The following is a 57,671-nucleotide window of genomic DNA, read 5'->3' on the forward strand; positions in this document are numbered from 1 at the left end:
ATCCACCCCAGCCCCAGGACAGTCCCATATTCCAGCCCCATCCACGGTTCCAGCCCCAATATGGGCTATAACCGCCATACCATCCCCAAGGATATCCCCAGGAATTGTCATAATAATTGGTCTGGGAACCCGCATACATTCCCCAATCGGAATCTGTAGCAGTGGTATTCCAGTCGTTACCGCTCCATTCGTTATATTTATTTTGTTGTTCTCTTGAATTTGCCTGTGCATTCTGGATTACATTGGAATCCTGATAGTAGTCATAGTATTCGCCTACTCTGTTTCCGCCACCATTAATGATCACTCCTTCGGGCAGCGTATCTTTGTTAGGGTCATAATATACCCCGTCTGTCTCGCTATACCCTCCCATCTGAGCACCACAAGACATAAGCAACAATCCGCCTGAAACTGCCAGAATCCCTTTAGATCTTAGCAGACCAAGCAAATTTTTATGTATATTTCTTTTCATGATAACGTAAAAATTTTTAATTTAAATTATATTTGCAATCTGTACCAAAAATGTACCAAAAGACTGGTAAAAAAATCTATCAAAAATAGATTTTTATTTTTAGATAACAATATTGTACAAAAGTTAAAAAAATTTTAAAAGATAATGGCAAAATTAACCTCAAGAAGCGAAGATTACAGCAAATGGTATAATGAGCTGGTTGTAAAAGCTGATTTAGCTGAAAATTCAGGAGTGCGTGGATGTATGGTCATAAAACCATATGGCTATGCAATCTGGGAAAAAATGCGTGATGAAATGGACAAAAAATTCAAGGAAACAGGTCACGTTAATGCATATTTCCCGCTTTTTGTGCCCAAAAGCTTATTTGAGGCTGAGGAAAAAAATGCAGAAGGTTTTGCAAAAGAATGTGCTGTAGTTACCCATTACAGATTAAAAACAGACCCTGATAATCCTCAGAAACTTATTGTAGATCCGGATGCAAAACTTGAGGAAGAACTTATTGTACGTCCTACTTCTGAAGCGATTATCTGGAATACTTACAAAAACTGGATCCAATCCTACAGAGATTTACCTATATTAATCAACCAATGGGCGAATGTGGTTCGTTGGGAAATGAGAACACGTTTATTCCTGAGAACTGCAGAGTTCTTATGGCAGGAAGGGCATACCGCTCATGCTACAAAAGAGGAAGCCATTGAAGAAGCAGAAAAAATGAATAAGGTATATGCAGATTTTGCAGAAAACTTCATGGCTATTCCCGTTATTCAGGGATTAAAAACACCTTCTGAAAGATTTGCAGGAGCTGATGAAACTTATTGTATTGAGGCATTAATGCAGGATGGCAAAGCTTTACAAGCCGGAACTTCACACTTTCTGGGTCAGAATTTTGCGAAAGCATTTGATGTAAAGTTCACGAACAAAGAAGGGAAAATAGAGCATGCCTGGGCTACTTCATGGGGAACATCAACCCGTTTAATGGGAGCTTTAATCATGACACATTCTGATGATTTCGGATTGATATTGCCACCAACCCTTGCGCCGATTCAGGTGGTTATAGTTCCTATTTTCAAAGGAGATGAGCAACTGAACCAGATTAGTGAAGTAGCTCTGGATATTCAGGCAAAATTAAGAGCAAAAGGAATTTCTGTTAAATTTGACAATGACACTCAAAATAAACCAGGCTGGAAATTTGCAGAATATGAATTAAAAGGAGTTCCTGTACGAATTGCAATGGGGCCAAGAGACCTGGAAAACAAGTCTGTTGAGATCGCAAGAAGAGATAATCTGACTAAAGAAGTTCGTTCTATTGAAGGCCTTGATTCTTATATTGAAGATCTTTTGAAAACCATTCAGCAGGATATTTACAACAAAGCATTTGAGTTCAGAAAAAATAATATCACCAAAGTGGATACCTATGAAGAATTCAAAAAAGTTCTGGAAGAAAAAGGTGGATTTATCTATGCCCACTGGGATGGTACCGCTGAAGAAGAAGAGCAGATTAAAGAGGAAACAAAGGCAACCATCAGATGTATTCCTTTAGATGATGATGTAGAAGAAGGTACTTCATTGATCTCCGGAAAACCGTCTAAAAGACGTGTATTATTCGCAAAAGCGTATTAAAAAATTTAATTTTTTTTAAAAAAACAACCGAATTTTAAAGAAAAATTAAAAAAAAATGACATTTGGACGAATTTTTGTTTAAATTTATAACAACATTAATCCAAAAAAATTTATTATTATGTCTTTAAATGTCATTGATTTAATTAAAGGACAATTAGGTCCCGCTTTGGTTTCACAGGCTGCTTCACAGTTTGGAGAAAGTGAATCCGGTATTTCTAAAGCAATTGGTGGTCTTTTACCTGCAGTAGTAGGCGGATTAGCCAATAATGCAGACAATCCTGGTGTATTGGATGCAATAACGAAAGCCCCTTCAAGTGGAATTTTAGGAAATCTGTTAGGCGGATCGTCCAGTAATCCTATTATTACCAATTTGTTATCTTCTATTTTTGGAGATAAGGTAAGTGGATTAATAAACTCTATTGCGAGTTTTGCAGGAATCAGTAATAATTCTGCGGGTTCTTTATTAAACCTCGTTACAGGAGCAACAGTAGGTACTGTAGGGAAATATGCAGCTGACAATAACCTGGGAGCTTCAGGAATTTCCAGTTTGTTAAATGATCAGAAAGGTATTATTTCAACGTTATTACCTGCAGGACTTTCTTTAGCTTCCCTGAATATCGGTGACTGGGCAAAAGGATATAAGTTTGATAATGACAATGATGCTATAAATACCCCTTCCAGTGAGGGACCAAAAGTAGAAGTTACAAGAAGTACAACACCTTCAGGAACAAATCCTGACAGAAATAACAATAATGAAGGCGGAGGGTCAATCTGGAAATGGTTACTTCCGCTTTTATTGTTAATTGCGGCAGGGTATTTCTTATGGAAACAATGTGAGAAAAAGCAGACAACTACAACTACCACCACCTCGGATTCAACAGCAGTCAATTCAACAACTGATACAGCAGCTACAGCCGGAACAGTAACAACTACAGCTCCTGCTACGACTAAAACTGATGAAAACATTGATCTTAACGGCATAATGCTAAAAGGTTACAAAGGAGGTATGGAAGATCAGATGATCTCGTTCCTGAAATCTGACGGTTATAAAAATGCTGCGGATGACTCTGCATTGAAAGACAAATGGTATGACTTTGACCATGTTAATTTCAAAATGGGAAGCTCTACTGAACTGGAAGCCGGGTCACAGGGGCAATTAGATAATCTGGTGGCAATTTTAAAAGCATTCCCTGATGCAAAAATTAAAATCGGCGGGTATACTGATAAAACAGGAAATGAAGCTTCCAATGTAAAATTATCTCAGGCTAGAGCTGATTATATCAAAGCAGCTTTGTCAAAGGCAGGAGTTGGCAGCCAGGTGCTTGGAGCTGAAGGATATGGAAGTAAATTTGCTACCGTAGATGCTACAGCTTCTGATGCTGAAAGAGCTGTTGACAGAAAAATGTCAGTAAGATTTGCAAAATAATCTTCAGATTCAATAAAAAAACAGATCCCGGGAATGGTTTCCCGGGATTTTTTGGTCTATGATTTTTCTGTTTACATTTATTTAATTAAATTTGTTAGTCAATTCTAACTTTTATGAATTTCAATTTAAAAACCGCGTGGCGAAAAGATAAAACTTTACATTCATTACCTGAGGTATACTCTTCTATCAAAGTCCCTAAAAAAGCAACATTCTGGAGAAAGTACCTTGCTTTTGCCGGACCTGGTCTCATGATTGCCGTAGGTTATATGGACCCTGGAAACTGGGCTACAGATATTGCAGGAGGAGCTCAATTCGGGTATACTCTACTTTCGGTAATTCTTATTTCGAATATTTTTGCGATGGTCTTACAGCACCTTTCCGTAAAGCTTGGTGTAGTAGCTGAAAGAGATCTTGCGCAAGCCTGCAGGGATCATTTCAGTCCAACTACCAATTTTATTCTCTGGATATTTTGTGAAATTGCCATTGCAGCCTGTGACCTTGCCGAAGTGATAGGTTCTGCTATAGCACTGAATCTTCTCTTCCATATTCCACTAACCTGGGGAATCGTCATAACAACAGTAGATGTTCTGATTATTCTTTTGCTCCAGGCAAAGGGATTCCGATGGATCGAAAGTATTGTAGGCGGACTGATTTTTATCATTCTGGCATGCTTTGTTTACGAAATTGTTATTTCAAAACCGGCTTTCAATGAAATACTTGGAGGGCTGGTTCCGCAAAAGGAAATCATTCAGAATCCTGCCATGCTTTATATTGCAATAGGAATTCTGGGAGCAACCGTTATGCCTCATAACTTATATCTTCACAGCAGTATCGTCCAGACCAGAGATTATACCCGGGATAACGAAGGTAAAAAAGAAGCTATAAAATTTGCAACGATAGACAGTACAGTCTCACTTATGCTCGCTTTTTTTATCAATGCTGCGATTCTTATCCTTGCTGCAGCCACGTTCCATACAACAGGAAACGAACATGTCGCAGATATTCACGATGCTTATAAAATGTTAACTCCCATCTTAGGAGCTTCCATGGCAAGTATCGCGTTTGCTATTGCTTTACTGGCCTCCGGACAAAACTCTACCCTTACGGGTACTCTCGCAGGACAAATTGTAATGGAAGGTTTCCTCAATATAAGACTAAAACCATGGCTCCGAAGATTAATTACCAGACTTATTGCAGTGATTCCGGCCTTAATTGTCACTATTATTTATGGAGAGCAGGGAACTACCGATTTACTGGTACTAAGCCAGGTAATTTTATCAATGCAGCTTAGTTTTGCAGTGGTACCGTTAGTGATGTTCACAAATGACAAAGCTAAAATGGGGGATTTCGTTAACACTCCTTTCCTGAAGGTCTGTGTCTGGATTATTTCAGTAATCATTATTATTCTTAATTTATATTTACTGTATCAGACGTTTACCGGATAATTAAAATCCCTGTTCGTAATGGTCAGCAGGCAATTTTGTTTATAAAAAAATGGTACAATAAAAGGATTGTCTTTTCTGCAGCTGAAACCACAAACAACTTTCATATCCTTTTCTTTTTCTGCCTTAATGTCCTGATTTTTTGATTTGGCAGACTCTTTGTCAAACAATCTGTAAATAAATATTGAATTATGGAAAATCAGGATATAAACGAAGAAAGCATCAATAATCAGGAAGAAAACAACATTCAGAACGAGGCTGTATCTGAGGACAATGTGACAGCTGCACCTTCTGCTGAGGAACTTTTGGCAGAAGAGAAAGACCGTTATATCAGACTGTATGCTGAGTTTGAAAACTATAAAAAAAGAACCGCTAAGGAGAAGATGGAATTCTTTCAGTATGCCAATCAGGATATGATGGTTTCTATGCTGGGGGTGCTGGATGATTTTGAAAGGGCCTTAAAAGAAATTGCCAAAAACGGGAACCCGGCAGACCTGCAGGGAGTGGAACTGATCTATCAGAAATTCAAAAATAAACTTAGTGAAAAAGGATTAAAAGTGATGGATGTAAAAGCCGGAGACAGCTTTAATGTAGACTTTCACGAAGCAATCACTCAGATTCCCGCCCCATCAGAAGATTTAAAGGGGAAAATCGTAGACGTTATTGAAACCGGATACACGCTAAGTGATAAAGTAATCCGTTTTGCTAAAGTAGTAACAGGAAACTAAAATTCGTAAATGATAAATGATAAGTGATAACTGATGAACATTTCACTTTGAGTTTTATAATATCTTTTATCATTTATCTACAATCAATTATAAAATAGTCATGTCAAAAAGAGATTATTACGAGGTTCTGGAGATCAGCAAATCTGCATCAGCCGACGAAATAAAAAAAGCATACCGAAAAATGGCCATCAAATATCACCCTGATAAGAATCCGGGAGATAAGGAGGCTGAAGAAAAATTCAAAGAGGCAGCTGAGGCTTACGAAGTATTAAGCGACGACCAGAAGCGTGCCCGATATGATCAGTTCGGTCATGCCGGAGTAGGCGGAAACGGAGGCTTTGGAGGCGGAGGCTTCGGAGGAGGAATGAACATGGAAGATATCTTCAGTCAGTTTGGGGATATTTTTGGTGGTGGTTTCGGAGGCTTCGGTGGCGGAGGCGGAGGACGCCAGCAGGTGAAAGGTTCTAATTTAAGAATCAGAATCAAGCTGAACCTTGAAGAAATGGTAAATGGTACTCAGAAGACCATTAAAGTAAAAAAAATGAAAGTGGCAGAAGGAGCCACTTCAAAAACATGTCCTACCTGTAATGGTTCCGGTGTTCAGGTTAAAGTAATGAACACTATGTTTGGCCAGATGCAGACTCAGACAACCTGTGGTACCTGTCAGGGAATCGGGAAAGTTGCTGACAAAATTCCTGCAGGAGCAAACGCACAGGGACTTGTAAAAGATGAGGAGGAAATCACAATTAACATTCCTGCCGGTGCAAGGGACGGAATTCAGCTTAATGTAAGAGGAAAAGGAAATGATGCTCCATTTGGAGGAACTCCGGGCGACCTGTTGGTTATTGTAGAAGAAGAAGTAGATCCAACGATCAAAAGAGAAGGAGACAATCTTCATCAGGAATTATATGTATCCTTTGCAGAAGCGGCTTTAGGAACAAAAAGAGAAATTCCTACAGTTGGCGGAAAAGTCAAAATCACGGTGGATCCGGGTACACAATCCGGAAAAATATTAAGACTTGCCGGAAAAGGGCTTCCAAGTATCGACAGCTATGGAAAAGGAGACATGTTCATCCACATCAATGTATGGACGCCTCAAAAGCTTACAAAAGAACAGAAAGATTTCTTTGAAAAGCAGATGTCCAGCGGCGAAATGGTTGCCGAACCATCCGGAAAAGAAAAAACTTTCTTTGATAAGGTAAAAGATTTATTCAATTAAATATAAAAAAGAGACCTGATGCAGGTCTCTTTTTTAGTATCAATATTTTGTATATTAGTCTATACCAAAAAAATTAAATGAAAAAAGCCTACTTCTTTTTAGTTTTTCTCCTTTTTCAGTTAAAGATATTTGGACAGGAAAATCAGGACAAGGAATTTCATAAGGTTGTGCCACATTGGTTTTCTGCCTGGACATTAGTGTACAAGGACCTTTATAAAATTGATACCATAAATCCTGTAGAGTTTGTTTTTTTTGATGAGAATTATGTGTATTCAACCTCTGCAGTTACCATAGATAAAGGGGAAATAATTGATGGTCCCAGCTTGCTGAATTTAAAACTGAACTGGAAAAAAAAGCTTCATAATGGTTCTATTGTTTTACCTAATAAAGTCTCTATTCCGATTGGTATCACCTCTTATGCTTCCGAAATCCCCGATACTGCACATCATTCTTTTTTTGTTATGCCTCTTCCCGGTTTCTGGGAAAAAGCAGGTATAGAAAGTAAAGAACTGGGACTGGACAATTTAATCACAGGAGTTTTCCTCCATGAGTTTTCCCATTCGCAGCAGATGCTCAATTTTGGAATAAAAATTACACAATATGAAAAGGAACACCATTTTGAAGTTCATTTAAATGATGATATCCTTCAAAACCTTTTCAGCCAGAATAAAGGCTATGTTAATCTGTTTAACGCTGAAGTTAACAGCTTCTATAACAGCATTCCGGATAAAGGCATTGATACGGAAGAGGTATTAAAGGGATTAAAGATCATGGATCAGAGACAAAAAAAATACCTTACCGGTAAGTATAAGACTTTAATTGAAATGGATGATATATTTCTTACCATGGAAGGTCTCGGCCAATACTCAATGTATCTGTGGCTTATTCATCCGGCAGGGGGCAACATTAATAAAGATCTGGCTCTCAAAGGTGTTCGTCGAAACAAAAAATGGTGGTCACAAGAAGAAGGACTTGCTCTTTTTTTAATTCTGGAACGATTAAAAGCTTCTGAATTTTGGGTAAAAGACATGTTTGGAACAAAACCGGTAATGATCACCCATTTAATAAAGTCAAATCTGAAAAAATAAATCCTGCTTTATGTAAGCAGGATTTTTTAACATTTAAATTCTAATCTTTATTTTTTTGTTGCCAAAGAATATATTGATTTTCCAATAGTAAATACTGCTACCGCTGCTAATCCACCAATAATTCCAAAGGTAAATTCTTTCAACATTGAGGGCCAGGTTGGAAGCAGGTCATGCAAATAATGAATATTATGAGAAAAAATTCCTCCCGATACTAAGATCAGTGCAATCGTTCCTACCACTCCCAGGATTTTAATAATCACCGGTAATGCTTTTACCAGCAAATGTCCAAGTTTAGAAAGGAATCCCTTATCATGACTTTTCTTAATCAGCTTGAAACCTGCATCATCCATTCTTACAATAAGGGCAACTATTCCATATACCCCGACAGTCGCAAGAAATGAGACAAAAGTTACCGTTAAAATCTGTGTAAGCAAAGGATGGTTTTCCTGAATAACAGTTCCCAGTGCAATAATTACAATTTCAATGGAAAGAATAAAATCAGTTCTGATCGCCGAGTTTATTTTTGCTTTTTCAGAAACTTCCGAGTTATCCTCTTCTTTGCTTTCTTCCACTACTTCATGTCCTTTTTTAGCTCTGTGGAACAGGAACTCAATAATTTTTTCAACTCCTTCAAATGCAAGGTATAAACCTCCCAATATAAGGATGATCTCAATGGCAGGCTTATAGAGCCAGTTGAGCAGAAAAGCAACAGGAAGAATGATCAGTTTATTGATAAAGGATCCTTTGGTAATAGCCCATAAAACAGGAAGTTCTCTGGAAGAAAGGAAACCAGTTGCTTTTTCAGCATTTACAGCAAGATCATCTCCTAAAATCCCTGCTGTCTTTTGGGTAGCTATTTTACTGGTCACTGCTACATCATCCATCAACGCTGCAATATCATCTAAAATTGCAAAAAAGCCTGACGCCATATTTTAATATTTTTTTAATTTCTGTTAACTCAAGCAAAAATAATTATTTAATTCCGTTTACAACAATAATTTGGAAAATTAGTAAAACAGCAAGAGATACACCATTTTCAATATTTTATATATTTGTTTAAAATCGCTACACATGGATAGCATGGAAAACTGGGAAAACCAATTGCAATTTATCTGGACACAGCTTGGAACAATAAGTCACAAGGAATTTCTCCAACGGATCGAAGATCATACAGCTTTAATAGCAGGTTCGCAGGCTATTGCTGATTTTGAGATGGCTTGTGCCTTTGACTCCACCGGCTATGAAAAGAATGCAGAACCTTTATACAGGTCTGCATTAGATCAGGGACTGACCGGTTTACGAAGAAGACGGGCACGGATCCAGCTGGCAAGTACACTTCGGAACAATGGAAAAACACAAGAGAGTATTCATATTCTAAGAGAAGAAAAAAATAATTATTCAGATGAGCTCAATGATGCCGTTGACGCTTTTTTAGCCCTTTCCCTATATTCTTCAGGAGCGAAAGGAGAAGCGTTGTCTCTGGCTTTAAAAGCATTATCCAAACACTTACCCAGATACAATAATTCCCTCTATCAATATGCAGAAAATTTAGATTCAATTCCTAATGAACAAAATAAGTCTTGAAAGTAGTCTTACTTCATATCTTACAAATATTACTCCGGATGATTTAAAAACAATCCTTTCATTTTTCAAACCGGAGATTCTCAAAAAGAATGAGTTTTTCCTGAAACCAGGAAAGAAAAGTACAAAATTAAGCTTTATCCGGTCCGGCTTTTTAAGGATCTTCTCTGAAACTGAAAAGAAAGAGATTACCCAATGGATTTCAACTGAAGGATATTTTGTAACAGACCTGGCCAGTTTTATGTCTGATATTCCTGCAAGATGGGCAATACAGGCACTTTCCGATACCGAGTTATATACCATCAATAAAGCTGATTATGAAACATTACAGGCCCGGGTTTCTCAATGACATACTTTAGAAAAAAACTTTATTGTTCATTGTTTTACAACTATTGAAGCAAGAGTTTATGCCCATTTGTCTATGACAGCTGAAGAAAGATATCTGCATTTTTTTAATGAAAATCCTCAATTGTTTAATCAGGTTCCATTACAGTACATTGCATCAATGCTTGGAATGACTTCTGAGACTTTCAGCAGGATCAGGAATAAAATTGCTTCAGGAAATTTTTGATTTTTATCAAGTAGATTCTTATTATTCTGGCCGACCTTTGTCTCTGTAAAATCATTTATCATGACAAAGAAGATTAAAACAGAAATTATCATCCATTCCGGTCCTGAAAAAATATGGGAAATCTTAACAGACTTTCATGCATATCCAACCTGGAATCCATTTATTACTGATATCCGGGGAAATTTAGAGGAAGGAAGCCAGATACAGGTCCGGATTGAACCTAATAGAGGAAAAAGTATGATTTTCAAACCGGTTGTCTTATCCAAAAAAGAAAATAAAGAGTTGAAATGGCTGGGAAAATTAATATTTAAAGGAATATTTGATGGTGAACACCACTTTGAGCTTATTGATCATAAAAATGGCACAACCCGTCTCATTCAGTCAGAAGAGTTTTCAGGTTTTCTGGTTCCTTTTTTTAACCTCAAAAATACAGAAGCCGGGTTCCGGGCCATGAACCAAAAAATAAAAGAATTAGCCGAAAAATCATGAGTGGTCCTATTTCTGAATCACATATTTTCTTACATTTGATGCATGAAAAAGCTCGTCCTCAGATATCATTTTTTTGTTTTAGGATGCATCAGCTTTATACTGAATTCATGTAATACAAGATTCAGAGTATGGGTAGGCCCCGGCGGACAACAAAAAATCTACAACTTAAAATACGGAGATCATAAAAAGCATAAAATGGATGTCTTTCTACCCAAAGGTTATCCGCAAAATACTCCTGTTGTTCTTATTGTCCACGGTGGAGGCTGGACATTAGGGCGAAAAGAACACATGATCCAGATTCAGAAAATGCTTTTCGAAAATAAAATCCCAAGCATCAATATGAATTACCGGCTGGTTTCCAGACGAAAAAAGATTACCTATAAACAACAACTCGAAGACATTGGGTTGGTGATTAATAAATTCAATCTTTTAACCGATAAAGCTGAGCTGCTTCCGGATAATTATGTTCTGCTGGGAGAAAGTGCCGGAGGACATCTTGCGCTTCTGTACGGTTACCAGCATCCTGATCAGATCAAAAAAATCATTTCACTAAGTGGCCCCACTGATTTTTACAGCCCGGAATACCTGAATTCCTTTTATTCCAAATACACCTCTCCTACTTTCCAGAAAGTAGTGGGAACCAGATTCGACAGGAAAAATATTTCCGATGCATTTAAAGAGGCCAGTCCTATTGCCAATATTACGCATGTTCCTACCCTCCTGTTTCAGGGAACAAGTGATTTTCTGGTTAACCGGAATCAGGGGTTTTCCATGGATTCTGCACTTACGCGGATGAATGTCCCACACAAACTGGTCATCATGGAAAGATCCGGACATGCTCCAAGATTTTTCAGCAAAAGAAAAAGAGATAGTATTATTTATCCGAATATCCTGGAATGGATAAAAAAATAACCTGCTTTACCAGCAGGTTTATATTTTTAATGGAATCTGTTCTACTATTCGAAATCTTTATTTTCATACTTGGACAGATCATCTTTTTTTCCGAAAACAAATTTGATGATAACCGGAAGCGTAGTAACAAGAACAATAACAATGATAATGTATTCCAGTTTTTCTTTTAAATTCACTCCAAACTGCTCCATAAACAGCTTATCAAGATAATGTCCTGCAAAGATCAGGATAAATGACCATAAGACAGCCCCGATGATATTATCTCTTAAAAATTCTTTTTTATCCATTTTTACAATTCCTGCCACTATCGGAGTAAATGTCCTTACAACGGGTAAAAATCTGGCCATGATAATAGCTAAAGCACCGTGTTTTTCAAAAAAGTCATGAGCCTGATAAAGATATTTCTTCTTAAAAAGCATTGAATCCGGTCTTTTATACAGAGCAGGCCCTGTTTTCCGGCCGAAATAATATCCTACTTCGTTTCCTATAATGGCTGCCAAGGCTACTCCGGTAGCCAAAAGGGTAGTATCCAGAAAATCGCTCCCTGTGGAGCCGAATGTCTCTTTGATAATTTCTACTGCATAAATCCCTGAAACAAACAATAAAGAGTCTCCGGGAAGAAAAAATCCTACAAAAAGACCTGTTTCAGCAAAAACAATAAACAAAATAAGCCAAAACCCTCCCATTTTTATATAAAACTCCGGGTTTAATAAATCCTTCCAGCTATTAAAATCTTCCATATATCTCGATGAACAACAAAAATAAGCCTAAAATGTCTGAAACAAAAATAAATTATAAGATTTTAACTAAAATTCATCTCATCTTTTATAAATCCATATCATCATCCGAAACTGCCGTTCCATCAGCCATCAGGAAGGCTTTCAGGAAAGGAGTTATATTTCCGTTCATTACAGCGTCCACATCTGAGGTTTCATGACCTGATCGTACATCCTTTACCAGTTTATACGGATGCATTACATAGTTTCTGATCTGGCTTCCCCATTCAATCTTCATTTTATTGGCTTCAATTTCATTTCTGGCTTTCATACGCTCTTCAAGCTCCATTTCATATAATCTTGAACGAAGAAGCTGCATGGCTTTTTCTTTATTCTGGAGCTGGGAACGGGATTCCGAATTTTCAATGATAATACCTGTCGGAGCGTGACGCAAACGTACTGCTGTTTCTACTTTGTTTACATTCTGACCTCCTGCTCCAGAAGCTCTCATTGTTTCAAAGGTAATATCCGCAGGATTAATATTGATTTCGATCGTATCATCTACCAATGGATAAACATATACGGAAACAAAACTTGTATGACGTTTTGCATTACTGTCAAATGGAGAAATCCTTACCAGCCGGTGAACCCCGTTCTCCCCTTTGAGATATCCAAACGCATATTCCCCTTCAATTTCCAGCGTTACTGTTTTTACTCCCGCAACATCCCCTTCCTGGAAGTTAAGTTCTCTTATTTTATATCCCTGTTTTTCAGCCCACATCGTGTACATCCTCATCAGCATGGAAGCCCAGTCACAACTTTCAGTTCCTCCGGCTCCTGCAGTGATCTGTAACACAGCGGAAAGCTCATCACCTTCATTGGAAAGCATGTTCTTAAATTCAAGGTCTTCAATTTTCTCTACCAGCAGAGGAAAGGTTTCGTCCAGCTCTTTTTCAGAATCCGGATCTTCTTTTGCAAAATCTGCCAGCACCTGAAGGTCTTCAAACTGGGTCTGAATTTCATCATAGCTTTCCACCCATTTTTTTTTGGATCGCAGCTGTTTAAGAAAAGCTTCCGCCGTTTTTGGATTATCCCAAAATTCAGGAGCAGCCGTTTTCTCATCATCATTGGCAATTTCTATCTTCTTTTTTTCAATCTGAAGATATCGGTGTAAATCTTCAATTCTAGATTGAACTTCTTTTATCTGGTCGTTGTTAATCACGAATTTTTCTTTTTGCAAAAATAAGGAATTCTTTTAGAGTGGAGAGGTCTGGGTTTAAAGTTTTGGGTTCGAGTTCGGGTTCCGGGGTAAGGAGTTGAAGTTGGTATTTTTGGAATGTAAAGAAAAAGTTGTCTACACTTCACAAAACTACAAAAGTCACAAAACGTATCATTTTAAAACACCTGAGTTCACTCAAGTAAGTTTAAAATGATATCGCAGAAAAGTTCACACTTGGTGTCTTTTTTGGTTAAAATAATGAATATAAAAAGTTTAATTTAAACAACCTCGAAGATAAAATATTTTCCCTTTCTTTATATTTATATTTTAAAACAGATCTAAATGAATATCATTGATTGGATTAATGAGCATAATGGAAATTTTGCCCAGTTAAAAAAACTTATTATTTCAATGAATTTAATGCCCGGACTTTCCAAAAGCAGTTTTGATCATCTAACTGAAAAACTTCTTCAACAATTGGAAAAAGGAGCAGATCAAGATAAGTTGGAAAAAGTTATAGAAACTGAATTATGTGTTTCTTATGGTCTTTATAAATCTGAGTTCGATGCCGAAGAATTAGCTTCGGAAATTTTTAACTGGTGGGAAAATAACAATAATTAACTATTCCTTTATTATTTCCGCTTCAAAGCTTTTCTTCAGGTATTCTTTTGATCTTTTGCTTTCCACTTTAAAACCTATCATTGTTAAGGCATAAACAAACAGTAACATTAACAAAGGCATGAAAAATTCTACAGACATTTTTTTCTCTGTTGAACCGATCATAATGAATATCCCTATTGCAATAGAGCACCAGAATAGTAAAAATATAAATACAAATACATGTAACTTCATAGTTACCTCTATTTCTGTTCCGTAGTTATTTTTTTGAATAATTCCGCTTATTTGGGGAAGAAAAGAATTTCTGTATTGAATAATTCTGCTGATTTCAAAGTTCTTTTCATTCACAAAACCTTCATAATCTTTGACATAACTTCTTCTAAAACCATATTTCCGGGGTTCTACAAAACCGGAAAGCCTTGTTATTATTTCCTGTTCTGATAAATTTGTCCGATAGGTAATGCGTTCAAAAGGTAAATATTTCATTTTACAATAACATTATATCATTTCCGCCATCATTTCACCGATCTTCGGAGCCAGAGCTACTCCCATTCCTGAAAGCCTTACTGCACAGAACTGTCTTTCAGAAACCTGTTTTACAACAGGCACTTTTTCTGAGCCCATCGCCATTATTCCTGACCACCGGAGTGCAATTTTAAAGTCTTTATGAGGAAGGATGACTTGTCTTAAAAAGTTTTCAAGATGATTCTGCAAAAATTCTGTCGTTTCAAAATCAGTAGTTTCTTCGGTTTCAAAATCCTGGTTTCTCCCGCCACCCAGCAATATTCTGTTTCCTATATTCCTGAAATAATAATAACCTTCGTCATAATGAAAAGTCCCTTTAATTTTTAATCCTTCTACAGGTTCTGTCAGAAGAATCTGCCCACGGGCTGGAATAATGCTTTCTTTTTCCAAAAATTTTGAAGTAAAAGCATTGGTACAATAGATTACTTTATCCGCTTTTACAGAAACATCACCGGAAAGCAGAACCGTCACATCGTCTGTTCTTTCCTCAACCTTCCGGACTTCAGTTCCGAATAAAAACCCGATCTTCAGTTCATGGCACTTTTCCAGCAGTTTCTGCAACAGTTTTCCTGAATGCAGGCTTCCTTCACATGGATTTTCTATCAGGAATTCAGATTTTCCAAGCCCGAATTCCTCTATTTTATCCTGTTTCAGGATATACGTTTTATCCAGTCCGGTTATTGCTTTCAGTTTTTCATTAATGATGTCAATATGAGTTAAAGGTCCTTCATTATTTAGAATTTCATAGCCTCCTGTAAGTTCAAAATCAATTTCATCACTTTTAAAATAATGCCGGATTTTCTGAAGTCCTTCAAATCTCATTTTAACAAGCTTCAGTGTTTTTTCCCAGCCCATTTTCTGCGAATCTGCAATGACTTCCGTAAGGCTTCCAAAACAGGCAAACCCAGCATTTCTTGTTGAGGCGCCTAATGGAACGGAGCTTCTTTCAATAATCAAAACAGATGTTGCAGGATACTTTTCTTTGATAGATATAGCAGCCCAGAGTCCGGAAAATCCGGAGCCTATAATGATAATATCTCTTTTTCTGTAGAATGTATCCAGTTCCCAGATGCTGTTCATAAGCTATGAATGATAAGTAACTTTTGTAAAACTTTAACCCTTACATAGTAATCACTACCTCTTGTCTTCTTCATTATGCTGAAATCCGATGGCTCTTCTCGGCTCCTCCACTATTCTGTAAGTTTCCAGCTCGTTTTTCAATGCCTGAATCCTGAACTGAAAGTCATCAAAATTATTGATAATAGCATCCGCCAGAAATCTGGCTACCTGATCAAGATACTCTTCAGTGAGCTTAGAAGCAGCATCTCTTAAAGCTCCGTTCAGAAGATTCTGGTCAATCTTCAGCTTTTCGTTTCGGGTTCTTTGATACAGGTTTTTAATTCGCTTTTTCAGGCTTTGGGTAAAATCAATCAGCATGGTATTGCTGAAAGCTTTCATTCTGGACGAGATGTCATGCCAGAAAGGCACCTTATCTGCTTTATTATTCTTTAATATTTTGTATAGAAGGGAATCATCCTCAAGTCCTCTTGTCATGGCATATAAAATGATTTCAGACCGTTCCGAAGCATTGGGAGGAAATATAGGGATCATCACATCAAATCTCCCTGGTGCAAGAATTTCTTCATCTATTTCAGAAACTGAATTGGCAGATCCAACCATCAGAATGCCCTCTTTTTCAAATTTCCCTATATAATGCAGGATAAGTTCCTGAGCTTCAAGATTGCAGGAAGCAATATCTGTCTCTGCCTTTCTCTGCATCATTATTTCATCAAAATCATCAAGAAACAACAGCATTTTATTCTCCTTCATCATAGACAACAGGAAATCACTGAAATTGATTTCATTCCCATCAATCAGGGTAGTTCCCAGATAATGTTTTTTAACTTCTTTAAACTGATATCCAATGATTTCAGCTATTTTATTGGCCCAAAAAATCTTACCGCTTCCCGGAGGCCCATACAGAATAATTCCGGCTGGTCTGTTAATTCCCCAATCCTTAATTTGCTGCGGATTCAAAAAAGGTTCCAATACTGCTGATGTATAGAAAAATAAATCCCGGTAACCTATAAAATCTCTTTGCTGAAGGCTTGTCTTATGCCCAAAATAATCATAAACAAACTGATAATTTCCTCCTAGTTTATTATCAATACCATAACTTGATACAGACGATTTGAAGAATCCGTTATCGAAAATATTAGGATTCTGATCTTTGATTACTTTTTCAATTTTATCTTTAGGCTGTTTGATCACTTCAGCAATCTGCTCTAACGTTTTATTTTTATCAAGATCTTTTTCGTACAGCCTTAAAAAATCTACATTTTCACGGGCAAATTTTTCAAAATCTTTCTTTACCTCAAAATTGGTACTGATACAGTCTACCAGCTCAAGATCAAAATCCTGTATAAATTGTTTTATGGCTTCTGCAGAAACATTTAACTCTTCTGCCAGTTCAATTAACTTCATATTTTCCTGTTAGTTCTATCAAATTTAATATTTTAATCCAACAACTCAATGAAAGTATATATTCTTTTTAATATTTCTGATAAATACTAAATTCTGGCAGAAAAATCACTCACCCACTTCAGATGTCTTCAATAAAGGTATAGAGTATGTTTCAATAATTTATTTTTTATTTATTGTTCTTTCATACATTTCATTTATGGCATCTTCAATAACTTTTGGCTGATCCTGGTTCATATAGTGACCACTATTCGGGACTAAGATCTGTTTACTGTCTGAGGAGAGTAACAATAAGTCCTTTTGCATTTTATCCCATGCCTCAAGCATTTCATTTTTCAGGTTGGGATCTTTGATAAAGCCATCATATCTGCCTGTATCTGCTGCCGTCAGAACAGATAATGGAATGTTTCCAAAAGAATTTATCAATGCTGCATTTCTTTTTACAGCACTCATCTGATCCTGCTCTTCCAGCACGGCATCAGCACTTTTATAGAGTAATGCGGGCATAATAGAATTCTGATACTGATAATCAGTTCCCGGGGGAAACATATTCCTGAACATCAGTCTGGCTGCTCCAAAAGTATTGGCAAACTTTAAAAATCCTGCCGGAAGCCCCTGATTCACAATTTCGTATAACTCCGGAGACAGATATTTTTTATCATCCGGATATTGGCTGTCTACCAATACTATCCCTGCTATATCTTCCGGATATTTTTTTACAAAAAAACGGATAAGTGTGCCCCCGAAAGAATGCCCGACAAGAATATAAGGTTTCGGAGTATTGGTTTTTTCCAGTAACCGATGAAGTTCTTCAGCCATTTTTTCACCTGTTTTAGGCTGCTCACCCCGTTCACTCCACAATAAACCGGACCGGTCATAAGAAAATGTAGTGTAGCTCTTTGATAAATCTTGTTGAATATGATACCATTGCAGATGCCCTGCGGGATCAAAACCTGTTTCAAAAACTACAGTAGGGCCACCCGACCCTTTTTGAAGATAGTGCATTTTGTGTCCATCAATATCCACTAGTTTTCCATCCGGAGGAATACGTTCTGCTTTTGAGCGGGATACTTTTTCAAAAACAAATCCCGTTATCAGCAATAAGATAAGGATAACAAAGAGTACAAAGGCAATTTTCTTTGTCCATTGAAGTATTTTCATAATCAGAAGTTTTTTAAAAGAAAGATAGCTATACAAATAAAGCTCTGAAGATAAGCAATATAATACTTTTGCTCAATACCCTTTTTCAGGTATATTTAACGGATTCTGATCAGAATGAGAAAACTGCAGTTTCATTGTTACACTAAAAAAGAGACTATCTCACTTTTGAGACAGCCTCTTCCCTTTCACATTACTTCTTATCTAACAACGGAAGATATTTTCCGTATCCTTTACTTTCCATCTCTACTTTCGGAATAAATTTCAGAGAAGCGCTGTTTATGCAGTAACGAAGCCCTCCTTTGTCTTCCGGTCCGTCTGTAAAAACGTGTCCCAAATGGGCATCACCGGTTTTACTTCTTACCTCTACTCTTGTCATTCCGTGGGAACGATCCATTTTCTCGTCAATTAAACCTTTTGTAATCGGTTTTGAGAAGCTTGGCCATCCGCAGCCGGATTCAAATTTATCTGTAGAGACAAACAAGGGCTCGCCTGTCGTGATATCTACATAAATTCCTTCACGGGTTTCATTCCAGTATTCGTTCTGGAAAGGTCTTTCTGTACCATTTTCTTGCGTAACATTATATTGTTCTGCTGTCAGTTTTTCCTTTAAAACTTTTTTATCCTGCTTTTGATAAGCTGGTTTTGGAAGCGGGTTGGCTTTTCTGGCCATTTCAAAAAGTCCCGGTTCAATGTGGCAGTAACCGCCTGGGTTTTTATCCAGATAATCCTGATGATAGTCTTCCGCTCTGTAGAAGTTTTTTAACGGAATAGTTTCTACCAATACCGGTTTGCTATAATTTTTTGCCAGTTTCTGAACTTCCTCTTTAACGGTTACCTCATCATTTTTATCGGTATAGTAAATTCCTGTTCTGTACTGATTTCCTCTGTCATTTCCCTGCTGGTCTTTACTGGTAGGATCAATAGTTTTGAAATACAGATCAATCAACAGTTTCAGATCCACCTGCTCCGGATCATATTTTACTTTTACAGTTTCTGCAAAACCTGTTGTATGACTTACCACTTCTTCATAGGTAGGATTTTGGGTATTCCCGTTGGCATATCCCACTTCTGTTCCTACAACTCCACGAATCTGTTGAAAAAAATGTTCTGTTCCCCAGAAACATCCACCTGCAAAATAAATTTCTCTAACGTTTTTATTATCCATAATTTTCTCATTTTCTTTTTTTACTTCCACTACATTGGGCTTTGTTTTCTTAAAAAGCCCGGATCCTGCAGCAAAAACTGCGATACCCAGAATAATTCCGAGTACAATTAATATATTTTTCATTTTTTTCTTTTTATTCATTATTTACGATTTTGAATGATCATCAGTCCAAATCCCAAAAACATAAGGTCTTTTACAATAAAGAAATCTGTAACGGGTATGCCGTCCACTATTTTCCACATTCCCGGAGTTGTAAACAAATAGCTTAATGTTGTCAGGAAAATGACAATCATTCCTATTCCTGCATACTTCTTCAGTACAGCAAATTTCGCACTAAATATCAGGAGTAATGCAATGATAATTTCTATCACTCCGATAAGATTTGACACTGCCTGGACACCCATCATCTTATATACGAAAAAAGTTAAGAAATGGTTTTCCACCAAAGGTTTAATTGCTGCTGCTTCTGTATGCGTAAATTTAAAAACACCTATCCACAGCAAAATAAGCGCTGCTCCGAAGAGTGAGATATAATACCCGATTCCGGCAGATTGATTTTTAGATTCCTGTACTGTTCCGACCATGTTTTAAGATTTTAATTGAATACTTTATTGTTTTCAATAGTATAGTCGGAGCCTTTTTTAAATCCTGACAGAATTTTTATCAGAAATTTAACTTATTGAACATTTTATTTTTAAAATTCTGAATTTCAGAATCATTTATTTCTGTTTCCCGTTCAGCAAATGTACTGGCGAGAATTTTATCCAGAACTTCAAGTTTCTGCTTGTACATCCTGCACCATTTACAGATCATCAGATGCATGTTAAGTTTTCTTTTTTCCCTGGAAGAAATGGTATTGGCATTACGCTTTTCCATGAGCAGTGTTGCTTCACTGCATGGTAAAAACAGAATATGTAGTATTTTTCTTATCATTTCATTTACGATCTTAAAAACCAGTTCACCTCCAGACATTCTCTGAGCTGCACCCGGCTTCGTTGAAGGATCTTCCAAAGGTTAGTCGCAGAAACATTCAATTCCTGACTTACTTCCGGTGCTTTTTTTTCTTCAATATAATACATTTTCAGCAGGATCTTCCATCTGGAGGGCAACTCCTCGATGCATTCCTCCAATGTTTTATTGAAATCCACATTATCTAAAAGCTCATTCCCTTCTCCTGATACATTCCAGTCATTTAAAATATCATTATTTTTCCATGAGCCGGTTTCATCAAAAAAATGATCAAGTCTGATATCGGGTTCGGATTTATATTTTTTCCTGTAAAAATCTGCAATTTTCCTGTTGAGAATAGCCATCAGCCAGGTCAAAGGCTGACTTTTGCCTTCAAAGCTGTCATATCCTGAATAGGCTGCCAGGAAAACTTCCTGAACAACATCCTGGGCATCCTCCCTATTGGATAACAGATATAGTGCTTTTTTCAGAAGCGGCCCGGAGTACTGCTCTATCCAGCTTTTAAACTCTTCGTCTTTTGTCATGGAAGGATTTTTTGTCTTATCTCAGATCATAACGAAGATAATAAGTTAAGCGGGAAACTGCAAAATTTTATGAATTACTTTATTTAAGTATATAATCAGAACCCTATATATTTCCCATTGGGAAGCTTTATTTCCAGCTCCTCCCAACCTTACAGCTTTTAAAAACTAAATATCCTGAAAGCTAAGGCCGGCACCATTCAAAACATAGCATAAAATTATTACAAATCGCTTAAAAATAGTAAATTTGCATCTCATCAAAATTTGATACTAAAAAAGCAAAAGCAATACTATGACATCACAAGAGATACGTCAAAAATTTTTAGATTATTTTAAAAGTAAGGAGCACTTAATCGTTCCTTCAGCTCCTATTGTGCTGAAAGACGACCCTACCCTTATGTTTTCCAACTCCGGTATGACCCAGTTCAAGGATTTTTTCCTTGGCTATAAAACCCCTACAGCCCCGAGAATCGCCGATACGCAGAAGTGTCTGAGAGTTTCCGGGAAACACAATGATCTGGATGATGTAGGTAGAGATACTTACCACCACACCATGTTTGAAATGTTGGGAAACTGGTCTTTCGGGGATTACTTCAAAAAAGAGGCTATTGCTTTTGCCTGGGAATTACTGACTGAAGTATACGGAATTCCAAAAGAAAATTTATATGTAACGATTTTTGAGGGCGACGCTTCTGAAAATCTGGACAGGGACCAGGACGCTTATGATTTCTGGAAGTCACATATTTCAGAAGACAGAATCATTAACGGAAATAAAAAAGATAACTTTTGGGAAATGGGTGAAAGCGGACCATGCGGGCCGTGTTCAGAAATACACATTGACCTGAGAACTCCTGAAGAAAAAGCAGCCGTTCCGGGAATTTCCCTGGTGAATCAGGATCACCCGCAGGTTGTGGAAGTATGGAACCTGGTTTTCATGGAATTCAACAGAAAAGCTGACAAATCTCTAGAGAAGCTTCCTGCTCAGCACGTAGATACGGGAATGGGCTTTGAGCGTCTTTGTATGGCGCTTCAGGGGAAATCTTCCAACTACGATACAGATGTTTTCACTCCGCTTATTTCTAAAGTTGAGGAGCTTTCAGGTAAAAAATATACCGGAATCTTAGAAGATGAAAAAGATATCGCCATCCGTGTTGTGGTAGACCACATCAGAGCGGTTTCTTTTGCTATTGCTGACGGGCAGTTACCATCAAACGGAGGTGCCGGTTATGTAATCAGAAGAATTTTAAGAAGAGGAATTTCCTATTCTTACCGCTTCCTGGATATGAAGGAGCCTTTCCTTTACAAGCTTGTAGCAGTTCTTCAGGAACAAATGGGACCTTTCTTCCCTGAAATTGAAAAGCAGGGCAAACTGGTTGCTGAAGTAATCAAAAGCGAGGAAGATTCATTCTTAAAAACGATTGAAAATGGTCTGATCAGGGTAGAAAAGCTGATCCAGCAGACCATTGCAAATAACCAGAAAGTATTACCAAGCGAAGATGTTTTTGAGCTATATGATACTTATGGTTTCCCTGATGATTTAACGAGAATCATAGCTGAAGAAAAAGGGCTGACTATTAGTGAAGCAGGTTTCAAGACTCAAATGGATAAACAGAAGCTTCGTTCAAAAGCTGATTCTGCTCAGAAGGTATATGACTGGGTTATCTTGGAGGAAAGAGATGAAAACTTTGTGGGATACGATCAGATTGAATCCGAAACTTATATTACAAGATACAGAAAGGTAGAAAACAAAGACGGGGAATTTTACCAGGTGGTACTGAGCAGCTCTCCTTTCTACCCTGAAGGAGGAGGACAGGTTGGAGACAAAGGTGTTCTTGAGAATGCTGTTGAAAGCTTTGAGGTGTTGGAAACTAAAAAAGAGAACGGACTAATCGTTTCCTTGATCAGTGGTCTTCCGAAAGATGCAGGGGCTCTTTTCTATGCTAAAGTAAACCCTTCTGAAAGAAAAAACTCCCAGGCTAACCACTCTGTGACCCACCTGCTGCATGAAGCTTTAAGAGATGTTTTAGGAACTCATGTAGAGCAGAAAGGTTCTTATGTAGGTCCTGATTACCTGCGTTTCGACTTCTCTCATTTCAACAAAATGACTGAAGAAGAGCTGGCATTAATTGAAGAAAAAGTAAACCATAAGATCAAAGAAAGCATTGCTTTACAAGAATTCAGAAATATTCCGATTCAGGAAGCCCTGGACAAAGGAGCGATGGCTTTATTTGGTGAAAAATATGGTGACAATGTGAGAATGATCCAGTTTGGAAGTTCAAAAGAACTTTGCGGAGGAACTCACGTAAAAAACACCAGTGAAATCGGTCATTTCAAGATCACTTCTGAAGGTTCCGCAGCAGCAGGAATCCGAAGGATTGAAGCCATTTCAGGAGATAAATCTGAAGAATACTTCAAAAACCTTGAAAAGCAGATCACTGAGCTTTCCCAGTTATTAAAGTCTAAAGATGTGGTAAGATCTATCGAAAAACTGATCGAAGAAAACACTTCATTGAAGGCTGAAGTAGATGCTCTTAAAAAAGAAAAAGCAAAAGGAGAAATCGGAGAATGGAAAAATGCTTATGAGCAGAAAGGCAACAAGCAGCTTTTGGTAAAGAAAACTTCTCTGGATGCAGGTTCTGTAAAAGACATCGTATTCCAGCTGAAGAGAGAAATCCCGTCTTCTGTAACGATCATTCTTTCTGATGCAGACGGAAAACCAATGATTACTGTTGGAGTTTCTGATGATCTTGCTGCAGATTACCAGGCCGGAGCTATCGTAAAAGACCTGGCAAAAGAAATTCAGGGCGGCGGCGGCGGAAATCCTGGTTTTGCAACTGCCGGAGGTAAAAACCTTGACGGATTGGAAAACGCATACCAAAAAGCTTTAAGTATTTAAAATATTTTTGACAATATAAATTAAACTCCTGATCTGTTCAGGAGTTTTTTTATTCTCAACTATTAAAGCCTCTGCTGTGAGGCGATCCCTTATTGACAAAAGCTCCATCAGAAGTTAGATTAAATCAATGTTATACTCCGTCAAAAAACTTTTCCAGAACAATAAATATTAGTACTTTTGACATAGTTTTTTCAAATGAAAAGGGGCTTATTTTTATTATTTTTCTTGATCTGCTTTTTGGGGTATTCACAATCAAAGATTAAAATTGTTGATGACACCAGTCAAAAACCTGTTTCCAATGCAAAGGTATCCTGTAATGATCAGGTTCTGGGCTATACAAATGCTCAGGGTGTTCTTGAATTTAAGACAATATGCAATACAATCAGTGTTGAAGCAGATTCCTATAAAAGGGAAACTGCAACTGTAGAAAGCAGTATGGAGGTTTCACTTATTAAAAAAAATTCAAAAACCACTGCAATTGATGCTGTTGTTATTGAAGACAAAAGTGATCCAAGAGCCTTGGAAATCCTTAAAAAAGTGAATAAGCTATTTCAGGAAAACTCACCAAAAAGTTTAGGATCCTATTCTTATAAATCTTATGAAAAGATATCTCTGGACATTGATGAAGACAGTATTTCCCAATTTCAGGAGTACTTCAATGATTTAAGTATTTTCAAAAAGAAAAGAGAAAAGGATTCACTGAACAATAGTACGGCAAGAAAGATATTTTCAAAAAGCAAACTTTTCCTCTGGGAGCGGGCACAAGAGTTTTTATACTCAAAAAAATACGGGGAAAAAATCAATATTCTTGATAACAGGATTTCAGGATTGAAGCAGCCGGTTTACGAAATGATCGCTCTTCAGCAGAGTAACAGGGATGTCGTTCCTGAGCAGATCAAACAGGAAAACAGGGGTTTATACAGATTCTTCCTGTCTGATACTATCGAATTGGATGGAAGAAAAAATTTTGTTATCCGGTTCAGGGAAGTAAATTATAAAAACCCTGACCGGAAAAGGAAATACAACGGGGCTATCTATGTAGATACAGAAACATACGGCGTTAAAAAAATTGAAAATTTCAGCAAAAACAAAAATGACGGAATTATCACCAGCACCTGGGTATTTTACAATAATAAATGGTTCCTTGCCCATGAAAAAGCAAAACTGAAAATGGGCAAAATGGCAATGGACGATAAAGACCGCCTCAACAAGAAAGACAAGAAAAGTTTTGGTACTTATGCTTTCCTAACCTCCCGGTATTTTGATTTTGAATCTCCCATTGAAGAAAACCCAAAAGATTTCAAAGGATATACCTTCTCAGTAAAAAGCCTGGACGGACACTCACTGGAAGGTTACCGGACAGATCCTCTAACTGACCGGGAGCGGAACACATACAAAACCATTGACAGCTTAGGCAGAAAATATAAAATTGATAATAAAGCACAGATTGTTTCAGGATTACTGAACGGCCAGATCAGAGTAGGCTCTGTAGATTTTGCTGTAGATGAGATTGTCAATTACAACTCCTATGAAGGATTCAGACTTGGATTAAAGGCCAAAATGAATGAAAACTTTAACCCATACTTCTCTCCTGATTATTATTTTGCATACGGTGTGAAAGACAGGGAATGGAAATTTGGAATGGGGCTGGATATGAAAACGACTTTAGAGAAAAACTCGTTTTTCAGATTTGAATTCTATGATGATGTAACCGCTTCAGGTGAATTTTACAGAAGATTATGGAACTTTAAAATGAGGATGATGAACTTTGGTAACAACCTTAATAATGACAAATATTTTCATTTTAAAGGTGCATCACTATCCTATCTGAATGATGTAACAAACGGCCTGACCCTTGCGCTTGCCGTGAGAAGGAATATTGAAGAAGCTCAATTTGACTATCAGTTCAGGGATAAAGGTTCTTCATTTAAAAACTTCAATACGCTATTTACATTAAAGTATTCTCCAAACTCTACCAATATCATGACCCCGCAGGGAAAATCATTGATCGATCAGAAATATCCCGAGCTGTATTTTAATTATGAACAGAGTTACAGAATGTTAGGCGGAGATTTTAATTATTCCCGTTTTGATGCCCTTTTTGTCCATAATTTTAAGACTCCTTTGGGAACAACCGGTTTCAGGCTGTATGGAGGTATGGTATTTGGAGAAGCTCCGATATGGAAAAACTTTACAATGAACGGACTGGCTTCTCCGGGCAAAGATTTTAATTTCAACCTAACCTCATTTCTGGGGTTTGCAACACTGGAAGGAGGAAAATACTATAACGATAAATTTGTTGCCTACTATTTTACCCATAAACTTCCGTGGTATTTCAAAAGCTTCGGACACAATGTTTCCAGTTTCGATTTTGTATTGCGGGGAACCGTTGGAAATATGAAACATCCGGAGTACCATCAATTCCGTTTTAAGCCCCTGAATCATTTGTACCAGGAAGTCGGACTGGAGTGGAATAACTTCCTTTCAAGTTATTTTAACCTGGGATTATTTTACAGGGTTGGTTATTATACCACTCCGAACTTCAAACAAAACTTTGCCATTCAGTTTAAGCTTAAATTCCTGGAATTCTAAATTAGCTAATAAAACATAATAAATAATATGCAGACGATCGAAATAAAGGCAGAACAGTTTTTTGAATTATTAAAGTTAAAAGATACTTCAATGTGGGAGATTTTCTCACAGATGATTGACGGGAATGAAAAGGAAATTATCTTCCTGGATAACAACAGTAAGATCCTTTTTAATTATATTTTACCTTCTACTCCGGAAAAACTGGAAGAAGACAGAAAAGAGTTCTCCAAACAGTTTTCAGAAAAGCTGGCTCATTTTAATTAAAATACCAATGAATAAGAAATATATTTTTCCCCTGCTGGCTCTTTTACTCTTCGGTACAGGGAATGCCCAGCAGTATAAAAAGCCTCTGATATCAGCAATCAGAGAGTCAGATCTCAGAAAAGATATGTACGAACTGGCTGCCGATCAGTTTTGGGGACGTGAAGCCGGAACCCTGGATGAGCTGAAAGTTTCCATGTGGCTTGCTGACAAGGCCAAAGAAGCAGGGATGAAACCTGCCGGAGATAACGGAACATTTTTCCAGTTTTTTGACATGTACAGACATCAGGTTATCCCGCAAAGCACTCTGAAAATCGGAGACAACAGTTTAAAATTATGGAAGGATTTCCTAGTTGCAGAACCAGTGAATGCTTCTGTAGACGCTGAAATTGTATATGCAGGAAACACAGAACCTGAAGATCTTTCAAAACTGGATATCAAAGGAAAAGTCCTTGCAGTAAATGCTTCAGATAAAAATATTTCTAAGGATATGACTCTTTTCGTAAGAAGATATCCGGGATTTGTAAGAAACAAATATTACAATAAAGCAGCTGAACTGGGTGTAAAAGCAATTATTTTCATCACCGACAATATTTCCGAGCAAAGCTGGGTAGAAGTACTGCCTCAAATGACAAGAGGAAGCTACGGCGTGGAAGGATTAAGAGAAAAAATCACGAATAATATTCCTGTTTTATGGCTCAAAAGAGAAAATGCAGACTGGGTAAAAAACAGTCCCAAAGCTTCTCTGAACCTGATCACTGAAACCTACAAATATCCTTCAGTAAATATTATCGGGAAAATAGAAGGGACTGATCCGGTCCTTAAAAATGAATATGTTTTGCTAAGCGGCCACCAGGATCATGATGGAATCAGGCATCCTGTAAAGAATGATACTATCTATAACGGTGCTGACGATAATGCAAGTACATGCGTTGCAATGCTTGCTATGGCAAGAGCTTATAAAAAGCAGCCGGGAAAAAGAAGCATTCTGTTTGTTTTCCATGGAGCTGAAGAAAGAGGGCTGCTGGGTTCAAGATGGCATGCCTCCCACCCTGTTGTTCCGAAAGAGAAAATTGTAGCCGTTCTGAATGGTGATATGATCGGAAGAAATGACAATAATGAAGCTGCTTTACTGGGAGGCAATGCTCCTCATAAAAATTCTGAAGAGCTTGTGAAAATGGCCGAAGAAGCCAATAATGAAAGTACAAAATTCAAATACCTGAAAGATTGGGATTCTCCGAGTCATGCTGAATATTTCTATTTCAGAAGTGATCATCTTCCGTATGCTAAAATCGGGATTCCGGCGGTATTTTTCACCAGTGTGTTGCACGATCAGTACCACACTCCGCAGGATGAATCTGAAAATATCAATTACAAAAAGCTTTATAAAATGACTGAGTGGATGTACAGAACATCCTGGAAAGTAGCTAATGAAACGGAACGCCCAAAAGTAATTGCGAATTTTTCGCTTGAAAGATAATCTATAAGAGAATTAAAGCATTAAGAAGAATTTAAGTTGCAAGGAAAGTTAAGAGTCAAATTCATTTGAATGAACCATTCTGCTTCCTGAATATCAAAAGATATTTTCTTCATTATTCTTTTTCTTGAAACAAAAGAATCAAAAATTCAAGACTTAGAAACTTCCGCTAAAAATGAAATCTGTTCTCTAAAAACTCTAAACTCGTGCGGAACAGTCTATATTGAGAATCACAGATTGTCCCGCACTCAAACAATAGAGTTTTTTAACGTTCACAGAATTCATTTTCTTAACGCTTTAGTTTCTTATGTCATTTAACATTGTCAAAAAAACAAAAGCTTCACGGATCGTGAAGCTTTTTCATTTCATCGTTGTGTTTTTAGAATCTGATTGAATGCGAAATAATTTAATATTGAATATGATCTTTTAAATAAGCAGGTTCATCAGCGCAGGGTCATTGTTCAGATAGTTAACAAAAAAATCATATTCCTTCATCTTGCTCATCAAAGGAGGAAAATCACTGTTTTTTTTCAAGGCAATTCCCACAACTGCAATTCCTTTTTCTTTGGAATTTTTCTGGGTGTATTCAAAATAGGTAATATCATCATCCGGTCCCAGCACATCCATTACAAAAGTTTTCAATGCTCCGGGACGCTGCGGAAACCTTACAAGAAAATAATGCTTTAATCCTGCATGAAGCAAAGCTTTCTCCTTGATTTCTTCCATACGCGTGATATCATTGTTGCTTCCGCTGATAATGCACACTATATTTTTACCTTTTATCTCTTCTTTATATTTGTCAAGTGCCGCTACTGAAAGCGCTCCGGCCGGCTCTACCACGATGGCATCTTTATTATACAGTGACAATATGGTTTCACAGACCAGTCCTTCGTCTACCGTAGCCATATCATGCAGGATATTTTTACAACGTTCAAAAGTGATTTCTCCTACCTGCTGTACAGCTGCCCCGTCTACAAAACGGCTGATCTTTTCAAGAAGAACAGGTTTACCCTTTTCCAGGGCTTTTTTCATGCTCGCAGCCGCTGAAGGTTCTACGCCAATAATTTTTGTTTGAGGAGACAAATGCTGAAATACAGTACATATTCCTGCCGCCAGTCCACCTCCGCCAATCGGAACAAAAAGATAATCAACCATACCTTCTGCCTGTTCCAGGATTTCCAGCGCTGTTGTGGCCTGGCCTTCAATAATCGCCGGGTCATCAAAAGGATGAATAAATACACTGTTATGCTCTTTGCAGAACCTCATCGCAGCATCTTTAGATTCATCGAATGTGTCTCCAAATAAAATAACATCGATGTATTCTCCACCGAACATCTTTACCTGTTCGAGCTTTTGTCCTGGTGTTGGCAGAGGCATAAAAATCGTTCCTTTCACCTTCATGGTATGGCATGCAAAGGCCACTCCCTGCGCATGGTTTCCGGCACTGGCGCAAACGACCCCTCCGGACAGTTCTTCCTGTGACATGGTGGCCATTTTATTGTATGCACCCCTTATTTTATAGGATCTTACTCTTTGCAGGTCTTCTCTTTTAAAGCTGATGCTTGCTTCATAAATGGCTGACAAATTATTATTGACAGCCAAAGGTGTTTTTACCACTACATCTTTTAATCGTTCCTCCGCTTTATAGACATGCTCTAAAACGGAGGAACTTACTTCCTCTTTCATCATCTTTAAGTAATTAATTGTTTTCGGGTCTCAGGCTGCGCACTGTCTTACCGGCTTTCCACATTTCACTTTCCCTCAGCTCAGTAAGTTCTGCTTCCAGCTTTTCACGATAATCCGGTTTGCTGTTGCTGTCAATCGAGCGTTGTGCCTCATTTCCTTTAGCTACATTGTCATACAGTTCTTCAAACAAAGGCGAAGTAGCATCTCTGAAACGCTTCCACCAGTCTAAAGCACCTCTCTGAGCGGTTGTGCTGCAGTTGGCATACATCCAGTCCATTCCGTTTTCTGCCACTAAAGGCATTAATGACTGTGTTAATTCTTCTACGGTTTCGTTAAAAGCTTCCGAAGGGCTGTGTCCATTTTTTCTCAATACATCGTACTGAGCGGCAAATATTCCCTGTACAGCTCCCATCAATGTGCCCCGTTCTCCGGCAAGATCACTGTATACTTCTTTTTTAAAGTCGGTTTCAAACAGATATCCGCTTCCTATTGCAATTCCCAATGCTGTTACTCTTTCTTTGGCTTTTCCTGTGGCATCCTGATATACGGCAAAACTGCTGTTCAGACCTCTGTCCTGCAGAAACATTCTTCTCAATGATGTTCCTGAACCTTTTGGTGCTACCAGAAAGACATCCACATCAGCCGGAGGAACAATTCCTGTACGCTCATTGAATGTAATACCAAAACCATGTGAAAAATACAGCGCTTTTCCAGGGGTAAGATGCTGTTTTACTTTTGGCCAGTATTCAATCTGTGCGGCATCACTCAGAAGATAGCAGATAATGGTACCTTTTTCCAGTGCTTCTTCGATTTCAAATAATGTTTCTCCCGGTACAAACCCGTCCGCTACTGCTTTATCCCATGATTTGGAGTTTTTTCTCTGCCCAACAATGACATTAATTCCGTTATCTTTCTGGTTCAACGCCTGTCCTGGTCCCTGTACTCCATATCCAATGACTGCCACAACTTCGTTTTTTAATACTTCCTGAGCTTTTTCCAACGGAAATTCTTCTCTTGTTACTACATTCTCCTCTACTCCTCCAAAATTCAATTTTGCCATTTTTTTTGATTTTATTTATTACTTTATGATGTTAATTTCTGAGCTTAGCTAGCGTGTTCTACTGCCGTCAGGTAAGGATTTCTATGATAATGCACTTCCAGAACGTCAACCTGTTTTTCCATCTGTCTGCTGATTTTCTGGACAGAATCTTCCGTTTCCCTGATCACGATGACAAACTTTTTTACTTTTTCCATTTCCGAAGGGCCTACATTAAAGGTCACCATAGAAATTCTCCTTCTCGAAAAAATAGCATTGATGCGGCTGATCAATCCTAAATAATCTTCTGTATACGCTGTAATGGTATATTCTTTATGATCCGTTTTCATCTTTTTTATTTTTAAACTTTATTATTTAATACAATTTCCGAAACACTTTTCCCCTGGGGAATCATCGGAAATACATTGTGTTCTTTTCCTGTCATCACTTCAAGAAGAAAAGCTCCTTCATGATCAAGCATTTCACGGAGTGCCCACTTCAGATCTTCTCTTTCAGACACCCTGTTTCCCTGAATATTGTATCCTTTTGCCACCTGAACAAAATCAGGGCTCTGAATATCTACTGAAGAATACCTTTCTTCATGAAACAATTCCTGCCACTGTCTCACCATTCCCAGATAGCAATTATTAAGAATTAAAATTTTCACCTCCGGATGATACTGCATAATAGTTCCCAGCTCCTGGATATTCATCTGTGCTCCGCCATCACCCATCACTGCAATAACAGGCCGGCCGGTTTCCGCATAGGATGCTCCTATCGCAGCGGGAAGACAGAACCCCATCGTTCCCAGCCCTCCACTTGTCACATTGGTTCTGGAATGTTTGAAGTGAGAGTAGCGGCATGTTGCCATCTGATGCTGTCCTACGTCTGTCACAATTATAGCTTCACCTTGCGTCATTTCATTCAGATAACGGATCACTTCTCCCATGGTAATCTCACCTTCATCGGGATAAAGCTCTGTATGAATCAGGTTGGTATTTTCCACTTCATGGCATTTTTTAAATCTTTCATGCCAGGCATGATGTTCTCTTTTTACAACCCTTTCCGTAAGAAGGGGAAGAGTATGTTTGCAGTTACCAAGAACCGGGACATCAACTTTTACGTTTTTATTGATCTCTGCTTTATCAATATCCAGATGAATAATTTTTGCCTGTTTTGCATACTGATCCAGTCTTCCTGTTACACGGTCGTCGAAACGCATTCCTACAGCAATCAGAACATCACATTCGTTGGTTAATATATTGGGACCATAGTTTCCATGCATTCCTACCATTCCTACAGCCTGCGGATGGTTTGTTGGAATGGCGCTCATTCCTAAAACGGTCCATGCTACAGGAACTCCTGATTTTTCAGCAAATTGTAAAAATTCTTTTTCAGCTTTCCCCAGCATAATTCCCTGTCCTGCAATGATAAATGGCCTTTCAGCTTCATTAATTAACGATATTGCCTTTTCAATACTTTCAAAACATGGTTCAGGATCCGGTTTATAGCTTCTCAATGAATGGCATGGAGCATATCCTTTATAATCAACAGACTGAAGCTGGGCATTTTTAGTCACATCAATCAATACAGGACCGGGACGCCCTGACTTGGCAATGTAAAATGCTTTTGCCAATACTTCGGAAAGCTCGTTGGCATCAGTAACCTGATAATTCCATTTGGTAACAGGACTTGTAACGTTCATCACATCTATTTCCTGAAAGGCATCGGTTCCCAGAAGGTGTTCAAAAACCTGTCCTGTAATACAGACCAAAGGAGTGTTATCCAGCAGCGCATCTGCTAATCCTGTTACGAGATTGGTTGCTCCGGGTCCGCTGGTTGCCAGCACCACCCCTACTTCTCCTGATACTCTGGCCAGTCCCTGTGCCGCATGTACTGCTGCCTGTTCGTGACGCACAAGAATATGTTTCAGTGTTTCCTTATAATCGTAAAGGGCATCATAAATAGGAATAATAGCTCCACCCGGATATCCGAAAACGGTTTTTACGCCTTCCTGCAGAAACGCCTCAAGAATGATCCGGCTTCCGGTAAGTTGTATTTCTGTTGATAAATTCAGGTTTTCCATATACTTTTTATTGAGTGATTTCGTCCGTTACACAGCCTTCTGCAGCCGATGATACTGTTAATGCATATTTATAAAGCAATCCTTTCTGTACTTTAAGAGGAGGTTTTTGCCACCCTTTTTTTCTTCTTTCTATTTCTTCTTCTGAAACTTTGAGCTGTATGGTATTGTTTACCGCATCTATTTCGATCAGGTCATCATTGTGTACAAAAGCAATCAGGCCTCCTTCATGGGCTTCCGGTGTGATGTGTCCTACGACAAAACCATGGGTTCCTCCACTGAAACGTCCGTCCGTGATTAAAGCAACACTGCTTCCCAGGCCGGCTCCGATCAATGCACTTGTAGGCTTCAGCATTTCAGGCATTCCGGGAGCTCCTTTCGGGCCTTCATGGCGGATGACAATGACATCACCGTGCTGCACTGTTCCATCCTGAATTCCCCTGATCAGATTTTTTTCACCATCAAATACACGTGCTTTTCCTACAAAGCGTTCACCTTCTTTTCCTGTAATTTTGGCGACACTTCCCTTTTCTGCAAGATTGCCATACAATATTCTCAGGTGTCCGGTAGCTTTTACAGGTTCTGAAAGTGGCTTTATAATTTTCTGAGTATTAAAATCCAATCCCGGAACATCTTCCAGATTTTCGGCTACTGTTTTTCCGGTAACGGTAAGGCAGTCTCCATGCAGTAATCCCTGTTCCAGCAAATATTTCATCACCGCCGGAGTTCCTCCGTGTTCATGCAGATCCTGCATCAGGTATTTTCCACTCGGCTTCAGGTCTGCCAATACCGGAGTCTGGTCGCTCATCTTCTGGAAATCATCCTGAGTAAGCGGAACGCCCACACTTTTTGCCATAGCTATAAAGTGCAGAACTGCGTTTGTACTTCCTCCCAAAATAACGATAAGGCGAAGTGCATTTTCAAATGCTTTACGGGTCATGATATCGGAAGGTTTAATGTCTTTTTCCAGTAATACTTTCAGGTATCTTCCCGCCTCAAGACATTCTTGTTGTTTTTCTTTGCTTAAAGCCGGATTGGAAGAGGAATACGGAAGACTCATTCCTAATGCTTCTATGGCAGAAGCCATTGTATTGGCGGTATACATCCCTCCACATGCCCCAGCTCCGGGACAGGAGTTTTTCACCACACCATCGAAATCTTCTTCAGTGATTTCTCCTGCAATTTTTTTCCCCAAGGCTTCGAAAGCAGAAACGATGTTAAGCGCTTCCCCTTTGTAACAGCCTGGAGCAATAGTTCCTCCGTATACCATGATGGAGGGTCTGTTCAGCCTTCCCATTGCGATTATGGTTCCTGGCATATTTTTGTCGCAGCCTGGCAGAGCGATCAGTCCGTCGTAGTACTGTGCGCCACAGATCGCTTCTATACTATCTGCAATCACATCACGACTTACCAGGGAATACCTCATTCCGTCTGTTCCGTTGCTCATTCCGTCACTTACGCCGATGGTATTAAAAATCAGTCCGGCCAATCCGTGTTCCCATGTTCCTTTTTTTACCACCTGAGCCAGGTCATTAAGGTGCATATTGCAGGTATTTCCGTCATAGCCCATACTGGCAATTCCTACCTGAGCCTTGTGCATATCTTCTTCTGTAAATCCTATCCCGTACAACATAGCTTTGGCGGCGGGCTGTTCACTGTTTTGAGTGAATGTTTTTGAATATTTATTTAACATATTTATCCTGCATTTTCTGTTCTTTTCTTCTATTTAAATTGAAGTTCTTTACTAAATTTTGATTCAAAACTACATTTTGTAATATTCTTTTCATTTTCAGTTATCTAAAAATTACAATATTCAATGGTTTAGAAAACATATTTAAACAATTGAATACCAACAATTTAAATTTTAAAAATTTACAATGACAGAACTCTTACCAATTTTAAATATGCCTGCTGCACTCTTCCGCTTGCCGTATCTTCCCAGTTTCTGGTAAAAGGAACATCATCAAGTGAGTCCAGAGCCACAATTTCTGCTGCTGTTCCACAGAAAAAACCGGCATCTGCACCACGCATTTCCTCTGGTTTAAAGAATGTTTCTTTTACCGGAATATCAAGCTCATTACAAATCTCCATAACGGTTTGTCTTGTAATTCCCGGAAGGATACTTCCTTTAGCCGGTGTAAACAGAACTCCGTCCTTTTCGTAAAAAATGTTGGCACCTGAACTTTCGGCAACATTTCCGTTTTCATCCAATACCAGCGCTTCATCATAGCCTTTGTCCTTGGCATCCTGGCAGGCTAATATTGAGTTTACATAATGTCCTCCTACTTTAGCCTCAACCTTGAAAGCCTTAGGATTAGGACGTTGAAAAGGGGAAGTCATGATTTTCATTTTATCTGCCAGGTATCCGTTATTCCATTCCCAGGCAAGAAGTGACAGGTAAGATTTCTGTCCTTTTGAAAGTGACATATTGGGAGAGCACGTAACCAATGGACGGATATAAGCATCAGTAAAGCCATTGCGTTCCAGAAGCTCATAAGTAAGATCTGTAAGCTGATCTACAGAATAATCGAAGGGAATGTGCATCAGTTCTGCTGATCTTTTCAGTCTCTCATAATGTTCTTTTGCCTTGAAAATCCTGGTTCCGTGATCTGTCTTGTAAGATTTGATTCCTTCAAAAACAGAATAGCCATAGTGTAAGGATTGTCCGTAAAGATCTGTTCCGGCATCTTTCGCTTTCATAAATTTTCCGTCAAAATAGATGGTTGTGTCGTCGTTGTAATACATGTTATAGAGATTAAAAAATTAACAAATGGGAATAAAAAAAGCCCTCTCACGCTGTGAGAGGGCTCAATATATGTACAGTCATACACCTTCCTTCTCACAGTCGCAAGGGAATAATAATAATGACGATAATAATTACTGATAATAACTGATACATACTCTGTATTCTATAAAAATTAAAAACAAAAAAGCCGTTTCATATTTGAAACGGCCTATATATAATTTAAATTAAAATCTGTCTAAAATGCCGTTTCCTTACTGTTGTTAATGACAACAGCAATAATAGAAATGACAATAATATTTTCTTGATTCGTAAAATTCATACTGCAAATGTATAAACTTTTTAATAACTCACAAGTTTTTTTGACACTTTTTATTTTCTTTGTAAAAAACGGGTCACCGTTTCCTTTGCCTGAGCGACATCATGAACTCTTACAATCTTTGCTCCCTGCTCCAGCACCTTCATGTGAAGTTTCTGGGTTTCTTCATTGATATCCAAAGGGGATTTACCAAGAGGCTTATAAATAAATGACTTTCTGGAAATACCTATCAACAAAGGGAATCTTCCAAATCCGAGATATTCAACTTCGTCAATCATTTTCATCTGGTCTTCTACTGTTTTTCCGAAACCAAAACCGGGATCAAGAATGATATCGTTCACTCCTTTTTCTAAAAGCTCTTTTGTTTTTTGAGAAAAATACCGGTTAACTTCCAGCGTAATATCTTCAAACCTGATTTTATCATGCATGGTTTCATAAGACGGATTCACATGCATCAGGATGTAAGGAAGCTTTGTCTGAGCTGCGGTATCAAACATTTCTGCATCATACTGTCCACCGGAAATATCATTGATCAGGTCAATTCCTTCATTAAAGCCGAATTTCACCGTTTCTGCATAAAAAGTATCCAGGGAAATCAGGGCTTCCGGAAACTCTTTTTTAATCAGATGAATTATATTTCCAATCCTGTTTATTTCCTCTTTACTGCTTAAATATTCAGCATTCGGACGGGTTGACTGTGGGCCGATATCAATAATTTCCGCACCTTCCGAGAGAAGTTTTTCTGCCTGCCTCAGCGCCGATTTTTCATTATTAAATTTTCCTCCATCAGAAAACGAATCAGGAGTCAGATTGAGAATACCCATGATTTTTGGCACGTCAAGCTGTATCAGACGACCGTTACAGTTGAGTGAATAAATATCAGGTTGAGGTTCGGGAATTTGAGAATTTGAAAGCATGAGATTTATAATCTATAAAACTATTTTTGTATATTACAAAATTACGAAGTAAGTAATTTAATCAATGTAGAACAAATATATTATAATTAATATATACGCCCAATTTCATTCAACAACATTGTAAAAGTCCTTAAAAGACATTGGATATAATAAGCTTATATTTAACTGGTTATCAATCAGCATGACCATAATATCTAGTCAAAATTAGTTTCAGAGTTATTATATGTACTTACTTTTGTCGCTGCTTCAGGGGTTAGAAGGATATAGCCTGCAGCCGAAGTATTGTTTTTTATAGACAATATATTATGGCTGATCATTCCTGAGATTAGCCTGTCATTATTGTTCGAAACCATAATAACAGGCTCAGATTCTGAGGTTTTTAATATACAGTTATTGATCGTAAAAAATTGGGCATTATCAATATAAAGTCCCTGATAGGATTTTACATGATCTATAAAAACATGATATCCGTTGATGCGCGTTCTTCCGATATCACCTCCTGAAATACAAATCTTAGATCCTGCTACAGTATAAGGTAGGCTTAATGCTCCATTAATATTTGAGTTTTTGATAACAACATCTGAGCTATTACTGTTATAGAAAAAATTAGAAATAATTGTAGAGTTTTCTAAAATCATCTGTTTGTAATGAGTGATAGTATTAAAATAATAAAAAGAAGATTCCTTAATTGAAATCTTATTAAATTGAATTGAAACTGGTGATTGGAATTCGATTTTAGAAGTTAGAGCATTAATTTTTGACAGATTAACTTCGCCCGTTCCCCAAAATAACAGATTACCTTCTTCAATGATTCCTTCATTAAGTACAAATTTACTTTCTAAAGGATACTGATCTTTAGCAAACTCCATAATCCCATGAAATACAGACTGATCCTGAAAAGCACCTCTAATATAAAGGTTATTTACAGTAATTTTGTTATTGTTATTGTAACTTGCTCTTATCCCTTTTTTCAACAATACTTTATTTACATTTGTTTTAATCTGCAAATTATCAATATATAATTCTGTGTTAAAAGTTTGGAGAGCAGAGCTGTCAAAATTGAGATCTCGACTACTTCTATTACTGATATCTATACTTAAATTACTGATATAAGCATTTCCGGTAGCTTCAAACCACATACCTCCACTAGGATTATTTGATTCAAATTTGTCAGAATCATTGGATATATAAATGCAGTTTCCAAAGAATTTAGTATTTCTGTCAGAACAAACTGCGGAAGCACCATAATTTTCAACTTTTATATTTTCAATATAATATTCACCAAAAGATACAATAGCACCATACCCCCATTGTATCATTCCTTTAGAATTAGCTCTGTTTCTTACGACAGGACTCTGATCAGAATTTACTTTTTCTAAAATTGTATCCCAAAGATAACCACAATTTTTCGTAGTTATATTTTTAATAAATGTTTTACCAGACTGTGTTTCACCATCATCAAATGAATGATAGACATGAAAAGGTTTCATTGAAATATTTTCAAAATCACTATCCTCAACGTTCACATTTCCATAAGAATAAAAAGTAATAGCTGATATCGCATGAATGTTTACAGCTCTTAATTTTTTTATACTGGCATTTGATTTTTTATCTCCTTGTATGAATAAAAAAACATCCACTAAATTTGGTATGATTGATGGTACAGAAGCATCTCCTGGCCCTTGGATCCATTTTTCAATATTTCCATTTTCATTTTTGTAAGTACCTCTACCTCCATCAATAAAAATATTTTCAAATACTATGTTTTTTTTAACAGTAACTTTCCATCCACAATCTAAGTCATAGTTATTATTTAGCCGAAAATTAAAGTTGATAAAACTAAAATTATCAACCTCCTCAGTGATTCTATTAAGTAAATGATAGGTTAATGCATTACCATCAATGGTATATCCCATAGATGATATTTTCATCATTTTAGAGATAGCTAGACAATCATCATTAATCCCATCGCAAAAAGGATTGAAAATCTTCGCGTGCAATACTTTAGAGCTTCCCGTTACTCTTTTATAGTAAAAAGTTCCTTTTTTTCTATAAATAATATTATCTATTTTCGCATCTGTCATTGGAGATCCGTCTAGCCAAACCGTTGTCTTTTTAAAATTTACATTTTCATGTGAAAAACTGTCAATTAAGCTTACTACATTATCTGCTGGACTAGTATTCCCCGGTGAAAAAAAATCTTCAGTATAAATCATAAATTTTGTTTTTGGTATTATTATAAATTCTTGCAAGAGATTGTAAAACAAAAATAGATGAGCATGACGACAAATCCTGACGTATTAAATTAATATAATGTATTTTAAATTACTTTAAACATAAAAAGATAATTAGAGATATTGTTTATAAACCTTTTTCGAAAATACCAATTCTTCAAAAATCTATTCCTGATTTCCGTTACCTAAAACCTAATTCGTATATTTGGAAGATTAAGAAAATTTATGCTAAAAACGTCAGTACAATTCGAAAAAGTTATCAGTCAGTGCCGTGATCTTTTCAGTAAAAAGTTACAGGATTATGGTGCCGCATGGAGGGTGTTAAGGCCAAGTTCTATTACCGACCAGATTTATATCAAGGTAAACAGGATCCGTACCCTTCAGATGACTGATAAAAAAATGGTGGATGAAAGTGAAGAAGATGAATTTATTGCTATTGTCAACTATTCTATTATTGGCCTTATCCAGCTTGAAAAAGGCTATTCCAATGATTTCAATGAAAATAAGGAAGAGATTTTACTTCTTTATGATAAATATGCCAGCGAAGCCAAAGCATTGATGGAAAGAAAAAATCATGACTATGGTGAGGCATGGAGAGACATGAGAATCTCATCCATCACGGATCTGATTTACCAGAAGGTACTGAGAACAAAGCAAATTGAAGATAATCAGGGACAGACCATTGTTTCGGAAGGCCTTGATGCCAATTATTTTGATATGCTGAATTATGCTGTTTTCTGCCTGATTAAATTCTCTGAAAAAGAAAATCAATTCGAACCCAAAACTATTTAATATGATCAAAGGTTTATTACGCTTTATTATTGCGGTCATCTTCATCCTTTCCGGCTTTGTAAAAGCTGTAGATCTGGTAGGTTTCTCTTTCAAAATGGAGGAGTATTTCTCCCCTGCGGTTTTCAATATGCCCTTTTTTGAAAAATTTGCATTACTATTTTCAATTATAGTGGTAGTGCTGGAACTTTTCCTTGGATTTATGCTCCTGCTCAAATTAAAGCTCAAATTTACCTTATCAGCATTAATAGCCCTTTGTATTTTCTTCGGATTTCTCACCTTCTATTCTGCTTATTTCAATGTAGTAACGGATTGCGGCTGTTTTGGAGATGCTATTAAATTTACGCCATGGCAAAGTTTCTTTAAAGATGTAGCTCTACTGGCAGGTCTTATCATTCTGTTTATATCCTATAGAAAAGAATTTGGTAAAAAGGATTCCTATAGCAATACAGGAAAAGAGGCTTCAGGTAAGTTTAAATATTATATTTTAGGAACTTTCTCCTTGATTATGATTTACATTATGGCCAAGGGAATCATACATGAGCCAATCATTGATTTCCGCGATTATAAAATTGGAACCGACATTAAAGGAGAAAAGGAAAAAATAAATAAGAACCCTTCTGAATACAAAACATTCTATTCTCTTAAAAACCAGAAAACCGGTGAGGTTTTAAAGGTCAACCAGGATGATTATATCAAAGAAACAAAGTACTGGGAAGAGGGTTCTCCCTGGAAAATTGAGGAAGGAAAAAATGAATCCGTTCTGATAAAAGAAGGATACAAATCCGAAATTGTAAAATTTAAAATTGAAGATCCTGCAGGCATGGAGCTTACTGAAGAAATCATTAAGGCACCAAAAGCAATTCTGGTATTTTCCTATCATCCGAAAGACGTTCCGGCTGATCTTCTGCAAAAAGTGGAATCAAAAGTGAATAGTCAGAAAGGAGCTCTTATTTATGGCGTTTCAACAGATCAGAACACTTTTAAAACCATTAAAAATACAATGATGGACGGAACCGCAATAAAAACCATTGCACGCAGCAATCCTTTTGTTCTCGTTCTTGAAAACGGAAGAATTACAGACAAACAACCTGCAAAAGATTACGTTAATTAACCATATCAAAATTAATGGAACAAAATTTCAATTACATCAGGGAAAACTATATTACAGAGGAAGAATTATGTAATGAAACAGGCATTACAAAAGATGAACTGACCGTTCTTATTCAAAACAACCTGGTTCCGGAAGCTTCTTATGTTGTTACCCGGAATATTAAAATCACCTCTCCTCTTAATGATGCATTTCAGAATGAAATTACAGAAAAATACTTCAGTAAAAATTGTATCTCCCTGATCAGAAAGAACAAAGCATTGAAGGACCCTTCTCAATATAAAGAAGAATTCAGACAAAAGTTCGTTCAGAAACTGATGGAACATTCTGATAAAAATTTTGCTTACGGTAATATGTTCGTGAATAACATCCCCGAATCGGAAAAATTAAACGAAGCATTTGAAAGCGAATGGGAAGCTTATTGTGACGGGATATATGGGATCTGCACCCTGAACGCTACTGAAGAGGAAATTGTAAAAAAAGAAATCGCAGTAAAAAAATTAATACAATTCAATACAAAATATTCTGAAAAGACACTTTCCGGAGATGAATTAAACGAATTAATGAAATTGAATGAAGAATTCAATGAGGTTGCCCGGAAATTTGCTCCTTACCAGAGGGGTGTAAGCAGCAGAGGAAAATATCTTGATAAAATTTTAGAAAATAATAATCTGAATCATTTAGTAAAAAAATATTAAAACATGCAAAAATCAAATAAATCTATCGCCGGTTATCACTTATTAATGATCCTTTCTTCCGTAGACGGGGAATTTGCTCCTGAGGAGGGAATGCTTGTACAGCAATATCTGGCTGATGAATTTCCGTTCAGAATGAACCTTGATAATGAGCTGGAAACGCTTGCCCTTCTGCAGCCTGAAGAGTGGAAAGACCACTTTGAGTTCCACGCAAGATGTTTCCATGAAGATTCTACAGAAGAAGAACGTATAAAATTTGCCAGGTTTGCCAAATCACTTATTAAAGCTGATCATAAAGTAACAGAAGAGGAGCATACTTTTTATGTACTCCTAAAAAATTTATGGGGTCTATAGGCTAACAACACCTGTTTAAAAAATCATTAATACCATGAAAAAAATTTATTTAGGATTATTAGTAATGAGCGCATCTACATTTCAATCTCAAAAATTCCCGGATATGAAGGCTCCTGTTGCTGAAAAACAGGATCACATAAGGGAGATCCATGGTGATAAGGTTAATGATCCTTATTACTGGATGATTGATTATTTTAAAAAGGGGAAAGATTCCACTAAAGTTGTTGATTATCTGAAAGCTGAAAATATTTACTGGGAAGGCATGATGAAAGATACAGAGCCATTCAGGGAAAAGCTGTTTCAGGAAATGAAATCCAGAATCAAGGAAAAGGATGAGTCTGTACCTGTTTTCAAAAATGGTTATTACTATTACAGCAGGACAGAGGCCGGGAAACAATATTTCAAATACTGCAGAAAAAAAGGCAGTCTCGATGCTCCTGAGGAAATTCTTCTGGATGTAGACCAGCTTGCAGAAGGACATCCTTATTATGCAGCATCAGGGTTCAGCATCAGTCCCGATAACAACAAGATGATCTATGGAGTGGATGATGTTTCCAGAAGACAGTATAAATTGTTCCTGAAAGAACTTACAACAGGAAAAACAACAGATCTTGGAATTAAAAACACAACAGGATCAGCCGTATGGGCCAATGACAATAAAACAATCTTCTATACTTCAAAAAATCCTGAGACGCTGTTAACAGAAAAAATTTTCAGACATACCTTAGGAACTGATTCATCCAAAGATATTCCGGTGTATGAAGAAAAAGATAAAACCAATTATATCGGGGTAATGAAATCTAAGAACCAGAAGTTCATTATGATCGTTTCCCAGGCTACCACTTCTTCTGAAACAAGATATCTGGATGCTAATGATGCTAATGGAACCTTCAGGGTTTTTCAGCCGAGAATAAAGGATGTTTTGTATGATGTAACTCCGCTGGAGGATAAGTTCCTGATCACAACAAATAAAGATGCTTTAAACTTTAAAGTGGTAGAAACGCCTTTAGACAAAACTGAAGTTGCCAACTGGAAAGACTTTGTTCCGCACAGAAAGGATGTTCTGATGGAAGGGATCACTGAATTTAAAAACTATCTGGTATTCAGTGAAAGACAGAACGGGCTTTCCCAGCTGATGATCTATGACAGGAAAACGGGTAAAAAAGAATCCCTGAAATTTGATGAACCGGTGTATACGGTCTATTCTTCAGGCAATCCCGAATACAACACGGATAACTTCCGTTTTGGATATGCTTCAATGATTACACCGAGCTCACAATATGAACAGGACCTAAAAACCGGAAAGAGAATTCTGCTAAAACAGCAGGAAGTTCTGGGTGGTTACAACAAAGAAAATTATGTTACCGAAAGGCTTTTTGCTACAGCTAAAGACGGTACAAAAATTCCTGTTTCCATCGTTTACAAGAAAGGATTCAAAAAAGATGGCAACAGTCCTTTATTGTTATATGCTTACGGTTCTTACGGAAATTCAATAGATGCATCGTTTAACAGTAACCGGTTAAGTCTCTTAGACAGAGGCTTTGCTTATGCTATTGCACACATCCGCGGAGGGCAGGAAATGGGAAGGCAATGGTACGAAGACGGTAAGATGATGAAAAAGAAGAATACGTTTACCGATTTCATTGATGCCGGAGAATATCTGGTTAAAGAAAAATATACTTCTCCTAAACATCTGTATGCTCAGGGAGGAAGTGCCGGCGGACTTTTAATGGGTGCCGTGGCCAATATGAGACCTGATTTATGGAATGGGGTCATCTCACAGGTTCCGTTTGTGGATGTTATCAATACCATGCTTGATGAAAGCATCCCGTTAACAACCAATGAATATGATGAATGGGGTAATCCCAATAATAAAGATGCATACCTCTATATGAAATCCTACTCTCCCTATGAAAATATAGAAAAGAAAAATTATCCGAATCTTTTGGTCACTACAGGACTCCATGATTCACAGGTACAGTATTTTGAGCCTGCCAAATGGGTAGCAAAACTAAGAGATATGAAGACAGATAAAAATGTGCTGTTACTGAAAACAGATATGGATTACGGACATGGCGGTGCTTCCGGAAGATTTGATTACCTGAAGGATATTGCATTGGTATATGCATTCATGTTTAAACTGGAAGGGATTAATAAATAATAAAATATGCTCAGATTTAGAAACTCTGCAGATCCGGGCAAACAAATAAAATAAAAGTAATAAATCAATAAATTTATGAGAAGAAAAATAGTTGCAGGCAACTGGAAAATGAACAAAAATGTAATTGATGCACAACAATTAATGATTCAGTTACTAAGCTATAAAAACAACAATGCTACCAACTGTGAGGTTTGGATCGCTCCTCCTTCATTATATTTAATGATGGCTAAAGACATCTTTGAAAAGGATGAAATCGGAGTATTCTCTCAGGATATGAGTGAGCATGAAAGTGGTGCATACACAGGTGAGATTTCTGCAGATATGTTAGAATCTATTGATGCTACAGGTTCATTAATTGGACATTCCGAGAGAAGACAATATCATGGAGAAACAGATTCTCACTGTAACAGAAAAATCAAATTAGCTCTTGATAAAGGTCTTATTCCAGTTTACTGTAACGGAGAAACTCTTGAACAGAGAAAAGCAGGACAACACCTTGAAGTAGTAAAAAACCAGACTGAAGTAGCTCTTTTCACGCTTTCTGCCGAAGAGATAAAAAAGGTGGTTATTGCTTACGAACCGGTATGGGCTATCGGAACAGGAGAAACAGCAAGCCCGGAGCAGGCTCAGGAAATCCACGCACACATAAGAAATATTATTGCTGCAAAATACGGACAGGAAGTCGCTGATGAGGTTTCCATCCTGTACGGAGGATCAGTAAAACCGGACAATGCAAAAGAAATTTTTTCACAACCGGATATCGACGGTGGCCTGATTGGTGGAGCTGCTTTAAAATTAGAAGATTTCTCCAAGATTATTGAAGCGTTTAATTAATATTCATTTGAATCCAAATAAAAACGGCGGAAGTTACCTTCCGCCGTTTCTGTTAAAAAAAATCTAATTATTGAATATCGACTACATACATTGTTCCTTTGTCTACTTTTCCTGTTTTGGGAAGGGTTTTAACTTTAGGATTCCCATTTCCGTCATCTACCACTCCAAAATCATCATCATTGAAAACGGCCAGTTTATTATTACCCAAATAAACGATTCCCTCAAATTTATCATGTTCATATCCAAGCTTTGCAACAAGGTCAACAGCTAATGTTTTTGATACAGGCTTTATTCCGGCAGCGGTAATCTCATCCCAGGTATTCTGTTCCAGAGATTTATTATTAATTTTCATGCCGTCTGCTGCTGCAATATCAGTTCCGTTTACATCAGTTGCACCGGTTAAACTTATTCTGTATACTTTTTTTATTCCTCCCTGTGATCCGAAATTACCATCCCTTTCAATTACCAGGAATTCATTATTTCCGATTGCCGTGATATCGCATACTGAATCAGAAGCACCACCATCCTGTTTATATAAAAACTGCCTGGTCTGTCCTGTAATGATATCGAAGGTGACAATTCGTGTTAAGGTCTTGTTAATTGCCAGCGCCTTGGTTGGAACATACATCATAGATTGCATTGTCCCTACTAAAGTTCTTCCATCCGGTGTCATACAAAGTCCTTCCATTCCTCTGTTAGCTCTTCTTTTCGCTAGTACTGCAGGCAATTTTCGTGTCCCTGTGTTTACACCAATAGGGCTTATTCTTTCCATTTCTACTCCTTCAGCACTATAATGAACGATATGAGGGCCATATTCATCGGAAACCCAGAATGTCCCATCAGGTGCAGCAACAATGCTTTCACTGTCAAGACCGTATTTATCTGTACCCAGGACATTTCCAGAAGCATCATAAGCGATTTCACCTGTACTTCCCATTCCTTCCGGATTAGGTAATCCTGTTATCGGCTGACCGGCGGGGTTCTTTAATTTAATATATTTGATCACTTCTACATTTCCTTCAGCATTGATTTTAAAATGCATAATTGTAGGAGTGAAATTGGGCGCTAAAAACTTTTTGCCATTAAGAAAATCGGTGTTGGGGCCTCTGTCTGTAATGACATAAAATTCCCCTTTTCTTGAGGGATGAGCAGCTGCCCCGGAGCCAAACCCGCCATTGATCACATCTACTCCATTTACAGTTGCTAATTTTGAAAAAGGAAATTCCTGTGGAAGCCTGGAATAGTTAATATCCTGATGGTTGGAATTGTCATCATCCTTACATGATGCCAATGCTGTTAATACCCAAACAGATAATAGCAGTTTCTTCATATTTACTTTTATGGCTGCGAAAATATAAATTCATTGTAAATTGATCTTGAATATAACAATAACTGTATTTTAACAATACAACTGTTGTTGTTAAATTTATATAAACACTTTGGAATTTTATGATCAAAAAAGATCAGTACTAAATCGCGGTATCTATAAAGCCAGGTATTTAAAAGTAATGAATAAAAAAAAACGCACCGTTCGGTGCGTTTTTTTATTCTTAAATCAAATCAATTATTTTTTATCTGTTGATCTCTGTAAAACCTCATCTACCATTCCGTAGCCTTTAGCTTCCTCAGAAGTCATCCAGTAATCTCTGTCTGAAGATTTTTCTACCCATTCATAAGTTTGTCCTGAATGATGAGCAATGATCTCATAAAGTTCCTGCTTTAATTTCAGCATCTCTCTTAAATTGATCTCCATATCAGAAGCTACTCCCTGAGCACCTCCGGATGGCTGGTGAATCATTACTCTTGAATGTTTAAGCGCAGAACGTTTTCCTTTTTCACCTGCTACTAATAATACAGCCCCCATAGAAGCCGCCATACCAGTACAGATGGTTGCTACATCCGGTTTTATGATCTGCATGGTATCATAAATACCTAATCCTGCATATACACTACCTCCCGGAGAATTGATATAGATCTGAATATCTTTAGACGGATCTGCACTTTCCAGGAATAAAAGCTGTGCCGTAACGATGTTAGCCACCTGATCATCAATTCCGGTTCCCAAAAAGATAATCCTGTCCATCATTAACCGGGAAAAAACGTCCATTTGGGCAACGTTTAATCTTCTTTCTTCCATGATGTATGGTGTAAGATTCGTTGGACCATACATTCCCATATACTGATCGGTAACCAGACCGTTATTTCCTAAATGTTTTACAGAGAAATCTCTGAATTCCTTTTTAATGTCCATATTTCTATTATGTATTATTTAACAAAAATTTTCAAAGTTTAAATTACAATATTTATTCCTAAAATTTTATAAGACTTTTTGTCACAGAACCGGAAAATTTTTGTCTGTAAACTACCTTCTTCTATCCACGTAGATTCCTTTAATCGGAGAATACTCAATAATATGACTCAGCCGTATTGATGCCTGCTTCAGTAAAGTAATCTTTTTTATCAGATCATAGTATCTCCCTTCATCACTATTGCTGTAATGATCAAGTTCTTTCGCCGTTTCTTTTATCAGATAATCAATATATCTGTATTTATGCAGTAGAACATCCCCTTTTATCTGGTCAGCGACTTTATCCCCGTAATTGGGAGGATAAATATTGCGTGAAGCCCAGTTTTCAAGTTCATCCATCGGAATCAAAGCATCTACAACCTTCGTAGTAATCTCTTCATCCATAAAAGATACAAAAAAGTTTCCACTTCTCAGTTCATCTTTTTGAATTCCCTCTCTAACCTGGTTAACAATGATTTCATTTTCTTTCACTAAAAATGTATACTGCTCTTCTTCAAAATGATGAAGAATTTCTTCAATGACCGTAATCTGGTATTCTTCATTGTTTTCATTTCTGCGTTTCAGAACAATATCCCCGAACATCAGCATATGATCAACCAGTTTATTCTCCATGAATAAAACATCGTATAGAAAAGGATCTTCTTTTTCCCGGTCGGGCGGAACAATTTCCATTTTTGGAGGAGCCTTTTCTTTTTGCTGCTGCTGAACATGATGAGTCTGGTTCTGTGTAATCTGTTTCTGTACATCAAGCTCATTGAAAAGACTCTGTTCGGAAAGTCCGAATTTATTGGAAACTTCCTTCAGATAGACCTCCCGCTTTAATGCATTTTGTACAAAGGACACCGATTTAACAATGTCACGGATTGCCTCTGCTTTTTTAATAGGATCATTTTCAACATCTCTTAACAGGATCTCTGCTTTAAAGTCGATAAAGTCCATCGCTTCATTTTCGATGTACTTTTCTACATATTCCTGCGGATGTTTTCTTGCAAAAGAATCCGGATCGTCTCCATCAGGAAAAAGCAATACACGAATGTTCATCCCTTCCGTGAGCAACATATCTATACTTCGGAAACTGGCCTTAATTCCGGCATTATCCCCGTCAAAAAGAATGGTTACATTTTCTGTAAGCCTTTTAATCAGTTTGATCTGTTCCGTAGTAAGGGAAGTTCCTGAGCTGGCCACCACATTTTCAATTCCGGACATATGAAGTGAGATCACATCCATATAACCTTCCACCAAAAGACAGGCATTCTTTCTGGAAATGGCCTGTTTGCTCTGGTTTAGTCCATAGAGAACATTTGACTTATGGTAAATCTCTGTTTCCGGTGAATTGAGATATTTGGCAGTCTTAACATTACTTTTTAAAATTCTGGCCCCAAAACCTAAAACCCTGCCTGAAAAACTATGAATCGGAAAAATAACCCTTTCCCGGAAACGGTCTACTCCCGCGGGAGCATTTTCAGGAAAAATGGAAAGCCCTGATTTTTCCAGGATTTCTTTGGAATATCCTTTTTCAAGGGCATAAGCTGTAAAAGCATTTTTCTTTTCCGGCGAATATCCAAGCTGGAATTTTTTAATGATATCATCCTTAAGTTCCCTTTCTTTAAAATAGGAAAGTCCTATACTTCTTCCATCCTCATCATTCCAAAGGATTTCCTGAAAATAATTATTGGCAACTTCATGGATCTTATACAGCAGATCTTTTTCGGTCTGTGCATGCTTTGCCTCTTCAGAAATCTCGCGCTGATCTTCTTCGATTTCAATTCCGTACTTTTTGGCGGCATGGCGGAGGGCTTCCGGATACGTAAAATTTTCAATTTCCATCAGGAAAGAGATCGCTGTTCCCCCTTTACCTGTTGAGAAGTCTTTCCAGATCTGTTTGCTGGCAGAGACTACAAAACTCGGTGTTTTTTCATCATGGAACGGGCTAAGCCCTTTATAATTAGACCCTGCCCTTTTCAGCTGCACATATTCACCTACAATCTCTTCAACCCTTATTGTGGAGAATATTTTATCTATGGTCTGTTTGGAAATCATGCTGTAAAATTAAGTAATTTTATAAAGAAACAGGAAGCTTTTGAACCGGATAGTTTAAGACCCCGAACCAGAGGCCTCAGGAACAGGAAGGAAATATCAAAAAAAACGAAACCTACATCTATAAAGCAGGAATTCCTCTCTAACCCATAACTATATCCCCACCTCATAACTCATAACTCATAACTCATAACTCATAACTCATAACTCATAACTCATAACTCATAACTCATAACTCTAAAACATATTCATTATTTTTGCAACAAATTAGCTTATGCAGTTCAATATACATAAAATCGAAGACTGGCAGGAAGTTGTTGACAACATCATTCCTCAATTACAACATAATATTCTTTTATTAAAAGGAAATCTGGGAGCAGGTAAAACAACATTCACCCAATTTCTGCTTAAAGACCTGGGAAGTGAAGATGAAGTCAGTTCCCCTACCTATTCCATCGTTAACGAATACAATACTCCAAAAGGAAAAATATACCATTTCGATCTGTACCGTCTGAAAAATATTGAAGAAGTATATGACATTGGTATCGAAGAATATCTGGACAATTCCTTTTTGTGTATTATAGAGTGGCCGGAAGTCTATGAGGAAGAACTTTACGGCCTTAAATATCACACAATGAGCATTATGAACACTGGTGAAAGCAGAGAAATTTCATTCGATTAAATATTATGTATCTTTGCTTATTAATTCAGTTTTTAAAATAACAATCTGTAAGATATAATTTAATTTAAGAATGAGTACAAATATTTTTACTCCTTTCACAGAAGAAGAATTGATGCCGAAGGAAGAAAAATTGGAGGTTATAAAAAAGGGAAAACAATTCAGTATTGGAATACCTAAGGAGACCTGTTTAAACGAAAGGAGAACCTGTATTACTCCGGACGCAGTTCAGGTGTTGGTGGAACACGGCCATGAGATCATTATTGAATCAGGAGCCGGACAGGGTTCATTTTTTACAGACTTACAGTATTCTGAATCCGGAGCCAGGATTACCAATGATCCTAAAGAAGCTTTCGGACAGGATCTCATTTTAAAGGTAAATCCTCCTACAGAAGATGAAATTGAATACATGAAACCCAATACCTATCTGGTTTCAGCTCTTCAGATCAATCTCAGGGATAAAGAATATTTCTTAAAACTTGCAGAGAAAAAAATAAATGCCATTGCTTTTGAATTTATTGTTGATGAATACAAACAGCTTTCACTGGTAAGATTAGTGGGTGAAATTGCAGGAACTGTTTCTATTTTATACGCTTCAGAATTATTAGCCTTATCAAATGGCCTGATGCTGGGAGGTATTACCGGCGTAAGACCCGCTGAAGTCGTAATTCTGGGAGCCGGAATTGTGGGTGAGTTTGCTACAAAAGCGGCCATAGGTCTGGGGGCCAGTATCAAAGTTTTTGATAATTCCCTGTCAAAATTAAGAAGACTTCACACCATGGTTGACAGCCGTGTTCCCACTTCTATTATTGATCCTAAAGAACTCAGTAAAAGTTTAAGGCGTGCAGATGTCGTAATTGGTGCTCTTCCAAGATTAAACATGGCTCCTATTGTCACAGAGGATATGGTCATGAAAATGAAAAAAGGCAGTGTCATTATTGACATTACTATAGATAACGGGAAAGTAATCGAAACATCTGAACTGACTACAATGGAAGATCCTTATATTATCAAGCATGGAGTAATCCATTGCGGTCTTCCGAATTTAACATCAAGAATGCCGAGAACAACAACCAAAGCCATCTCTAATTTCTTTTTGTCATATATCCTTAACTATGATGAAGAAGGCGGATTTGAAAATATGCTGATCCGCAAAAATGAAATGAAGCAGAGTTTATATATGTATAAAGGAAGACATACAAAAAAGATCATCTGCGACCGTTTCGGACTAACGTACCATGATATCAATCTTTTAATTTTCTAATGAAAAAACTTAAATTTTATATAATAGGCTTCATTCCGGGGCTGCTTATCGTATTTTTTATTTTAAACAAGAAAGGGGCAAGCTGCAGCGGGTATTTACCAAACAGCCGTGTGATCGCAGAAACACTTTCCAAAGAATTCAGATATTCTGAGGGCTTTAAAAATGAAATGAATACCTATAAGATTGATGAAAAGTTTATAAAAGACAGCATCATCACCAACGGAAAAGTTGACTTTGACAGAAGCCATGCACAGAAAAAACCTTGTCCGGACTATCTGATTATGTATCCTGAAAAGGACCCGGCCTACGAAATTACTTTTGAGAAGTGTGAAGAAAATGTGACCTTAAACAGCCTGAGAAAACTTAAATAGCCCTCAATAATACAGTCTATATGGAAGGCAATTACTACATGATTCATGACTATCTGATATTCATCGGAGTTTTTGCCATTTTCTTTTTTCTGACCACCAGCATCTATCTTTTCAGCCAGCATCAAAAGCTGAAACAACAGAATTTCAAATTATCAGAGACCAATAAGATTATTGAACAGCGCCTGAATGAAGTACGGCTGGAACATATCGGAACAAAACTGAATCCCCATCTTTTCAAGAATATCCTTAACTCTGTACAGTCCCATGCGTACCAGACCTATATGTCCCTGGATAAGCTGGCCAATGTCCTGGATTATATCCTGTATGAAAGCAACAATAAGTATGTAAGTCCCAAAGAGGAGCTCAATTTTGCCTTAAGCCTTATTGATATCAATAAAATTAAGATCAATCCTCTGTTTGATTTCAGGATCAAATCCCGGATCAATAAATCAGATTCGGTGTATGAGGAAAAGGTATTTGCTCCGCTGATCTCCGTTGATCTTATTGAAAATGCTTTCAAACATACTGATTTCCTTGCACAGGATTCTTTTATATCCATCTATCTGGAGCTTGAAAACAGTATTTTCACAATGAAGGTCAGCAATAAAGCTTCCTTAAAAAATATTCTTGAAAAGGAAAAAAGCGGTTTTGGAAGTCAGTCCCTGGACCAAAGGCTGAAAATGATCTACAGTACTTTTTATCAACTGGAAAAGAGTTCTAAAAATGGCATATTTACAGCAGAATTAAAAATAAACTTAGGAGAATTCTATGATAAAATGCGTTATTCTGGATGACGAATTACTGGCCATCAGCTATCTGAAGCTTCTATGTGAACAAATTGACAATGTAGAGGTTGTAAAAGCATTCAATGATCCTAAAATCTTCCTGAAGGAAATTGGCAATATTGACTGTAATTTATGTATTCTGGATATTGAAATGCCTGGAATGACCGGGCTTCAGGTCGCAGAACTGATTTCAGATTCAAAAAAAATCATATTTACAACTGCCTATAAAGAATATGCAGCAGAAGCTTTTGATCTTAACGTAGTGGATTACGTCAGAAAGCCTATAAAAAAAGAAAGACTGATACAGGCTTTTGAAAAAGCTAAGGAACTGGTAGAAACTGCTCCGAAGAAATCCTTAATTGAATGGAACACCAATATCGGAAGGACGGTCATATTCACCGAACAGATTGCTTACATCAAAACTTCTGAAATAGACAGCAGGGACAAAGATATTATCCTGAATGACGGAACAACGATTGTTTTAAAAAACCTTAATTTTAAAAACCTCCTGGAAATGTTGCCTGGCAAAGATTTTGCCCAGGTCAACAAAAAAGAGATTATCGCCTTATCTTCTATCAAAGTGTTTTCCACCAATGAGATCATTACCACACTGGCTATTGATGATCAGTCTTTTTTAAAACTGCAGATCGGTGAAGCGTATAAGAGTTCGTTAATGGAACTGTTCGGAAAATAGCCCCTTCATTTCTTCCTCTTTTCATTACAGAATACAAGGCCTTTATTACAACTCCCGTTTTCAGGACGGTAAAGTATCTACTTTTGTACGGAATTAATGATTAAATGAATGAAGGTTACTGAAGGTTTTCATATCCGGCTTATTCATGCCGGGAACAATGGTCAGAACAGGATTAACATGACTGTATGTTCAAAATAGATTTCGTTACATTTTTCAGAACATTCGTTACATTTTAAAAAGAAAGGTCTTTTAATATCATTTTATTCTTATCAACTTTGCATTAAATATTGGAATCATGAATTTGGGGAAATACAAAAATCTTATTTTTTACATCAGTACAATCGCATTCTTTTCATGCCTTATGTACTGGTTTTTTGTGGAAGGCAAAACGCTGGAGATTGGTGAAAATATTACTCCCGGCAAAACTACAGGTTCTACCATGTGGGAAAATTTCACTGATTCATTTCTCACCAATCTTCATCATCCTTTGGCATTACTTCTTGCTCAGATTGTTACCATCATTCTGGTGGCAAAACTTTTTGGATGGATTTGTATAAAGCTGAAACAGCCATCAGTAATTGGTGAAATGATCGCAGGGATTGTTCTCGGTCCTTCTCTTTTCGGGTTGTATTTTCCGGAACTTTCGGCCTTTATTTTCCCTAAAGAATCTCTGCCCAATCTGCAATTTTTAAGTCAGATAGGACTGATCCTCTTTATGTATATTGTCGGAATGGAACTTGACCTGAGTGTTCTCCGGAAAAAAGCACATGATGCTGTGGTAATCAGCCATGCAAGCATCATCATTCCTTTTGCCCTCGGAGTCGGGCTTTCCTATTTCATTTATAAAGAATTTGCCCCGGAAGGCATTCAGTTCAGTTCATTTGCTTTGTTTATCGCCATAGCAATGAGTATTACCGCATTTCCTGTTTTAGCAAGAATTGTTCAGGAACGGAATCTTCATAAAACTAAAATCGGAACTGTTGTAATTACCTGTGCTGCTGCTGATGATATTACGGCCTGGTGTATCCTGGCAGCGGTGATTGCTATTGTAAAAGCAGGATCTTTTTCAGGATCGGTATTCGTTATATTAATGGCTGTTTTATATGTATTTATTATGATCAAAGCCGTACGTCCGTTCCTGAACAGAATCGCAGAGTCACAAAAGGGAAAAGGCTTTATCAATAAAGGCCTTGTAGCTATATTTTTCCTGGTCCTGATCATTTCCTCCTATGCTACTGAAGTTATTGGGATTCATGCACTCTTTGGAGCATTTATGGCAGGTGCTATTATGCCTGAAAATGTAAAATTCAGAAATCTTTTCATAGAAAAGGTAGAAGATGTTGCCCTGGTCCTGCTACTTCCGCTTTTCTTTGTATTTACAGGATTAAGAACTCAGATCGGCCTGTTGAATGATGTTCATCTCTGGAAAACAGGCGGGCTCATTATTCTGACTGCTGTCACCGGAAAATTTATGGGAAGTGCACTCACAGCCAGGTTTTTAAAAATAAGCTGGAAAGACAGCCTTACCATAGGTGCACTGATGAATACAAGAGGACTCACCGAGCTTATTGTCCTTAACATCGGTTATGATTTAGGGGTTTTGGGTCCGGAACTGTTTGCAATGCTTGTCATTATGGCATTATTTACTACGTTTATGACAGGGCCCTGCCTTGATCTTATCAATTACTTGTTTAAGGGAAAGAAATCCATGATAGAAGAAGAGGAAGAAGACAATGATACAAAATACAGGATTCTGCTGTCCTTTGAAACGGCAAAATCCGGAAGTAAACTGTTAAAGCTGGCTGACAATTTCACCCATAAAATGAACGGCAATAAAAGTGTAACAGCAATGAATATTGCTCCCGTTGATGAACTTCATGCCTTCGATATTGAAAATTTTGAAAGGGAACAGTTTAAAAATGTAATTGAAACATCACACGAGCTCAAACTTGAAGTCACCACACTTTTTAAAGCATCTACCGATGTTGAAAGCGACCTGACCAGTATTACAAACAAAGGAAATTATGATCTTCTTCTCATCATGCTGGGTAAATCCATGTATGAAGGAAGCTTATTAGGCCGGTTACTAGGATTCACAACCAAAATCATCAATCCGGAAAAATTACTTAATACAGTAAAGGGAAAAGGAAACATTTTCAATAACTCTCCTTTTGATGATCTCACCCTGCAGGTTCTTGACAAAGCAACCATTCCTGTCGGAGTCCTGGTTGATAAAGATTTTAATACAGCCGATAAGATATTTGTCCCGATTTTCAATCTGAGTGATTTTTATCTTCTTGAATATGCCAAAAGACTGATCAATAATAATAACTCGCAAGTTATTATTCTGGACGCGGCCGGACAGATCCGTAATAATATCGAAGTGAAAGAACTGATCAGAAGTATTGAACAGGTCGCGCCCAATCACATTACCCTTTATAATGAAAAGAAAATTGAAAAAGAGTTTCTGAATGCACAGGATCTGATGCTCATCAGCAGTAAAAGCTGGAAAAACCTGATTGATACCAAAAGCTTATGGTTATCTGATATCCCTTCTACCCTGATCATTTCAAACCCTTAAAACCAATATTTCTATTTCTTACTGAAGCTGTAAATATTATTCGTTGTCTGTAAAGAAAAAACGGGTATATTTATAGCTTCATTTTTTGGATATGCTGATTGACAGTAGAAACGGAGCAATAGAGCTGAGTAACTTCAATACCCTGATATATAAAGGAATGCTGTTTGATCAGCTTCAACAGACTGATTTTTATAAACAGAAATATCATGATATGTGGGATGTAAAAACCGGATATTTCTGGTATTACTTCAACACCATTGACACACATGGATACCAACTGCATTTTAATCTGTGTTTCTATGGGGATCAGCTGCATTCCATCCATATGAATACCCGGGAAGATACGGATGCTAAAGATTGGAATGAATGGTCTGAAGAAAAAGAAATGCTGGTCTTTTACCGCAACAATAAATTTCTGACTTTATTGCTGGAAAGACCTCCTGCCCAAAAAAAGAAAACACCATACCCCAGCGTTTCATTCAGATTTCCCTGGGGCAATATATGGTCTGTGTATGATCCGCGGAGCGCCAGTAGCCTGATGGGTATACAGTACCAAGAAGAAAAAAATATATAATAAACCAATAACCAAAAAGAAGAAAAAGTAAATATGTGCCGATATGCCATGATGGTTTACAAAGGTCACTATGCCTGTTTTAACTGCCAGAAAACATTTAAACGCCGCATTTTAAAAGATGTAGACAGAGATGCCCAGACTTCAGTGGAAGCCAGATGCCCCGAATGTGGCAATATGTTGGCCGATATGGGACTGGATTTTAAATCTCCGGCAAAGGATGATCATAAACAATGGGCACATATCCGGAATTTATACACCGTGGGAATAACCTTTCATTCATGCGGATGCTCGGGGCCGGGATATATTCCCCAGGACCGCAAAGCTATTATCAACTATCTGGAAAAGATCCGGTCAGAATATATGCATGCTCTGGTATTCTGGAGATACCGTATAGAACCGGAAAATAAAAAAGAGCGTGAACTGGAATATCAGAAAAACGGATCCCGGCTGTGGACAGTTAACCGGAATTTTTTTAAACAGACCGTATCCAATCAGGAAGGAATAAATTACTGGATTAATAAGATCAAAGAAGTGGAAGAAAGACTGGAAAAGATCAAAAATACCTGAGGGTATTCTATTCCTTTTGATCCTTCTTATAAATCATAAAACACTAATCAATTAATGATAAACGCTTCTAATTTGGCATAAGAGCTAACAGCTTTTTAAAATCACCCGTTATTCTCCTCTCTTTTTCTGCCAGATAACCATTGCTGAACGATGTTCCCGGATTATGGCTGCTAATTACAAAAATCAGATTCCCTTTTTCAAAATAACTTCTGGTCTCTGTAATTTTTGATTTATCAAAATCAAAGGCTTCAGTATCTTTATTTTCTCTCATCATTTCGGCATTATAAAATAATGGACGGTTGTATGTATAATCTTTTTCAAAAACAAAAGATAAGTTTCCCTGTAGTAAATAATACTCAGTCAATACCTGCCCTGTTTCACCATAATGCCTGGTTGTTATTTTTTCCAAACGGTTGTTTTGGTAATAAAAGACAGCTTCTCCCCCTTCTGCAGACTCTCCTTCAATTGGTATTTTTTTGACTGAAGTCCATTTTCCAATGGAATTGATTTTTTTGAAATTGGCGCGTATAGGCTCCAGTCTGTCTTTCATTCGTTTATTCAGCCTGGTATCCTCTTCATGGACTGCTCCCCCGATCCCAACTGTATCTTTTAATATGGAATAAGAAAACTCCTTGCTCTCCTTTGTAATCAGGTAATCCGGAATTCTGGCATATCCTGAAACCGGAATCATGAATACCATAGT

53 protein-coding genes and 1 pseudogene (1 of these 54 running past the window's edge) are annotated in these 57,671 nt (G+C 37.4%); 29 read left to right on the top strand and 25 right to left on the bottom strand.

Annotation, left to right across the window (positions count from 1 at the left end):
- Positions 1–469, bottom strand: a pseudogene (locus DRF59_RS17030) (prolyl-tRNA synthetase); the annotation flags it as partial.
- Positions 470–613: 144 nt separating this feature from the next.
- Between DRF59_RS17030 and proS the strand changes: the two are divergent.
- The 6 genes from proS (at position 614) to DRF59_RS17065 (ending at position 7,992) form a co-directional block, all read left to right on the top strand.
- Entirely contained in the window at positions 614–2,089 is a 1,476-nt protein-coding gene (gene proS, locus DRF59_RS17035) for a proline--tRNA ligase (protein WP_115962990.1), read from the top strand.
- 118 nt (positions 2,090–2,207) lie between these two features.
- Positions 2,208–3,515 carry an OmpA family protein gene (locus DRF59_RS17040; protein WP_115962993.1) on the top strand — a complete coding sequence of 436 codons (1,308 nt, stop codon included), beginning with the start codon at positions 2,208–2,210 and terminating at the stop codon, positions 3,513–3,515.
- A 113-nt stretch (positions 3,516–3,628) separates the two neighbouring features.
- A complete protein-coding gene (locus tag DRF59_RS17045; RefSeq protein WP_115962996.1) occupies positions 3,629–4,960 on the top strand; it encodes an Nramp family divalent metal transporter in 1,332 nt (443 codons plus the stop codon).
- A 188-nt stretch (positions 4,961–5,148) separates the two neighbouring features.
- Positions 5,149–5,685, top strand: coding sequence for a nucleotide exchange factor GrpE (locus tag DRF59_RS17055; RefSeq protein WP_115963002.1), 537 nt, complete (start codon positions 5,149–5,151; stop codon positions 5,683–5,685).
- Positions 5,686–5,785: 100 nt separating this feature from the next.
- Positions 5,786–6,904, top strand: coding sequence for a molecular chaperone DnaJ (gene dnaJ / locus DRF59_RS17060; protein ID WP_115963005.1), 1,119 nt, complete (start codon positions 5,786–5,788; stop codon positions 6,902–6,904).
- Positions 6,905–6,981: 77 nt separating this feature from the next.
- Positions 6,982–7,992: a hypothetical protein gene (locus DRF59_RS17065; RefSeq protein ID WP_115963008.1), complete on the top strand. Its 1,011-nt coding sequence runs from the start codon at positions 6,982–6,984 to the stop codon at positions 7,990–7,992.
- Positions 7,993–8,039: 47 nt separating this feature from the next.
- Here DRF59_RS17065 and DRF59_RS17070 read toward each other — a convergent pair whose 3' ends face one another.
- A complete protein-coding gene (locus DRF59_RS17070; protein ID WP_115963011.1) occupies positions 8,040–8,921 on the bottom strand; it encodes a DUF808 domain-containing protein in 882 nt (293 codons plus the stop codon).
- 142 nt (positions 8,922–9,063) lie between these two features.
- On the opposite strand from DRF59_RS17070, the gene DRF59_RS17075 reads away from it, so the two are divergent.
- Together DRF59_RS17075 and DRF59_RS21150 are read left to right on the top strand one after the other, a co-directional pair.
- Entirely contained in the window at positions 9,064–9,576 is a 513-nt protein-coding gene (locus tag DRF59_RS17075; protein WP_115963014.1) for a tetratricopeptide repeat protein, read from the top strand.
- A complete protein-coding gene (locus DRF59_RS21150) occupies positions 9,557–9,922 on the top strand; it encodes a Crp/Fnr family transcriptional regulator (RefSeq protein WP_241505621.1) in 366 nt (121 codons plus the stop codon). Before DRF59_RS17075 ends, DRF59_RS21150 begins: the two co-directional genes overlap by 20 nt.
- Positions 9,923–10,050: 128 nt before the next feature.
- On the opposite strand, the gene DRF59_RS21155 is transcribed toward DRF59_RS21150, so the two are convergent.
- The gene (locus tag DRF59_RS21155) at positions 10,051–10,206 is read right to left on the bottom strand and encodes a hypothetical protein (protein ID WP_241505622.1); all 156 of its coding nucleotides are present in this window, start codon (positions 10,204–10,206) and stop codon (positions 10,051–10,053) included.
- Between DRF59_RS21155 and DRF59_RS17085 the strand changes: the two genes are divergently transcribed.
- Positions 10,205–10,633: an SRPBCC domain-containing protein gene (locus DRF59_RS17085; RefSeq protein ID WP_115963017.1), complete on the top strand. Its 429-nt coding sequence runs from the start codon at positions 10,205–10,207 to the stop codon at positions 10,631–10,633. The genes DRF59_RS21155 and DRF59_RS17085 overlap by 2 nt on opposite strands.
- Before the next feature lie 42 nt (positions 10,634–10,675).
- Entirely contained in the window at positions 10,676–11,545 is an 870-nt protein-coding gene (locus tag DRF59_RS17090; protein WP_115963020.1) for an alpha/beta hydrolase, read from the top strand.
- 44 nt (positions 11,546–11,589) lie between these two features.
- On the opposite strand, the gene DRF59_RS17095 is transcribed toward DRF59_RS17090, so the two are convergent.
- Both DRF59_RS17095 and prfB read right to left on the bottom strand, forming a co-directional pair.
- Positions 11,590–12,285 carry a DedA family protein gene (locus DRF59_RS17095; protein ID WP_115963022.1) on the bottom strand — a complete coding sequence of 232 codons (696 nt, stop codon included), beginning with the start codon at positions 12,283–12,285 and terminating at the stop codon, positions 11,590–11,592.
- Positions 12,286–12,370: 85 nt separating this feature from the next.
- Positions 12,371–13,483: a peptide chain release factor 2 gene (gene prfB / locus DRF59_RS17100; protein ID WP_115963025.1), complete on the bottom strand. Its 1,113-nt coding sequence runs from the start codon at positions 13,481–13,483 to the stop codon at positions 12,371–12,373.
- Positions 13,484–13,822: 339 nt separating this feature from the next.
- Here prfB and DRF59_RS17105 point away from each other — a divergent pair, with 339 nt between their 5' ends.
- On the top strand, positions 13,823–14,101 hold the full coding sequence (locus DRF59_RS17105; protein WP_115963028.1) for a hypothetical protein: 279 nt from the start codon (positions 13,823–13,825) through the stop codon (positions 14,099–14,101).
- Here the strand turns inward: DRF59_RS17105 and DRF59_RS17110 are convergent, their stop codons facing one another.
- The 8 genes from DRF59_RS17110 to DRF59_RS17145 form a co-directional block, all read right to left on the bottom strand.
- Positions 14,102–14,584, bottom strand: a complete 483-nt coding sequence (locus tag DRF59_RS17110) for a hypothetical protein (RefSeq protein ID WP_115963031.1) — start codon at positions 14,582–14,584, stop codon at positions 14,102–14,104.
- A gap of 12 nt (positions 14,585–14,596) precedes the next feature.
- Complete coding sequence (locus DRF59_RS17115; protein WP_115963034.1) at positions 14,597–15,703, bottom strand: NAD(P)/FAD-dependent oxidoreductase; 1,107 nt, start codon at positions 15,701–15,703, stop codon at positions 14,597–14,599.
- 54 nt (positions 15,704–15,757) lie between these two features.
- Positions 15,758–17,107, bottom strand: a complete 1,350-nt coding sequence (locus tag DRF59_RS17120) for an AAA family ATPase (protein ID WP_115963037.1) — start codon at positions 17,105–17,107, stop codon at positions 15,758–15,760.
- Between the two features lie 159 nt (positions 17,108–17,266).
- Positions 17,267–18,265: an alpha/beta fold hydrolase gene (locus DRF59_RS17125; protein WP_115963040.1), complete on the bottom strand. Its 999-nt coding sequence runs from the start codon at positions 18,263–18,265 to the stop codon at positions 17,267–17,269.
- A gap of 190 nt (positions 18,266–18,455) precedes the next feature.
- Positions 18,456–19,553, bottom strand: coding sequence for a peptide-methionine (R)-S-oxide reductase MsrB (msrB, locus tag DRF59_RS17130; protein ID WP_115963162.1), 1,098 nt, complete (start codon positions 19,551–19,553; stop codon positions 18,456–18,458).
- A 17-nt stretch (positions 19,554–19,570) separates the two neighbouring features.
- Positions 19,571–20,014 (bottom strand): DUF417 family protein, encoded by a 444-nt coding sequence (locus DRF59_RS17135; protein WP_115963043.1) that lies wholly within the window; start codon positions 20,012–20,014, stop codon positions 19,571–19,573.
- Positions 20,015–20,093: 79 nt separating this feature from the next.
- Positions 20,094–20,306 carry a hypothetical protein gene (locus tag DRF59_RS17140; RefSeq protein WP_241505623.1) on the bottom strand — a complete coding sequence of 71 codons (213 nt, stop codon included), beginning with the start codon at positions 20,304–20,306 and terminating at the stop codon, positions 20,094–20,096.
- Positions 20,307–20,368: 62 nt separating this feature from the next.
- Entirely contained in the window at positions 20,369–20,923 is a 555-nt protein-coding gene (locus DRF59_RS17145; RefSeq protein WP_115963046.1) for a sigma-70 family RNA polymerase sigma factor, read from the bottom strand.
- A 289-nt stretch (positions 20,924–21,212) separates the two neighbouring features.
- On the opposite strand from DRF59_RS17145, the gene alaS reads away from it, so the two are divergent.
- The 4 genes from alaS (at position 21,213) to DRF59_RS17165 (ending at position 28,149) form a co-directional block, all read left to right on the top strand.
- Positions 21,213–23,816, top strand: a complete 2,604-nt coding sequence (gene alaS / locus DRF59_RS17150; RefSeq protein ID WP_115963049.1) for an alanine--tRNA ligase — start codon at positions 21,213–21,215, stop codon at positions 23,814–23,816.
- A gap of 237 nt (positions 23,817–24,053) precedes the next feature.
- A complete protein-coding gene (locus DRF59_RS17155; protein ID WP_241505624.1) occupies positions 24,054–26,408 on the top strand; it encodes a hypothetical protein in 2,355 nt (784 codons plus the stop codon).
- Positions 26,409–26,435: 27 nt separating this feature from the next.
- Positions 26,436–26,672, top strand: a complete 237-nt coding sequence (locus DRF59_RS17160; RefSeq protein WP_115963055.1) for a hypothetical protein — start codon at positions 26,436–26,438, stop codon at positions 26,670–26,672.
- A 7-nt stretch (positions 26,673–26,679) separates the two neighbouring features.
- Entirely contained in the window at positions 26,680–28,149 is a 1,470-nt protein-coding gene (locus DRF59_RS17165; protein WP_115963058.1) for a M20/M25/M40 family metallo-hydrolase, read from the top strand.
- 423 nt (positions 28,150–28,572) lie between these two features.
- On the opposite strand, the gene ilvA is transcribed toward DRF59_RS17165, so the two are convergent.
- The 8 genes from ilvA to DRF59_RS17205 all read right to left on the bottom strand — a co-directional run bounded on the left by ilvA (position 28,573) and on the right by DRF59_RS17205 (position 39,146).
- Entirely contained in the window at positions 28,573–29,835 is a 1,263-nt protein-coding gene (ilvA, locus tag DRF59_RS17170) for a threonine ammonia-lyase IlvA (RefSeq protein WP_115963061.1), read from the bottom strand.
- Between the two features lie 10 nt (positions 29,836–29,845).
- Positions 29,846–30,892, bottom strand: coding sequence for a ketol-acid reductoisomerase (gene ilvC, locus DRF59_RS17175; RefSeq protein ID WP_115963064.1), 1,047 nt, complete (start codon positions 30,890–30,892; stop codon positions 29,846–29,848).
- A gap of 44 nt (positions 30,893–30,936) precedes the next feature.
- On the bottom strand, positions 30,937–31,218 hold the full coding sequence (locus tag DRF59_RS17180; RefSeq protein WP_002980829.1) for an ACT domain-containing protein: 282 nt from the start codon (positions 31,216–31,218) through the stop codon (positions 30,937–30,939).
- Positions 31,219–31,229: 11 nt separating this feature from the next.
- Positions 31,230–32,954: a biosynthetic-type acetolactate synthase large subunit gene (gene ilvB, locus DRF59_RS17185; protein ID WP_115963067.1), complete on the bottom strand. Its 1,725-nt coding sequence runs from the start codon at positions 32,952–32,954 to the stop codon at positions 31,230–31,232.
- Between the two features lie 7 nt (positions 32,955–32,961).
- Positions 32,962–34,644, bottom strand: a complete 1,683-nt coding sequence (gene ilvD, locus DRF59_RS17190) for a dihydroxy-acid dehydratase (protein WP_115963070.1) — start codon at positions 34,642–34,644, stop codon at positions 32,962–32,964.
- Positions 34,645–34,823: 179 nt separating this feature from the next.
- On the bottom strand, positions 34,824–35,696 hold the full coding sequence (ilvE, locus tag DRF59_RS17195; RefSeq protein ID WP_115963073.1) for a branched-chain-amino-acid transaminase: 873 nt from the start codon (positions 35,694–35,696) through the stop codon (positions 34,824–34,826).
- A gap of 370 nt (positions 35,697–36,066) precedes the next feature.
- Positions 36,067–36,837 carry a dihydropteroate synthase gene (gene folP, locus DRF59_RS17200; protein ID WP_185144932.1) on the bottom strand — a complete coding sequence of 257 codons (771 nt, stop codon included), beginning with the start codon at positions 36,835–36,837 and terminating at the stop codon, positions 36,067–36,069.
- 287 nt (positions 36,838–37,124) lie between these two features.
- Positions 37,125–39,146 carry a hypothetical protein gene (locus tag DRF59_RS17205; RefSeq protein ID WP_115963079.1) on the bottom strand — a complete coding sequence of 674 codons (2,022 nt, stop codon included), beginning with the start codon at positions 39,144–39,146 and terminating at the stop codon, positions 37,125–37,127.
- A 243-nt stretch (positions 39,147–39,389) separates the two neighbouring features.
- On the opposite strand from DRF59_RS17205, the gene DRF59_RS17210 reads away from it, so the two are divergent.
- The 6 genes from DRF59_RS17210 to tpiA all read left to right on the top strand — a co-directional run bounded on the left by DRF59_RS17210 (position 39,390) and on the right by tpiA (position 45,108).
- Complete coding sequence (locus DRF59_RS17210) at positions 39,390–39,956, top strand: DUF1599 domain-containing protein (protein ID WP_115963082.1); 567 nt, start codon at positions 39,390–39,392, stop codon at positions 39,954–39,956.
- 1 nt (position 39,957) lies between these two features.
- Positions 39,958–41,067 carry a BT_3928 family protein gene (locus tag DRF59_RS17215; RefSeq protein ID WP_115963085.1) on the top strand — a complete coding sequence of 370 codons (1,110 nt, stop codon included), beginning with the start codon at positions 39,958–39,960 and terminating at the stop codon, positions 41,065–41,067.
- A gap of 14 nt (positions 41,068–41,081) precedes the next feature.
- Positions 41,082–41,762 carry a DUF6058 family natural product biosynthesis protein gene (locus DRF59_RS17220; protein ID WP_115963088.1) on the top strand — a complete coding sequence of 227 codons (681 nt, stop codon included), beginning with the start codon at positions 41,082–41,084 and terminating at the stop codon, positions 41,760–41,762.
- Between the two features lie 3 nt (positions 41,763–41,765).
- A complete protein-coding gene (locus DRF59_RS17225) occupies positions 41,766–42,113 on the top strand; it encodes a tellurite resistance TerB family protein (RefSeq protein ID WP_115963091.1) in 348 nt (115 codons plus the stop codon).
- Positions 42,114–42,147: 34 nt separating this feature from the next.
- Positions 42,148–44,274, top strand: coding sequence for a S9 family peptidase (locus DRF59_RS17230; protein WP_115963094.1), 2,127 nt, complete (start codon positions 42,148–42,150; stop codon positions 44,272–44,274).
- Between the two features lie 75 nt (positions 44,275–44,349).
- Entirely contained in the window at positions 44,350–45,108 is a 759-nt protein-coding gene (tpiA, locus tag DRF59_RS17235) for a triose-phosphate isomerase (protein WP_002980856.1), read from the top strand.
- 67 nt (positions 45,109–45,175) lie between these two features.
- Here tpiA and DRF59_RS17240 read toward each other — a convergent pair whose 3' ends face one another.
- The 3 genes from DRF59_RS17240 to dnaG all read right to left on the bottom strand — a co-directional run bounded on the left by DRF59_RS17240 (position 45,176) and on the right by dnaG (position 49,456).
- On the bottom strand, positions 45,176–46,438 hold the full coding sequence (locus tag DRF59_RS17240) for an esterase-like activity of phytase family protein (protein WP_115963097.1): 1,263 nt from the start codon (positions 46,436–46,438) through the stop codon (positions 45,176–45,178).
- Between the two features lie 234 nt (positions 46,439–46,672).
- Positions 46,673–47,359 (bottom strand): ATP-dependent Clp endopeptidase proteolytic subunit ClpP, encoded by a 687-nt coding sequence (gene clpP, locus DRF59_RS17245; RefSeq protein ID WP_115963100.1) that lies wholly within the window; start codon positions 47,357–47,359, stop codon positions 46,673–46,675.
- Between the two features lie 111 nt (positions 47,360–47,470).
- Positions 47,471–49,456, bottom strand: coding sequence for a DNA primase (dnaG, locus tag DRF59_RS17250; protein WP_115963103.1), 1,986 nt, complete (start codon positions 49,454–49,456; stop codon positions 47,471–47,473).
- A gap of 271 nt (positions 49,457–49,727) precedes the next feature.
- On the opposite strand from dnaG, the gene tsaE reads away from it, so the two are divergent.
- The 8 genes from tsaE (at position 49,728) to DRF59_RS17290 (ending at position 56,968) form a co-directional block, all read left to right on the top strand.
- Positions 49,728–50,135, top strand: a complete 408-nt coding sequence (gene tsaE, locus DRF59_RS17255) for a tRNA (adenosine(37)-N6)-threonylcarbamoyltransferase complex ATPase subunit type 1 TsaE (RefSeq protein ID WP_115963106.1) — start codon at positions 49,728–49,730, stop codon at positions 50,133–50,135.
- 70 nt (positions 50,136–50,205) lie between these two features.
- Entirely contained in the window at positions 50,206–51,396 is a 1,191-nt protein-coding gene (locus tag DRF59_RS17260; protein WP_115963109.1) for an alanine dehydrogenase, read from the top strand.
- Entirely contained in the window at positions 51,396–51,767 is a 372-nt protein-coding gene (locus tag DRF59_RS17265) for a hypothetical protein (protein ID WP_115963111.1), read from the top strand. The genes DRF59_RS17260 and DRF59_RS17265 overlap by 1 nt, the downstream gene beginning before the upstream one ends.
- Positions 51,768–51,787: 20 nt before the next feature.
- The gene (locus tag DRF59_RS17270; protein WP_115963113.1) at positions 51,788–52,561 is read left to right on the top strand and encodes a histidine kinase; all 774 of its coding nucleotides are present in this window, start codon (positions 51,788–51,790) and stop codon (positions 52,559–52,561) included.
- On the top strand, positions 52,536–53,246 hold the full coding sequence (locus DRF59_RS17275; protein WP_115963115.1) for a LytR/AlgR family response regulator transcription factor: 711 nt from the start codon (positions 52,536–52,538) through the stop codon (positions 53,244–53,246). Before DRF59_RS17270 ends, DRF59_RS17275 begins: the two co-directional genes overlap by 26 nt.
- Positions 53,247–53,541: 295 nt before the next feature.
- Entirely contained in the window at positions 53,542–55,827 is a 2,286-nt protein-coding gene (locus DRF59_RS17280) for a cation:proton antiporter (protein ID WP_241505625.1), read from the top strand.
- Positions 55,828–55,918: 91 nt separating this feature from the next.
- Positions 55,919–56,401: a hypothetical protein gene (locus tag DRF59_RS17285; RefSeq protein WP_115963117.1), complete on the top strand. Its 483-nt coding sequence runs from the start codon at positions 55,919–55,921 to the stop codon at positions 56,399–56,401.
- A gap of 48 nt (positions 56,402–56,449) precedes the next feature.
- Positions 56,450–56,968: a hypothetical protein gene (locus DRF59_RS17290; protein WP_241505626.1), complete on the top strand. Its 519-nt coding sequence runs from the start codon at positions 56,450–56,452 to the stop codon at positions 56,966–56,968.
- 67 nt (positions 56,969–57,035) lie between these two features.
- Here DRF59_RS17290 and DRF59_RS17295 read toward each other — a convergent pair whose 3' ends face one another.
- Positions 57,036–57,671 carry the 3' portion of a hypothetical protein gene (locus tag DRF59_RS17295; RefSeq protein ID WP_115963121.1) on the bottom strand. It continues 27 nt past the right edge of the window, so only the last 636 of its 663 coding nucleotides appear in the window; its start codon lies off the right edge, out of view — the gene reads right to left on this strand; it ends in the stop codon at positions 57,036–57,038.

Source organism: Chryseobacterium flavum, from assembly GCF_003385595.1.
In the GTDB taxonomy this organism is placed as follows: Bacteria; Bacteroidota; Bacteroidia; order Flavobacteriales; family Weeksellaceae; genus Chryseobacterium; species Chryseobacterium flavum.

Bases quoted from the DNA above. Each gene is read 5' to 3' on its own strand.
- dnaJ (WP_115963005.1), top strand. From the start codon at position 5,786: ATGTCAAAAAGAGATTATTACGAGGTTCTGGAGATCAGCAAATCTGCA.
- DRF59_RS17120 (WP_115963037.1), bottom strand. From the start codon at position 17,107: ATGAAGTTAATTGAACTGGCAGAAGAGTTAAATGTTTCTGCAGAAGCC.
- tpiA (WP_002980856.1), top strand. From the start codon at position 44,350: ATGAGAAGAAAAATAGTTGCAGGCAACTGGAAAATGAACAAAAATGTA.
- DRF59_RS17135 (WP_115963043.1), bottom strand. From the start codon at position 20,014: ATGGTCGGAACAGTACAGGAATCTAAAAATCAATCTGCCGGAATCGGG.
- DRF59_RS17090 (WP_115963020.1), top strand. From the start codon at position 10,676: ATGAAAAAGCTCGTCCTCAGATATCATTTTTTTGTTTTAGGATGCATC.
- DRF59_RS17110 (WP_115963031.1), bottom strand. From the start codon at position 14,584: ATGAAATATTTACCTTTTGAACGCATTACCTATCGGACAAATTTATCA.
- tsaE (WP_115963106.1), top strand. From the start codon at position 49,728: ATGCAGTTCAATATACATAAAATCGAAGACTGGCAGGAAGTTGTTGAC.
- DRF59_RS17045 (WP_115962996.1), top strand. From the start codon at position 3,629: ATGAATTTCAATTTAAAAACCGCGTGGCGAAAAGATAAAACTTTACAT.
- DRF59_RS17075 (WP_115963014.1), top strand. From the start codon at position 9,064: ATGGATAGCATGGAAAACTGGGAAAACCAATTGCAATTTATCTGGACA.
- DRF59_RS17040 (WP_115962993.1), top strand. From the start codon at position 2,208: ATGTCTTTAAATGTCATTGATTTAATTAAAGGACAATTAGGTCCCGCT.
- DRF59_RS17085 (WP_115963017.1), top strand. From the start codon at position 10,205: ATGACAAAGAAGATTAAAACAGAAATTATCATCCATTCCGGTCCTGAA.
- DRF59_RS17210 (WP_115963082.1), top strand. From the start codon at position 39,390: ATGCTAAAAACGTCAGTACAATTCGAAAAAGTTATCAGTCAGTGCCGT.
- DRF59_RS17165 (WP_115963058.1), top strand. From the start codon at position 26,680: ATGAATAAGAAATATATTTTTCCCCTGCTGGCTCTTTTACTCTTCGGT.
- msrB (WP_115963162.1), bottom strand. From the start codon at position 19,553: ATGAAAAATATATTAATTGTACTCGGAATTATTCTGGGTATCGCAGTT.
- DRF59_RS17285 (WP_115963117.1), top strand. From the start codon at position 55,919: ATGCTGATTGACAGTAGAAACGGAGCAATAGAGCTGAGTAACTTCAAT.
- alaS (WP_115963049.1), top strand. From the start codon at position 21,213: ATGACATCACAAGAGATACGTCAAAAATTTTTAGATTATTTTAAAAGT.
- DRF59_RS17125 (WP_115963040.1), bottom strand. From the start codon at position 18,265: ATGAAAATACTTCAATGGACAAAGAAAATTGCCTTTGTACTCTTTGTT.
- DRF59_RS17145 (WP_115963046.1), bottom strand. From the start codon at position 20,923: ATGACAAAAGACGAAGAGTTTAAAAGCTGGATAGAGCAGTACTCCGGG.
- ilvB (WP_115963067.1), bottom strand. From the start codon at position 32,954: ATGGAAAACCTGAATTTATCAACAGAAATACAACTTACCGGAAGCCGG.
- ilvC (WP_115963064.1), bottom strand. From the start codon at position 30,892: ATGGCAAAATTGAATTTTGGAGGAGTAGAGGAGAATGTAGTAACAAGA.
- DRF59_RS17270 (WP_115963113.1), top strand. From the start codon at position 51,788: ATGGAAGGCAATTACTACATGATTCATGACTATCTGATATTCATCGGA.
- DRF59_RS17180 (WP_002980829.1), bottom strand. From the start codon at position 31,218: ATGAAAACGGATCATAAAGAATATACCATTACAGCGTATACAGAAGAT.
- dnaG (WP_115963103.1), bottom strand. From the start codon at position 49,456: ATGATTTCCAAACAGACCATAGATAAAATATTCTCCACAATAAGGGTT.
- DRF59_RS17220 (WP_115963088.1), top strand. From the start codon at position 41,082: ATGGAACAAAATTTCAATTACATCAGGGAAAACTATATTACAGAGGAA.
- folP (WP_185144932.1), bottom strand. From the start codon at position 36,837: ATGGGTATTCTCAATCTGACTCCTGATTCGTTTTCTGATGGAGGAAAA.
- DRF59_RS17140 (WP_241505623.1), bottom strand. From the start codon at position 20,306: ATGGAAAAGCGTAATGCCAATACCATTTCTTCCAGGGAAAAAAGAAAA.
- DRF59_RS17240 (WP_115963097.1), bottom strand. From the start codon at position 46,438: ATGAAGAAACTGCTATTATCTGTTTGGGTATTAACAGCATTGGCATCA.
- ilvE (WP_115963073.1), bottom strand. From the start codon at position 35,696: ATGTATTACAACGACGACACAACCATCTATTTTGACGGAAAATTTATG.
- DRF59_RS17275 (WP_115963115.1), top strand. From the start codon at position 52,536: ATGATAAAATGCGTTATTCTGGATGACGAATTACTGGCCATCAGCTAT.
- DRF59_RS17290 (WP_241505626.1), top strand. From the start codon at position 56,450: ATGATGGTTTACAAAGGTCACTATGCCTGTTTTAACTGCCAGAAAACA.
- ilvA (WP_115963061.1), bottom strand. From the start codon at position 29,835: ATGATGAAAGAGGAAGTAAGTTCCTCCGTTTTAGAGCATGTCTATAAA.
- DRF59_RS17070 (WP_115963011.1), bottom strand. From the start codon at position 8,921: ATGGCGTCAGGCTTTTTTGCAATTTTAGATGATATTGCAGCGTTGATG.
- proS (WP_115962990.1), top strand. From the start codon at position 614: ATGGCAAAATTAACCTCAAGAAGCGAAGATTACAGCAAATGGTATAAT.
- DRF59_RS21150 (WP_241505621.1), top strand. From the start codon at position 9,557: ATGAACAAAATAAGTCTTGAAAGTAGTCTTACTTCATATCTTACAAAT.
- DRF59_RS17280 (WP_241505625.1), top strand. From the start codon at position 53,542: ATGAATTTGGGGAAATACAAAAATCTTATTTTTTACATCAGTACAATC.
- DRF59_RS17065 (WP_115963008.1), top strand. From the start codon at position 6,982: ATGAAAAAAGCCTACTTCTTTTTAGTTTTTCTCCTTTTTCAGTTAAAG.
- DRF59_RS17055 (WP_115963002.1), top strand. From the start codon at position 5,149: ATGGAAAATCAGGATATAAACGAAGAAAGCATCAATAATCAGGAAGAA.
- ilvD (WP_115963070.1), bottom strand. From the start codon at position 34,644: ATGTTAAATAAATATTCAAAAACATTCACTCAAAACAGTGAACAGCCC.
- DRF59_RS17230 (WP_115963094.1), top strand. From the start codon at position 42,148: ATGAAAAAAATTTATTTAGGATTATTAGTAATGAGCGCATCTACATTT.
- DRF59_RS21155 (WP_241505622.1), bottom strand. From the start codon at position 10,206: ATGATAAATGATTTTACAGAGACAAAGGTCGGCCAGAATAATAAGAAT.
- DRF59_RS17225 (WP_115963091.1), top strand. From the start codon at position 41,766: ATGCAAAAATCAAATAAATCTATCGCCGGTTATCACTTATTAATGATC.
- DRF59_RS17260 (WP_115963109.1), top strand. From the start codon at position 50,206: ATGAGTACAAATATTTTTACTCCTTTCACAGAAGAAGAATTGATGCCG.
- DRF59_RS17160 (WP_115963055.1), top strand. From the start codon at position 26,436: ATGCAGACGATCGAAATAAAGGCAGAACAGTTTTTTGAATTATTAAAG.
- DRF59_RS17115 (WP_115963034.1), bottom strand. From the start codon at position 15,703: ATGAACAGCATCTGGGAACTGGATACATTCTACAGAAAAAGAGATATT.
- clpP (WP_115963100.1), bottom strand. From the start codon at position 47,359: ATGGACATTAAAAAGGAATTCAGAGATTTCTCTGTAAAACATTTAGGA.
- DRF59_RS17095 (WP_115963022.1), bottom strand. From the start codon at position 12,285: ATGGAAGATTTTAATAGCTGGAAGGATTTATTAAACCCGGAGTTTTAT.
- DRF59_RS17265 (WP_115963111.1), top strand. From the start codon at position 51,396: ATGAAAAAACTTAAATTTTATATAATAGGCTTCATTCCGGGGCTGCTT.
- DRF59_RS17205 (WP_115963079.1), bottom strand. From the start codon at position 39,146: ATGATTTATACTGAAGATTTTTTTTCACCGGGGAATACTAGTCCAGCA.
- DRF59_RS17215 (WP_115963085.1), top strand. From the start codon at position 39,958: ATGATCAAAGGTTTATTACGCTTTATTATTGCGGTCATCTTCATCCTT.
- DRF59_RS17105 (WP_115963028.1), top strand. From the start codon at position 13,823: ATGAATATCATTGATTGGATTAATGAGCATAATGGAAATTTTGCCCAG.